This window comes from Mycobacterium sp. Dal123C01, from assembly GCF_052566995.1.
Genome location: NZ_CP199580.1, coordinates 2557056 through 2613040 on the forward strand (window position 1 = coordinate 2557056; position 55985 = coordinate 2613040).

The 55985-nt window shown below is 65.7% G+C and carries 56 protein-coding genes and 1 riboswitch (2 of these 57 cut by a window edge); of the genes, 30 read left to right on the plus strand and 26 right to left on the minus strand.

Going from position 1 to position 55985, the window contains the following annotated elements; genetic code table 11:
- The 3 genes from ACTXG5_RS12325 to ACTXG5_RS12335 form a co-directional block, all read right to left on the minus strand.
- A protein-coding gene (locus ACTXG5_RS12325; protein ID WP_445163910.1) for a diguanylate cyclase crosses the window boundary here: on the minus strand, positions 1-1025 show its 5' portion. Its footprint begins 28 nt before the window's first position; 1025 of the gene's 1053 nt are visible here — the first part of the coding sequence; it begins with the start codon at positions 1023-1025; the stop codon falls past the left edge of the window.
- 103 nt (positions 1026-1128) lie between these two features.
- Positions 1129-2493 carry a flavin monoamine oxidase family protein gene (locus ACTXG5_RS12330; RefSeq protein WP_445163911.1) on the minus strand — a complete coding sequence of 455 codons (1365 nt, stop codon included), beginning with the start codon at positions 2491-2493 and terminating at the stop codon, positions 1129-1131.
- Positions 2494-2588: 95 nt separating this feature from the next.
- Positions 2589-4088 (minus strand): short-chain fatty acyl-CoA regulator family protein, encoded by a 1500-nt coding sequence (locus ACTXG5_RS12335; RefSeq protein WP_445163912.1) that lies wholly within the window; start codon positions 4086-4088, stop codon positions 2589-2591.
- Positions 4089-4144: 56 nt separating this feature from the next.
- Between ACTXG5_RS12335 and prpD the strand changes: the two genes are divergently transcribed.
- Genes prpD through ACTXG5_RS12350 form a run of 3 tightly spaced genes read left to right on the plus strand, consistent with a single transcriptional unit; the run spans position 4145 to position 7700 of the window.
- Positions 4145-5650 (plus strand): 2-methylcitrate dehydratase PrpD, encoded by a 1506-nt coding sequence (gene prpD / locus ACTXG5_RS12340; protein WP_445163913.1) that lies wholly within the window; start codon positions 4145-4147, stop codon positions 5648-5650.
- A complete protein-coding gene (gene prpB / locus ACTXG5_RS12345; RefSeq protein ID WP_445163914.1) occupies positions 5647-6564 on the plus strand; it encodes a methylisocitrate lyase in 918 nt (305 codons plus the stop codon). The genes prpD and prpB overlap by 4 nt, the downstream gene beginning before the upstream one ends.
- Complete coding sequence (locus tag ACTXG5_RS12350; protein ID WP_445163915.1) at positions 6561-7700, plus strand: bifunctional 2-methylcitrate synthase/citrate synthase; 1140 nt, start codon at positions 6561-6563, stop codon at positions 7698-7700. Before prpB ends, ACTXG5_RS12350 begins: the two co-directional genes overlap by 4 nt.
- A gap of 3 nt (positions 7701-7703) precedes the next feature.
- Here the strand turns inward: ACTXG5_RS12350 and ACTXG5_RS12355 are convergent, their stop codons facing one another.
- Together ACTXG5_RS12355 and ACTXG5_RS12360 are read right to left on the minus strand one after the other, a co-directional pair.
- Positions 7704-7925, minus strand: a complete 222-nt coding sequence (locus tag ACTXG5_RS12355) for a hypothetical protein (protein WP_445163916.1) — start codon at positions 7923-7925, stop codon at positions 7704-7706.
- 87 nt (positions 7926-8012) lie between these two features.
- Positions 8013-8234, minus strand: coding sequence for a hypothetical protein (locus ACTXG5_RS12360; protein ID WP_445163917.1), 222 nt, complete (start codon positions 8232-8234; stop codon positions 8013-8015).
- Positions 8235-8355: 121 nt separating this feature from the next.
- Between ACTXG5_RS12360 and ACTXG5_RS12365 the strand changes: the two genes are divergently transcribed.
- Positions 8356-10116, plus strand: a complete 1761-nt coding sequence (locus tag ACTXG5_RS12365) for a DUF3556 domain-containing protein (protein WP_445163918.1) — start codon at positions 8356-8358, stop codon at positions 10114-10116.
- Between the two features lie 68 nt (positions 10117-10184).
- On the opposite strand, the gene metE is transcribed toward ACTXG5_RS12365, so the two are convergent.
- The 8 genes from metE to ACTXG5_RS12405 all read right to left on the minus strand — a co-directional run bounded on the left by metE (position 10185) and on the right by ACTXG5_RS12405 (position 19906).
- Positions 10185-12455, minus strand: coding sequence for a 5-methyltetrahydropteroyltriglutamate--homocysteine S-methyltransferase (metE, locus tag ACTXG5_RS12370; protein ID WP_445163919.1), 2271 nt, complete (start codon positions 12453-12455; stop codon positions 10185-10187).
- A 140-nt stretch (positions 12456-12595) separates the two neighbouring features.
- Positions 12596-12833, minus strand: a riboswitch (cobalamin riboswitch).
- A 22-nt stretch (positions 12834-12855) separates the two neighbouring features.
- On the minus strand, positions 12856-13497 hold the full coding sequence (locus ACTXG5_RS12375) for an NAD(P)H-binding protein (RefSeq protein ID WP_445163920.1): 642 nt from the start codon (positions 13495-13497) through the stop codon (positions 12856-12858).
- A gap of 19 nt (positions 13498-13516) precedes the next feature.
- The gene (locus ACTXG5_RS12380; RefSeq protein ID WP_445163921.1) at positions 13517-14359 is read right to left on the minus strand and encodes an SDR family oxidoreductase; all 843 of its coding nucleotides are present in this window, start codon (positions 14357-14359) and stop codon (positions 13517-13519) included.
- A gap of 101 nt (positions 14360-14460) precedes the next feature.
- Positions 14461-15774, minus strand: coding sequence for a TetR/AcrR family transcriptional regulator (locus tag ACTXG5_RS12385; protein WP_445163922.1), 1314 nt, complete (start codon positions 15772-15774; stop codon positions 14461-14463).
- 156 nt (positions 15775-15930) lie between these two features.
- Positions 15931-16578 carry a nitroreductase family protein gene (locus tag ACTXG5_RS12390; RefSeq protein ID WP_445164387.1) on the minus strand — a complete coding sequence of 216 codons (648 nt, stop codon included), beginning with the start codon at positions 16576-16578 and terminating at the stop codon, positions 15931-15933.
- 8 nt (positions 16579-16586) lie between these two features.
- On the minus strand, positions 16587-17705 hold the full coding sequence (locus ACTXG5_RS12395) for an acyl-CoA dehydrogenase family protein (protein WP_445163923.1): 1119 nt from the start codon (positions 17703-17705) through the stop codon (positions 16587-16589).
- The gene (locus ACTXG5_RS12400) at positions 17702-18856 is read right to left on the minus strand and encodes an acyl-CoA dehydrogenase family protein (RefSeq protein ID WP_445163924.1); all 1155 of its coding nucleotides are present in this window, start codon (positions 18854-18856) and stop codon (positions 17702-17704) included. Before ACTXG5_RS12400 ends, ACTXG5_RS12395 begins: the two co-directional genes overlap by 4 nt.
- Positions 18857-18922: 66 nt before the next feature.
- Entirely contained in the window at positions 18923-19906 is a 984-nt protein-coding gene (locus tag ACTXG5_RS12405; protein ID WP_445163925.1) for an SDR family NAD(P)-dependent oxidoreductase, read from the minus strand.
- Positions 19907-20004: 98 nt separating this feature from the next.
- Here ACTXG5_RS12405 and ACTXG5_RS12410 point away from each other — a divergent pair, with 98 nt between their 5' ends.
- The 9 genes from ACTXG5_RS12410 (at position 20005) to ACTXG5_RS12450 (ending at position 31118) form a co-directional block, all read left to right on the plus strand.
- Positions 20005-21729: a nitric oxide reductase activation protein NorD gene (locus tag ACTXG5_RS12410; RefSeq protein ID WP_445163926.1), complete on the plus strand. Its 1725-nt coding sequence runs from the start codon at positions 20005-20007 to the stop codon at positions 21727-21729.
- 149 nt (positions 21730-21878) lie between these two features.
- Positions 21879-22730, plus strand: coding sequence for a CbbQ/NirQ/NorQ/GpvN family protein (locus tag ACTXG5_RS12415; RefSeq protein ID WP_445163927.1), 852 nt, complete (start codon positions 21879-21881; stop codon positions 22728-22730).
- Between the two features lie 94 nt (positions 22731-22824).
- On the plus strand, positions 22825-23943 hold the full coding sequence (locus tag ACTXG5_RS12420; RefSeq protein WP_445163928.1) for an ABC transporter substrate-binding protein: 1119 nt from the start codon (positions 22825-22827) through the stop codon (positions 23941-23943).
- Positions 23944-23946: 3 nt separating this feature from the next.
- Positions 23947-25077: a spirocyclase AveC family protein gene (locus ACTXG5_RS12425; protein ID WP_445163929.1), complete on the plus strand. Its 1131-nt coding sequence runs from the start codon at positions 23947-23949 to the stop codon at positions 25075-25077.
- On the plus strand, positions 25070-26062 hold the full coding sequence (locus ACTXG5_RS12430) for an SDR family oxidoreductase (protein ID WP_445163930.1): 993 nt from the start codon (positions 25070-25072) through the stop codon (positions 26060-26062). The genes ACTXG5_RS12425 and ACTXG5_RS12430 overlap by 8 nt, the downstream gene beginning before the upstream one ends.
- Before the next feature lie 19 nt (positions 26063-26081).
- Complete coding sequence (locus ACTXG5_RS12435; protein ID WP_445163931.1) at positions 26082-27299, plus strand: cytochrome P450; 1218 nt, start codon at positions 26082-26084, stop codon at positions 27297-27299.
- Positions 27300-27433: 134 nt separating this feature from the next.
- Positions 27434-28918 carry an aldehyde dehydrogenase family protein gene (locus ACTXG5_RS12440; RefSeq protein WP_445163932.1) on the plus strand — a complete coding sequence of 495 codons (1485 nt, stop codon included), beginning with the start codon at positions 27434-27436 and terminating at the stop codon, positions 28916-28918.
- Between the two features lie 251 nt (positions 28919-29169).
- Positions 29170-30318: a thiolase family protein gene (locus ACTXG5_RS12445; RefSeq protein ID WP_445163933.1), complete on the plus strand. Its 1149-nt coding sequence runs from the start codon at positions 29170-29172 to the stop codon at positions 30316-30318.
- Positions 30315-31118, plus strand: a complete 804-nt coding sequence (locus ACTXG5_RS12450) for a crotonase/enoyl-CoA hydratase family protein (RefSeq protein ID WP_445163934.1) — start codon at positions 30315-30317, stop codon at positions 31116-31118. The genes ACTXG5_RS12445 and ACTXG5_RS12450 overlap by 4 nt, the downstream gene beginning before the upstream one ends.
- Positions 31119-31193: 75 nt before the next feature.
- Here the strand turns inward: ACTXG5_RS12450 and ACTXG5_RS12455 are convergent, their stop codons facing one another.
- The 3 genes from ACTXG5_RS12455 to ACTXG5_RS12465 are packed head-to-tail and all read right to left on the minus strand — an operon-like array spanning position 31194 to position 33748.
- Complete coding sequence (locus ACTXG5_RS12455; protein ID WP_445163935.1) at positions 31194-32210, minus strand: NAD(P)/FAD-dependent oxidoreductase; 1017 nt, start codon at positions 32208-32210, stop codon at positions 31194-31196.
- Positions 32207-32707: an isoprenylcysteine carboxyl methyltransferase family protein gene (locus tag ACTXG5_RS12460; RefSeq protein ID WP_445163936.1), complete on the minus strand. Its 501-nt coding sequence runs from the start codon at positions 32705-32707 to the stop codon at positions 32207-32209. The genes ACTXG5_RS12455 and ACTXG5_RS12460 overlap by 4 nt, the downstream gene beginning before the upstream one ends.
- Positions 32708-32731: 24 nt before the next feature.
- Entirely contained in the window at positions 32732-33748 is a 1017-nt protein-coding gene (locus tag ACTXG5_RS12465) for a type III polyketide synthase (protein ID WP_445164388.1), read from the minus strand.
- A 222-nt stretch (positions 33749-33970) separates the two neighbouring features.
- Here ACTXG5_RS12465 and ACTXG5_RS12470 point away from each other — a divergent pair, with 222 nt between their 5' ends.
- Both ACTXG5_RS12470 and ACTXG5_RS12475 read left to right on the plus strand, forming a co-directional pair.
- On the plus strand, positions 33971-35119 hold the full coding sequence (locus ACTXG5_RS12470; protein ID WP_445163937.1) for an NAD(P)H-binding protein: 1149 nt from the start codon (positions 33971-33973) through the stop codon (positions 35117-35119).
- Positions 35116-35838, plus strand: coding sequence for a lysostaphin resistance A-like protein (locus ACTXG5_RS12475; protein ID WP_445163938.1), 723 nt, complete (start codon positions 35116-35118; stop codon positions 35836-35838). The genes ACTXG5_RS12470 and ACTXG5_RS12475 overlap by 4 nt, the downstream gene beginning before the upstream one ends.
- A gap of 7 nt (positions 35839-35845) precedes the next feature.
- Here ACTXG5_RS12475 and ACTXG5_RS12480 read toward each other — a convergent pair whose 3' ends face one another.
- Entirely contained in the window at positions 35846-37192 is a 1347-nt protein-coding gene (locus tag ACTXG5_RS12480) for a DUF2867 domain-containing protein (RefSeq protein ID WP_445163939.1), read from the minus strand.
- Between the two features lie 76 nt (positions 37193-37268).
- A complete protein-coding gene (locus tag ACTXG5_RS12485; RefSeq protein WP_445163940.1) occupies positions 37269-38075 on the minus strand; it encodes an enoyl-CoA hydratase in 807 nt (268 codons plus the stop codon).
- Positions 38076-38189: 114 nt separating this feature from the next.
- Between ACTXG5_RS12485 and ACTXG5_RS12490 the strand changes: the two genes are divergently transcribed.
- Together ACTXG5_RS12490 and ACTXG5_RS12495 are read left to right on the plus strand one after the other, a co-directional pair.
- Positions 38190-39269, plus strand: coding sequence for a CaiB/BaiF CoA transferase family protein (locus ACTXG5_RS12490; RefSeq protein ID WP_445163941.1), 1080 nt, complete (start codon positions 38190-38192; stop codon positions 39267-39269).
- Between the two features lie 48 nt (positions 39270-39317).
- On the plus strand, positions 39318-40079 hold the full coding sequence (locus ACTXG5_RS12495) for a 3-hydroxyacyl-CoA dehydrogenase (protein ID WP_445163942.1): 762 nt from the start codon (positions 39318-39320) through the stop codon (positions 40077-40079).
- A 139-nt stretch (positions 40080-40218) separates the two neighbouring features.
- On the opposite strand, the gene ACTXG5_RS12500 is transcribed toward ACTXG5_RS12495, so the two are convergent.
- Positions 40219-40350: a hypothetical protein gene (locus ACTXG5_RS12500; RefSeq protein WP_313860576.1), complete on the minus strand. Its 132-nt coding sequence runs from the start codon at positions 40348-40350 to the stop codon at positions 40219-40221.
- Positions 40351-40654: 304 nt separating this feature from the next.
- Here ACTXG5_RS12500 and ACTXG5_RS12505 point away from each other — a divergent pair, with 304 nt between their 5' ends.
- Both ACTXG5_RS12505 and ACTXG5_RS12510 read left to right on the plus strand, forming a co-directional pair.
- Entirely contained in the window at positions 40655-42988 is a 2334-nt protein-coding gene (locus ACTXG5_RS12505; protein ID WP_445163943.1) for an MMPL family transporter, read from the plus strand.
- A gap of 98 nt (positions 42989-43086) precedes the next feature.
- Entirely contained in the window at positions 43087-43728 is a 642-nt protein-coding gene (locus ACTXG5_RS12510; RefSeq protein WP_445163944.1) for a class I SAM-dependent methyltransferase, read from the plus strand.
- Positions 43729-43731: 3 nt separating this feature from the next.
- Here the strand turns inward: ACTXG5_RS12510 and ACTXG5_RS12515 are convergent, their stop codons facing one another.
- A complete protein-coding gene (locus tag ACTXG5_RS12515) occupies positions 43732-44448 on the minus strand; it encodes an NAD-dependent deacylase (protein ID WP_445163945.1) in 717 nt (238 codons plus the stop codon).
- Between the two features lie 37 nt (positions 44449-44485).
- On the opposite strand from ACTXG5_RS12515, the gene ACTXG5_RS12520 reads away from it, so the two are divergent.
- On the plus strand, positions 44486-44860 hold the full coding sequence (locus tag ACTXG5_RS12520; RefSeq protein ID WP_445163946.1) for a GntR family transcriptional regulator: 375 nt from the start codon (positions 44486-44488) through the stop codon (positions 44858-44860).
- Here ACTXG5_RS12520 and ACTXG5_RS12525 read toward each other — a convergent pair.
- Complete coding sequence (locus ACTXG5_RS12525; RefSeq protein WP_445163947.1) at positions 44857-45693, minus strand: class I SAM-dependent methyltransferase; 837 nt, start codon at positions 45691-45693, stop codon at positions 44857-44859. The genes ACTXG5_RS12520 and ACTXG5_RS12525 overlap by 4 nt on opposite strands.
- 33 nt (positions 45694-45726) lie before the next feature.
- The gene (locus ACTXG5_RS12530) at positions 45727-46248 is read right to left on the minus strand and encodes a DUF1697 domain-containing protein (protein WP_445163948.1); all 522 of its coding nucleotides are present in this window, start codon (positions 46246-46248) and stop codon (positions 45727-45729) included.
- Positions 46249-46283: 35 nt separating this feature from the next.
- Here ACTXG5_RS12530 and ACTXG5_RS12535 point away from each other — a divergent pair, with 35 nt between their 5' ends.
- Positions 46284-46727 (plus strand): PPOX class F420-dependent oxidoreductase, encoded by a 444-nt coding sequence (locus ACTXG5_RS12535; protein ID WP_445163949.1) that lies wholly within the window; start codon positions 46284-46286, stop codon positions 46725-46727.
- An 18-nt stretch (positions 46728-46745) separates the two neighbouring features.
- Positions 46746-46940 (plus strand): DUF5302 domain-containing protein, encoded by a 195-nt coding sequence (locus ACTXG5_RS12540; RefSeq protein ID WP_445163950.1) that lies wholly within the window; start codon positions 46746-46748, stop codon positions 46938-46940.
- A gap of 23 nt (positions 46941-46963) precedes the next feature.
- On the opposite strand, the gene ACTXG5_RS12545 is transcribed toward ACTXG5_RS12540, so the two are convergent.
- Complete coding sequence (locus ACTXG5_RS12545; protein WP_445163951.1) at positions 46964-47497, minus strand: nuclear transport factor 2 family protein; 534 nt, start codon at positions 47495-47497, stop codon at positions 46964-46966.
- A gap of 80 nt (positions 47498-47577) precedes the next feature.
- Here ACTXG5_RS12545 and ACTXG5_RS12550 point away from each other — a divergent pair, with 80 nt between their 5' ends.
- Together ACTXG5_RS12550 and ACTXG5_RS12555 are read left to right on the plus strand one after the other, a co-directional pair.
- Positions 47578-48159, plus strand: coding sequence for an HhH-GPD-type base excision DNA repair protein (locus ACTXG5_RS12550; RefSeq protein WP_445164389.1), 582 nt, complete (start codon positions 47578-47580; stop codon positions 48157-48159).
- A 27-nt stretch (positions 48160-48186) separates the two neighbouring features.
- Complete coding sequence (locus ACTXG5_RS12555) at positions 48187-48333, plus strand: DUF1059 domain-containing protein (protein ID WP_313860742.1); 147 nt, start codon at positions 48187-48189, stop codon at positions 48331-48333.
- An 80-nt stretch (positions 48334-48413) separates the two neighbouring features.
- Here the strand turns inward: ACTXG5_RS12555 and ACTXG5_RS12560 are convergent, their stop codons facing one another.
- Both ACTXG5_RS12560 and ACTXG5_RS12565 read right to left on the minus strand, forming a co-directional pair.
- On the minus strand, positions 48414-49454 hold the full coding sequence (locus ACTXG5_RS12560; RefSeq protein ID WP_445163952.1) for an Rv1157c family protein: 1041 nt from the start codon (positions 49452-49454) through the stop codon (positions 48414-48416).
- A 47-nt stretch (positions 49455-49501) separates the two neighbouring features.
- A complete protein-coding gene (locus ACTXG5_RS12565) occupies positions 49502-50209 on the minus strand; it encodes a hypothetical protein (RefSeq protein WP_445163953.1) in 708 nt (235 codons plus the stop codon).
- 87 nt (positions 50210-50296) lie between these two features.
- Here ACTXG5_RS12565 and ACTXG5_RS12570 point away from each other — a divergent pair, with 87 nt between their 5' ends.
- Positions 50297-51643 carry a mannosyltransferase gene (locus ACTXG5_RS12570; protein WP_445164390.1) on the plus strand — a complete coding sequence of 449 codons (1347 nt, stop codon included), beginning with the start codon at positions 50297-50299 and terminating at the stop codon, positions 51641-51643.
- On the opposite strand, the gene ACTXG5_RS12575 is transcribed toward ACTXG5_RS12570, so the two are convergent.
- Complete coding sequence (locus tag ACTXG5_RS12575) at positions 51640-51924, minus strand: 4a-hydroxytetrahydrobiopterin dehydratase (RefSeq protein WP_445163954.1); 285 nt, start codon at positions 51922-51924, stop codon at positions 51640-51642. The two genes, ACTXG5_RS12570 and ACTXG5_RS12575, sit on opposite strands and share 4 nt — an antisense overlap.
- A 168-nt stretch (positions 51925-52092) precedes the next feature.
- On the opposite strand from ACTXG5_RS12575, the gene ACTXG5_RS12580 reads away from it, so the two are divergent.
- The 5 genes from ACTXG5_RS12580 to typA all read left to right on the plus strand — a co-directional run.
- Positions 52093-52998 carry a cyclopropane mycolic acid synthase family methyltransferase gene (locus tag ACTXG5_RS12580; RefSeq protein ID WP_445163955.1) on the plus strand — a complete coding sequence of 302 codons (906 nt, stop codon included), beginning with the start codon at positions 52093-52095 and terminating at the stop codon, positions 52996-52998.
- Positions 52999-53051: 53 nt separating this feature from the next.
- On the plus strand, positions 53052-53984 hold the full coding sequence (locus ACTXG5_RS12585; RefSeq protein ID WP_445163956.1) for a TIGR03619 family F420-dependent LLM class oxidoreductase: 933 nt from the start codon (positions 53052-53054) through the stop codon (positions 53982-53984).
- A 7-nt stretch (positions 53985-53991) separates the two neighbouring features.
- Positions 53992-54396: a (deoxy)nucleoside triphosphate pyrophosphohydrolase gene (locus ACTXG5_RS12590; protein WP_445163957.1), complete on the plus strand. Its 405-nt coding sequence runs from the start codon at positions 53992-53994 to the stop codon at positions 54394-54396.
- A gap of 111 nt (positions 54397-54507) precedes the next feature.
- Positions 54508-55578, plus strand: a complete 1071-nt coding sequence (locus ACTXG5_RS12595) for a diguanylate cyclase domain-containing protein (RefSeq protein ID WP_445163958.1) — start codon at positions 54508-54510, stop codon at positions 55576-55578.
- Between the two features lie 65 nt (positions 55579-55643).
- Positions 55644-55985: the 5' portion of a translational GTPase TypA gene (gene typA, locus ACTXG5_RS12600; RefSeq protein ID WP_445163959.1), read on the plus strand. It continues 1548 nt past the right edge of the window; 342 of the gene's 1890 nt are visible here — the first part of the coding sequence; it begins with the start codon at positions 55644-55646; its stop codon lies off the right edge, out of view.

A 55985-nucleotide genomic window follows, 5' to 3' on the forward strand; every position in this document is an offset into this window, starting at 1 on the left:
TCGGCGTCCGGGGTGGCCGGACGTTTCTTGCGCTTGGCGTCGTACAGATCAGCATCGGCGGTCGCATACAGCGAGGCGATGTCGGCAATCGCGCCGCGCTGGGATGCGGTGCCAATACTGGTACCTGGAGTGTGCAGGCGGATGTCGGCGACGAATTGCTCGGATTTGCCTGACGCCAGGCCCTCAGCGATGCACACCGCGAACTCGTCGCCGCCGAGTCTGGCCAGTACGGCATTGTCGGGCGCCAGTTTTCGCCAGCAGTCGGCACGGCTGATCAGATGTTCGTCGCCGGCAAGATGGCCCAGAGTGTCGTTGATCGTTTTGAAGTTGTCGATGTCGAGCACAACGACGGTGACGGTTGCCGCTCCCGAACGGGTTCGCCCCAACAGCTCGGCGGTCGCGATCTCCCAGCCCGCACGGTTGAGCAGGCGCGTCAGTGGGTCGGTGCACGCCGCGTTGACCAGGGCTCGCGTCAGCAACCCGAATGACTCTGCGGCCCCGACGATCGCGATCGCGAAAATGAAGTAGTCGATCGACAACTTCGGAGTTGGCGCGACCGCAAGCGCGAGAACGCACGCCCCGGTGAGCACCGCAACCAGGATCGCGCCGCGTCGAGGCGAGTGAAAGGCGCGCAGGTACATCGCGAGGAACACCGGCCCGATCAGGCAGACGAACTCGGCGATCATCGCCACGTGGAAGGCCATCACGATGGGGGTGGCCACGATCGCGACGGCCGTCGTGGGCGCGGGTCTGTCAGGTCGGACGGCAAGCCAGGCCAATGCTGCGACACCGAGACCGATCGCGACGATGCCGCCCGCCGGATTCGCGTACGTCAGGTCGTGGCGGATCGGAAACAGGGTGAACGTCACACCGTAGGCATAGAGGAAGGTGGTGGCGCCCAAATAGATTCGGAGCAGCCGAACCTGTTCCCTGGCATAGAAACCACTCCCGGCGTTGGCGCGCAGCCGAAGTCGGTATCCGCGAGTGGCTCGGCGGCCGAAAAGGCCTGGGAGGCTAACGCCCATCCCGTCAACTCTCCTGATCAGGCCCCCGTGATGCCGTCCGGCCAATTCTGACACTGCCCTTTGGGGAGTGCACGCCCGGGATGACCAGGTTGGCCTGTTCCGCCTAGGCGACGGCTACGGTTTCGGCTGAGATCGCTTCGGCCGCGGCACGCTCTCCGGAGCGAATGGCGCCATCGACCCACCCGCACATAATCGCCGAGCTCTCGGTCCCGGCCCAGTGGATCCGCCCGCAGGGTGCCCGCAGCGCGGGGCCGTACTCCGTCAGCACGCCGGTCGGTGTGTGACTGATCATCCCGCCACCCGAATACCGTTCGACGGTCCAGTTCTGCTCGTGGTATTCGACCGGCGACTTAGCCTTGTCGCCGAACCGGTCGACGACTTCGCCGACGATCACCGCTCTGCGCTCGGCGTCGTCGAGTCGGGTCAGCTCACGTGCGGCGGTTCCCTCGGTGATGACACACATGATCCCGGGATCCGCCGTGTCCGTGCAGGCGTCGATGGTCAGCGTGGCCGGTGTTCCCGGGGCGGCCGACTGGCCGGACAGTCCATCTGCGCGCCAGAACGGCTCGTCGTAGAAGATGGAGGTCTTGATGACCGCGCCGCCCGGCATCCGCTGATTGAGGAACGCTCGATCCATCGGCAGCAGTGGCTCGTAGATGATCGACCCGGCGATTGCCATCGGGATCGCGACGACCACCCGGCCGGCCCGCACCGTCAACCCATCCGCCGAGACCGTCACCCCGTTGTCGTCCTGGGTGATCTGCCGGACCGGCCGAGACAACTGCAGCGCATCTCCCAGCTCCGCGACGATCGGGCGATAGATCGCACCCATCCCGCCGACCGGGCGGGCATCCTGGGCGCCGTCCTTGCCTCCGATGACAAAACCGGGCCCACCGCCGGAGGCCATCTGCAACAGCATCCACAGCAACGACACCTCGGAAGGCGCACAGGTATAGGGGCCGGCCAATGCCATGTCGAGCATCTCGATGGCCGGCTTGGACATGACATTCCGCTCGAGCCAATCGCCGAGACTGATCCGGTCCCATTCGGCGGCATCCTTGGCCTCCCAAGGGGCCTCGCTCGGAATCGTCTTGCACATCTTCTCCACGGCGTTCAAACCAAGACCAAGATTGGTGACCGCCCACGGGCTCACCGTCCAAGGAATTTTGCCGCCGTAGCGGTGCTTCTTGCCGCCGATGACCATCATCGCGTCGCCGTCGTTGTGTTGCTTGTATTCCGGCACGCCGAACTCTGCCATCAGCGCGTAGATCCGGTCCTGGCCCGGCCCGATCCAGGCGCCGCCGCGATCGATCCAGACGCCGTCGTCGCGAGTCACGGTGAACGTGCGACCGCCGACCCGGTCGCGCGCCTCCAGCAATGCCACCGAGTGCCCCGCTTGCTTCAACCGCAAGGCGGCCGTCAAACCGGCGAATCCCGCTCCGACCACGCAATAATCGACGTCCGCCATGACCGGCTCCTGGGTTGCAGTTGGGTGTTCAGCAGCAAACTACACCGATCGCGACGCCGACAGCACTACGTTCGCTCGGAATTCATGAAACCAGTTCAAACCGGCTGGCCGGTTGACGAATAGGGCAAGCTGCTGCCGGCGTTCTCGTCGACCACGACCCGACCGCCGAGGTAGGGGAACGCGCGCTGGGTGCACGCTTCGCGGTTGCAGATCTTGCACCCCGCGCCGATCGGAACGGCGGTGGTCGGGTCATCGAGCACCACCCCAGTGGAATAGATCAGTTTGTCGGCATAGGCGAGGTCGCAGCCCAACCCGACGGCGAAGCTTTTGCGCTGACCCAAATAGCCGCGGCCCTCAGGGGCAGTCGTCTTGCCGACCCAGAAGTAGGACCGGCCGTCCGGCATTTGCGCCACCTGCCGGGCGATCCGGCCCGGTTGGGCGAACGCATCGTGCACCACCCACAGCGGACAGCTGCCGCCCACCCGGCTGAAATGAAATGCAGTGGCCGACTGGCGCTTTGAGATGTTTCCGGCTTTGTCGGTTCGCACGAAGATGAACGGCACCCCGCGTTTCTTCGGACGCTGCAGGGTGGAAAGCCGGTGGCAGACGGTCTCGAAGCCCACCTCGAACCGGCGCCCCAGCAGGTCGATGTCATAGCGCAATTCCTCTGCGGCCTGGTGAAATTCGGTATAGGGGAGCAGGAACGCTCCGGCGAAGTAGTTGGCCAGACCAACGCGGGCGACGCCACGGGATTCGGTGCTGAGCTCGTGGTCGGTGGCCACGATCGCCGAGATCAGGTTCGACTGACTGAGCAGGGCGAGCTGCGTGGCGATTTGGAAGGCGCGTTGGCCGGGCAATAACCAGCGGGCGACCTTGAGCACCTTGGTATCGGCGTCGTAGCGGCGCTTACTCGTTTCGGGCAGATCGTCGTCGATCACCACGACGATGCCGAATTGGTCTCGCATCAGCTGGGCCAGTTGGATGTCCAATCCGCCTGGACGCATTCCGCTTTCGGTGAAAAGCCGCTCCGCGGCAAGGTCGAGTTCGCCGATGTAGTTGTTGCGGTCGTAGAAGAAATCCCGTACCTCCTCGAACGGCATCGGGCGTTCGGACGGCAGCGAGGTCTCGGCGGTCGCACGGGATCGATATCCCTCCAGCTCCTCGGTGGCATCGCGCAGCCGACGGTGAACGGTGACCAGGCTGCGGCCGATCTCGGGCATGCGGGCAACGAATTCTTCGATCTGGATGCGGGAGGTCCCGTGTTCGGCGCCGGTTTCGGTGAAGAGGTCGGACAGGTCGGCGACCAGCCGCGCGTCGGTATCGGAGGAGAAGTACTGCGGAGGCAGATCGAAGCGTTCGGTGAGCGCAATGAGCACTGACACGGTGATCGGGCGCTGGTCGTTTTCCAACTGGTTGACGTAGCTGGTGGACAGCTCCAGGGCCTGGGCCAGCGCGGCCTGGGTGAGGCCGCGCTCTTGCCGCAGCCGCCGCAACCGGGCACCGGAAAACGTCTTGGAATAGGTCCGAGCCACCGCTGAGATGTTACTCCTCGATGTATTCGCAAAGTTCGCAAAATTCCCGAATCGAGGACACAAAAATACACACTTACAGGGCCTTTCCAAGGCGGTTAGGGTTGCATATTGTGCGGATTATGTTGATGCATGAGGTTCGGGCGCGGCGCAGCGCTGACGACTTTCCCCGGAGTGAGCATCTGGCGGCCAAGATCGCGGAGGTCGCTACCGATCCGGTTGCCGTCGATCCGCAAACCGCGGAGATGGTGCTGAACCGGATCATCGACAATGCCGCCGTCAGCGCTGCCTCGGTGACGAGGCGACCCGTCACGGTGGCGCGTGAGCAGGCGTTGGCGCACCCGGTGAAGCGGGGGGCGCGGGTCTTCGGCGTGCGGGGCGCCTATTCGCCGGAGTGGGCGGCCTGGGCCAATGGTGTCGCGGTACGCGAGCTTGATTTTCACGACACCTTTTTGGCCGCGGAGTACTCCCACCCGGGTGACAACATCCCGCCGCTGGTTGCCGTCGCGCAGCAACTCGATGTGCGTGGCGCCGACCTGATCCGTGGTCTGGCCACCGCTTACGAGATCCAGATCGATCTGGTCAAGGGAATCTGCTTGCACGAGCACAAGATCGACCATGTCGCGCATTTGGGTCCGTCGGTGGCCGCGGGCATCGGGACGATGTTGAGGTTGGACGCCGAGACCATCTATCAGGCGGTCGGGCAGGCCCTGCACCTGACCACCAGCACCCGCCAATCCCGCAAAGGCCTGATCTCCAGCTGGAAAGCGTTCGCACCCGCCTTCGCCGGGAAGATCGCCATCGAGGCGGTCGACCGGGCGATGCGCGGTGAGGGATCGCCGGCACCGATCTGGGAAGGCGAGGACGGCGTCATCGCCTGGCTGCTCGGCGGACCCGAGCGCACTTACCAGGTGCCGTTGCCCGCACCGGGCGAACCGAAGCGCGCGATTCTGGACAGCTACACCAAGGAGCACTCCGCCGAGTACCAGAGTCAGGCGCCAATTGACCTGGCGCGCCGGCTGCGTGAGCGTATCGGGGATCTCGATCAGGTCGCAACGATCGTGCTGCATACCAGTCATCACACCCACGTGGTGATCGGAACCGGCTCGGGAGACCCGCAGAAGTTCGACCCGGACGCCTCGCGGGAGACACTGGACCACTCGCTGCCGTACATCTTCGCGGTCGCATTGCAGGACGGCACTTGGCATCACGAACGGTCCTACGCGCCGGAGCGGGCGCACCGAGCCGACACCCTCGACCTGTGGCACAAGGTCTCCACGCGCGAAGATCCCGAATGGACGCGGCGCTATCACGCAGACGATCCGGCGGAGAAAGCGTTCGGCGCCCGTGCGGAGATCACTCTCAAGAACGGCGAGGTGATCGTCGACGAGATCGCCGTCGCCGACGCCCACCCGTTGGGCGCCAGGCCATTTGAGCGCAAGCAATACGTCGGAAAGTTCACCGAGCTGGCCGAAGGTGTCGTCACCGACGCCGAGCAGCAGCGGTTCCTCTCGGCCGTTGAGGCTCTTCCGGACCTGCAGGCCGGTGCCCTGGGTGCGCTCAACATCACGGTCGGTCCGCTCGTGCTCGGCAAGGCGCCCACGATCCCCTCGGGGATCTTCCGATGAGCGGACTGATCGGCAGCGACGTGCCCGCGGCACAGAAGCGGGTGAGTTTCCGCAAGGCGCTGGAAAGTGGTCGGCTGCAACGATTTCCGGGGGCCTTCTCGCCGCTGGTGGCGACGTTAGTCGCAGAGCTCGGATTCGACGGCGTGTATGTGTCCGGCGCGGTGCTCTCTGCCGATCTGGGTCTGCCCGACATCGGCCTGACCACCCTGACCGAAGTCAGCGCGCGCGGTGGGCAAATCGCCGGGGTGACCGACCTGCCCACCCTCATCGACGCCGATACCGGCTTCGGCGAACCGATGAGCGCCGCACGCACGGTGACCGTACTGGAGGACGCCGGACTGGCCGGCTGCCACCTGGAGGACCAGGAAAACCCCAAGCGCTGCGGGCATCTCGACGGCAAGGCCGTGGTGCCGGCCAGCGACATGGTCAAACGACTGCGGGCCGCGGTATCCGCCCGCCGCGACCCGAATTTCATTGTCTGCGCCCGCACCGACGCCGCCGGTATCGAAGGGATTCCCGCAGCGATCGATCGGTCCAAGGCCTACGCTGATGCGGGCGCCGATTTGATTTTCACCGAAGCCCTGCACACGCCAGCCGAATTCGAGCAGTTCCGCGCCGCCGTGGACACTCCGCTGTTGGCCAATATGACCGAGTTCGGCAAGTCTGAGCTGCTCACGGCCAAGCAGCTGTCCGACATCGGCTACAACGTGGTGATTTACCCGGTAACGACACTGCGGCTGGCGATGTACGCCGTCGAGGTCGGCCTTCGCGAAATCGCGGACAGCGGAACGCAGTCCGGTCTTCTGGACCAAATGCAGCACCGCAGCAGGCTTTACGAGCTGCTCCGCTATTCCGACTACAACCAATTCGATTCGGACATCTACAACTTCGCCACCGAAGGAGTCACGTCATGAGCAGCAACATCGAAGACAAGCCACGCATCTACAAAGGCCTGGCCGGTGTTGTCGTCGACACCACCTCGATCTCCAAGGTCGTCCCGGAGACCAACTCGCTGACCTACCGGGGATATGCCGTCCAGGACCTCGCCACACACCGCAGCTTCGAAGAGGTGGCCTACCTGCTCTGGCACGGCGAACTGCCCAACGACCAACAGCTGGCACTGTTTACCCAGCGGGAGCGCGCCGGCCGCCGGCTCAACCGGTCCATGATGGACCTGTTGCAGAAGCTGCCGAACAGCTGCCACCCGATGGACGTGATGCGCACGTTGATCAGCTTCATGGGCGCCGAAGACGCTGAGGAAGAGGACGGCAGCGAAGCGGCGAACTACGCGAAGTCACTGCGCATGTTCGCGGTGCTGCCCACCATCGTCGCCGCCGACATGCGCCGCCGGCGCGGGCTGGCCCCCATCGCCCCGCACAGCCACATGAACTACGCGCAGAACTTCCTGCACATGTGCTTCGGCGACGTCCCCGAAAAGGTGGTCGTGGATGCGTTTGAGCAGTCCATGGTCCTGTACGCCGAGCACAGCTTCAACGCCTCCACGTTCGCCGCCCGGGTGGTCACCTCCACCCAGTCCGACATCTACAGTGCGGTCACGGCCGCCATCGGTGCACTCAAGGGCCCGCTGCACGGCGGCGCCAACGAGGCGGTCATGCACGACATGATCGAAATCGGCACCGCCGACAAGGCATCGGAGTGGCTGCAGGGCAAGATCTCTCGTAAAGAGAAGATCATGGGCTTCGGTCACCGGGTCTACAAGAACGGTGACTCCCGGGTGCCGACGATGAAGGAAGCCCTCAAACGCGTTGCCGCCGCTCGCGATGGCCAGAAGTGGCTCGACATCTACCAGGTGCTCGAGAAGGGGATGGCCGACGCTAACGGAATCAAACCCAATCTGGACTTCCCGACCGGGCCGGCGTATCACCTGATGGGCTTCGACATCGAAGTATTCACACCGATTTTCGTGATGAGCCGGATCACCGGATGGACAGCTCACATCATCGAGCAGACCACATCCAACGCGCTGATCCGCCCGCTGAGTGCTTACTCGGGGCGCGAGCAGCGGGCACTGGCCGGAGTGCAAGCTTGACGGCTAGCTGGGTCCGCCGTACTGCCACAACAGGACGTTAAATTCGGGCCCGGGTGGCTCACACCACATCGTCCGGCCGTTAGCGTCCTGGGTGGTTGCGTGCAACCCCGAGCACGGTTGACCCGGCGAATGCGGCGCGGCATTGGCAACACCGCCCGCGGCGATGAACGTGATCGGTGAGGCAGCGGTAATGATCGCCAATACGACGTACCGAAGTCTGCTCATGATGGACGTCTCCTCAGCCACACACCGACTTAACCTGACGGTATCCGGGAACGGATCGACTGGCAAAGCCATTGGGGTGTACGCGGGCTAGTCCCCGGGCCCGCCGTACTGCCAGACCAGGCTGTGGTTGCCGGTCATCGTCGGATTGCACCACATCGTCCGGCCGTTGGCGTCCTGGGTAGTGGCGTGCAATGCCGGGCACGGATCACCCGGTGCGGGCGCCTGGCCGTACGCGGTCCCGGCGCCGAATGAGGCGGCAGTAACGGTTACCAACGCGCTGGCCGATATCAGGAACCGAAGTCTGCTCATGATGGACATCTCCTAAGCAGGTGCCAAGACCTCACGCTATCCGGCGAAGAACCTTCGGGCAAAAGTTGTCAACCGCGATCCGCAGCACGCTTGTCTAGAACGGGTTCTAGTGTGTGGAACCATGGGATTTCTCCAACCCGAACTGCCGCAGGTCGACATCGACGAGTGGAGCAAGCTCAGTCGCAGCGAGAAGATCCGGCCGATGGCCCGGCACTGGGCCGAGGTCGGCTTCGGAACGCCGGTGGTGCTGCACCTGTTCTACGTCGGCAAGATTCTGCTGTACGTCCTGTTCGCGTGGCTGCTGGCCGTGCCGACCACCCGCGGGTTGGCGTTCACCCACGTCACGTCGTGGTACTCCGAGCCGATCGTGTTCGAGAAGGTCGTGCTCTACACGATGCTGTTCGAGGTGATCGGGCTCGGCTGCGGCTTTGGTCCGCTGAACAACCGGATCAAGCCGCCGCTGGGCTCGATCCTGTATTGGCTGCGGCCCGACACCATCCGGTTGCCCCCGTGGCCGAAGCGCGTCCCGGCGACCAAGGGCACTGCCCGGACGCTGGTGGATATCGCGCTCTACGCCGCACTGCTGCTGACGACCTTTTTGACGCTATTCGCCGATGGCACCGGCCCCGTACCGGAGCTGGGCACACACGTCGGGTTGATACCCACCTGGCGGATCGTGGTGATCCTGGTGCTTCTCGGAGTGCTGGGCTTGCGCGACAAGGTGATCTTCCTGGCCGCTCGCGGTGAGGTCTATGCGACGTTGGCGGTGACGTTCCTGTTCGGCGGTGTCGACATGATCATCGCCGCCAAACTGGTGTTCCTGGTGATCTGGATGGGTGCCGCGACGTCCAAGCTGAACAAGCACTTTCCGTTCGTGATCTCCACGATGATGTCCAACAATCCACTGTTCCGGCCCCGGGTCATCAAGCGGATGTTCTTCGAGAAGTTCCCCGACGATCTACGGCCCGGACGGCTGTCGCGGCTCTTCGCCCACGTGAGCACCTTCATCGAAATGTGTGTACCCATAGCCCTATTCGTCGCGCACGGCGGATGGTGGACGGCCGTCCCCGCGGCGATCATGGTGATCTTTCACCTCGGCATCCTGACGGCGATCCCGATGGGCGTGCCGCTGGAGTGGAACGTGTTCATGATCTTCGGCGTGCTTTCGCTGTTCGTCGGCCATGCTCATACCCGACTGACCGACCTGAAAAGCCCTGTGCCAGTGGCAATTTTCATCGCTTTCATCGCCGGAATCGTCATCGCGGGCAACCTGTTTCCGCGCAAGATCTCGTTTTTGCCCGGCATGCGGTATTACGCCGGCAACTGGGACACCACGCTGTGGTGCATAAAGGCCTCGGCGGACAAGAAGATCAACCACAACATCGTCTCGATCGCCAGCATGCCCGCGGCCCAGCTGGAGAAGGTGTACGGCAAGGATCGCGCACAGATCCCGATGTATCTCGGATATGCGTTCCGCGCCATGAACACCCACGGCAGGGCGTTGTTCACGCTGGCGCACCGCGCGATGGCCGGTGAGAACGAGGACGACTACGTCATCACCGACGGGGAACGGATCTGCAGCACCGCCATCGGATGGAATTTCGGCGACGGCCACATGCACAACGAACAGCTGATCGCCGCGATGCAGCAGCGCTGCGGCTTCCTGCCCGGTGAAGTGCGGGTCGTGTTACTCGACGCGCAGCCGATCCATAAGCGGACCCAGGCCTACCGGCTGGTGGACGCCGCGACCGGTGAGTTCGAGCACGGCATCGTCAACGTCGCGGACATGGTCACCCGGCAGCCCTGGGCCGACGATGTGCCGGTCCAGGTGCTGTCGGATGTTGGTGAAGAGCCCCAGGCCGAGGCCGAGGCCGAGGAGTAAACCCGCGAACCTAACGCCACTGCGAAATTTCGGATTGAAAATCGCAGTGGCGTTAGATTCGGCGCAAATTAGGCGCCCGCGCGGACTTCCTGGGCGGCGGCGACCATGTTCTGCAGCGACGCCGTCACCTCTTCGGTGTTGCGGGTCTTGAGCCCGCAGTCCGGGTTGACCCACAACCGTTCTGCCGGAACGGCTCGCAACGCGGCACGCAGCGACTCGGCCATCTCGCCCGTGGTCGGTACCCGCGGCGAGTGGATGTCGTAGACACCCGGGCCCACACTGTTGGCGAAGCCGACCGAGTTCAGGTCGTCCAGCACCTCCATGTGCGAGCGCGCCGCCTCGATGGACGTGACGTCCGCATCCAAGTCGGCGATGGCCCCGATGACCTCACCGAACTCCGAGTAGCACAGATGCGTGTGGATCTGCGTCGAGTCGGCGACGCCGGAGGTAGCCAACCGGAACGACCCCACGGCCCAACGCAGGTACTCGTCCTGATCGGCGCGACGCAGCGGCAGCAGCTCACGCAGCGCGGGTTCGTCGACCTGGATGACGGCGATCCCGGCGGTCTGCAGATCGACGGTCTCGTCGCGGATGGCCAGCGCCACCTGGTTGGCGGTGTCGGCCAGCGGCTGATCGTCACGGACAAAGGACCACGCCAGGATCGTGACCGGCCCGGTCAACATGCCCTTCACCGGCTTGCTGGTCAAAGACTGCGCGTAGGTAGCCCATTCGACGGTCATCGGGTGGGTCCGAACGACGTCGCCGTAGAGCACCGGCGGGCGCACGCAGCGGCTGCCATAGGACTGCACCCAGCCGTTCTGGGTGGCGAAGAAGCCCTCCAGCTGCTCGGCGAAGTACTGCACCATGTCGTTGCGCTCCGGCTCACCGTGCACCAGCACGTCGATCCCGAGGTCTTCCTGCAGCTTGATGACGTCGGCGATCTCCTGCTTCATCCTGTTGATGTATTCCGCCTCGTCGATCTCGCCGGCCCGCAACGCAGCGCGCGCCTTACGGATCGCCGTGGTCTGCGGGTAGGAGCCAATCGTTGTGGTCGGCAGCGGCGGCAGGTGCAGCCGCTCGTCCTGGCTGGCGCGACGTTCGGCGGCGTCACCGCGGTGCGTGCCGGACGCGACGATCGAGTCGATGCGAGTCCGGAGCCGGTCGTTGTGCAGCCGCGGGTCGCTCTTGCGAGAGGCCACCGCGGCATTGGACGCGGCGATCTCGTCGGCGACCGCGTCGCGTCCCTCGTGCAGGGCGCGAGCCAGCGTCACCACCTCGGCGACCTTCTCCTGCCCGAACGCCAGCCAGCTGCGCAGCGCGTCGTCCAGGTCGGTCTCCGGCTCCAGCGAGTAGGGCACGTGCAGGGTCGAGCACGACGTCGAGACCGCGACGTTGGCCGCCGAGCCCAGCAGGGTCGCCAGTTTGCCCAGCGCCGCCTCCAGGTCGGTGCGCCAGATGTTGCGTCCGTCGACGACGCCGGCCACCAGCGTCTTGCCGGCCAGCTCGGGCACCGCCGCCACCGCGGTGTCGGCGCCGTAGACGAGGTCGATGCCGATTGCCTCGATGGGTGTGCGGGCCAGCGCCGCCAACGAGTCGCCGGGGTCACCGAAGTAGGTGGCCACGTAGATGGCGGGCCGGTTGGTCACCTTGCCCAGCGCGGTGTAGACCGCCTCGGCCAGTGCGGGCGCGTCGGGGGAGATGTCGGTCACCAGCGCCGGCTCGTCGAGCTGTACCCACTGCGCGCCGTTGTCGGCAAGCAGCGACAGCAGCTCGGCGTAGATCGGCACCAGCTCCTGCAGCCGGTCGATGGGCGCGCCGCCGCCGTTGACGGCCTTGCTCAGCAGCAGGAAGGTGACCGGGCCGACGACGACCGGGCGCGCCGGAATCCCTTGTTCGAGTGCTTCTTTGAGCTCGGAGAGCACCTTGTCCGGGTTCAGCGAAAACTTTGTCGCGGGCTCGATCTCGGGAACGATGTAGTGGTAGTTGGTGTCGAACCACTTGGTCATCTCCAGCGGGGCGACATCTTTGTTCCCGCGCGCCGCGGCGAAGTACCGGTCCAGGTCGTCGGGAACCTGCGCGGCCCGGGCCGGCAGCGCGCCGAGCAAGACGGCGGTGTCGAGCACCTGGTCGTAGTAGGAGAAGGTGTTCACCGGTACCGAGTCCAGGCCGGCGTCGGCCAGGCCCTGCCACATGTCGCGGCGCAAGGTGGCGGCGACGTTTTCGAGTTCCGTTCGGCTGGTGCGTCCGGCCCAGTAACCTTCGGTCGCGCGCTTGAGTTCACGTTTGGGGCCAATGCGCGGAGAGCCGACAACTGTCGCGGTAAATGCTTGAGGGGTCACGATATTTCTCGTCCTTCAGTCGGCGTGGTGGTCACCGCCGGCGGACGTGCAGCCGATCCGGTCGCGGTGCGCACCTGAGCACTAACCGCAACGGCTGCAGCATCACGCCCATTCCTCGAGGCGATGAGCCGCCGGGCGCGGCGCGCCCGGCACAGCTGGCAGGTCTCCGGACTCGCAGGCGCGCACCTGGCGGTGCTCCTAATGGCCGTCGCTTCCCAGTCTCAATCGTTCAGGACCAGTGCTTGCTAAAAACTCTGACGGCGGTCGTTCCTGCATACCGTTGCGGGACAGTCCCGGATTCTCACCGGGTTCCCTCTTACGAAGCGTTACTAACGTTGCTTCGCTCGATGCCGCGCCGCGGGCTGCGGCGCAAGCAGACCAGCTGCGATAACGAGTCTAATCAGCCCGCCAAAGCGTCCACGATCGGGACGTCTCCATTGTTGAATTCGATCGTCCGCCGGACGGTCGAATCGTCGGCCAGCGCGGCGGCGGCGACCAGCGCGACGTCAGCGCGCGAGACGGAACCGTTGCCCTGCGCCAGCACGATCTTGCCGGTCGCCGGTTCCAGGGTGAGCCTGCCGGGACCCAGTACCGTCCACTCCAGCTCGCTGTCTCGCAGGTGGGCGTCCGCGGCGGCTTTGGCCTCCGCGTAGGCGAAGAACGGATCATCCTGCGGCACGCCATGATCGGGGCCCGCGCCGAAGTAGGACACCATGACGAACCGTTTGACGCCCGCCTGGGCGGCGGCGTCGATCACCCGGATCGCGGCGTCACGGTCGACGGCATAGGTCCGCGCCGGCTCGCCACCGCCGGCCCCGGCCGAGAAGACGACCGCGTCGTGCCCGGTCAGCAGATCGGCCAGCGCTTGCGTGTCGAGCTGCTCGATGTCGGATACCACCGGCTTGGCGCCGGTGGCAGCGACGTCGTCGGAGTGTCCGGGATTGCGGAAGACCGAGGTCACCTCGTCGCCACGCTCGGTCAGGATGCGGGACAGCTGCAGCGCGACCTTGCCGTGGCCGCCGAAGACGATGATGTGTGCCATGCCTCCGACGGTAGCGCTGCTACAGCTTGACTTTCCCCATGATCAGGTCGATGAGGGGCTTGCCCGGCGGGTACGCGTTGGTGAGTGACGCCATCGTGTGGCCGTAGTCCACCAGCACCGTGATCCCGTTGACGCCGAACGCCGCGGCGCTGTTGAGGAACGCCATCACGTCACCCATCTGCTCGGGCGTGTGGACCTTGGAGCCAGTCTCTTCGCGGTAGTCCTGGGCGAAGGACAGCCACAGGTCCGCATTGGCCTGGGCCAGCGGGGTATCGGTTGGGCCCGGGCAAATCGCGTTGATGCGAATGCCCTTCTTCAGCAGGGGAAGACCCTGGGTTGCCACGTAGGCGTTGACGATCTTCTTGCTGGTGCCGTAGTGGATGATGCCTTCCGACTCGTGCGCCTCTGACCAGGCCACGGCCGCCGCGTAGTCCGGTGTGGCCAAAAAGTCCGTCAACAGTTCCAGGTCGTTCTCCCAGCCCATGCCGGCGACCGAGGAGATGAAGCAGATCGCCGAGCCGGACGGAAGCTGATTCCTTTCCAGCAACCGGTCGATGAGGTGGCGGTGGCCGATGAAGTTGATCTTCAACAGGTCGGTCGCTCCGTCGGCCACACCGGCGGCCGAGAACAGGGCGTGCACCGGCCCGTCCACCTCGTCGAGCGCGGCGTCGATCGACGCGGGGTCGCGCAGGTCCACGCTGATCGACTTGGCGACGTCAAAGTCCACCGGCGCGTAATCCAGCACGATGACTTCGGCGCCGAGCTCCGCAGCGGACTTGGCCGCCGCCGCGCCCATGCCGGTCGCGCCGCCGACAACGAGCGCGCGCTTGCCGTCGTAGCGCAAACGATCGATGACAGACATGGAAATCCCCTTCTCGATAACTGCTAACCGGGTTCTAATTGCCCAACTGTATGGGTAACAGTTATTTGGTTCAAGACCAGGGCGGATTAATTTAGACGGTCTTACTTGCCGCGAACGGCGGCACCGCGCAAAACGGTGTCACGGGTGTGCACCAGCGCCGCACGTTTCCCGACCTCACGCAGAATGTTCTCCGGTATCCACTGCAGGCCGATCACACACCGCGACAGCATCGCGGTGGAGGGAACATCGATGCGGATCTCGCCGGATCGGATTCCTTCGGAGAGCAGCGATTTCATCTGCCGCAGGCGCGTCGCATACAACCACCCGGGGTTGGGGGTGTTCGGCGGTGACTGTCGCATCCAGGCCAGCTGAATCCGGAATTCGTCGGAGAATTGGTCCAGCGCATTGACATTGATCCAGCTCAACGCGTCCAGCTTCTCGATGGGTGTGGCATTCGCGCGCAGCACGTTGACCCACCCCGCCTCGACCTTGCGCCCGAACGATTCCATGATCGAGGCCAGAAGTTCGTCCTTGGATCCGATCACCCGATAGACGGTGCCGGTGCCCAGACCCGCCGCCGACGCAATGTCGCGGATCGTGGTGACTTCATAGCCCTTGCGGCCGAACTCGGTTCGCGCGACCGCTCGGACGTGGGCCGCCTTGTCACTGGGATCGGCGTCGCTGTCGTCGGCCCACGACTCGATGACATCGTTGGCGGCCGCGAAGGCCTTCGACCGATCCAGCCCGGAATCGGCGGGCGGCCGGGCTGCCAATCCCTGCAACATGATTCGGCACAGCAGCTCGGCCACTTGGTCGGCAGGAGAGTTGTGACGCATGACGTCCAAGCCGACCTGCAGCATCGTCTGACAGATGCGATCGGCCAAGATCGGAAGATCGATATCGGCTTTGATGTAGCCGCTCCACCGTCCGGCGCGCAGCGTTTGCAGCATCGCCTGCTGAATCGCGACCGGCTGCTCGCGGGTCAGTTTCATCAGCTCGGGATCCGCGCTGGGTCCCTCGTAGAAGGACATCTGCAGCGCGGCCCCGTGCCGCACGGCGCAGTTGGCGATCGCCGATCCCAGCTCGATGATCTTCTCGGACGCCGGCCGCGTATCGGCCTCGTCCAATCTGGCTTGGGCGGTTTGCCCGATGCGGTCCAGGTCGTCCTGATAGCGGCGGATCAGCTCGACGAGGATCGCTTCTTTGGATTCGAAATGGTGATACAGGCTTCCGGGGAGGATCCCCGCTGCGTCGGCGATCTCCTGCAACGATGTTCGTAATCCCGAGGAGGCGATCAAAGATGCCGCCGTCTGCAGGATCTCGGTGCGGCGCGTCCCGGAGTCGTCACCGCCGGCCTGACCCAGCCGATCGGCCGTCGCGCGCCTGCCCTTAGCCAAGGCTTCGGCTTTGGCCATAGCTAGCGGTGCACATATCGAGAGGACTGGGACTGGGCGCACCTACGCATTCGTCCTCCTGCCGAACCAAATCTTTGTTAAAGGCTATCAGATTGCCCGATCAGGAACCGGCTCAAATGCGCTGCTAACAGCGGTGCCGGGCCCCATTCTAGGGCCTTAGAGGCCAGGACCGTCCCAATTGTCCACCGCGACCACTTGGTCGAGGGGCCGCCGCACGGCGGGGGAGAAGGTGTGCCCGGACCGCAGCCGGCCCACCGGCAGCAGGGCGCCCTGAACGTAGCTCGGCGGAATCCCGAGCAACTGCCTCACCTCATCTTCGTGGTGTAAGTGCAGGGTCGTCACACAGGTGCCGTATCCGCGGGTGTGCAAGGCCAGCTGAAAGTTCCACACCGCCGGGAAGATCGAGCCGTACAGGGTGGCCAGGTGAAACGACTCGTCGCCGTCGATGCGCGGCAAGTAGGGCTCATAGCAAGGGATTACCAGCAGAGGTACCTTCGCCATGTTCTCGACCAGCCACTCCGTCGACGACATCAGCCGACCCTCCGGCGTACCGGCCGGCAGCATCGCGGCGAGCAGCTGACCACCGACCCGCTTCAGATAGGCGTCGCGGTACAGCTCGGCGATCTTGTTCCGCAGCGTCGGATCGGCGACCACCAGCCAACGCCAGGCCTGTGAGTTCGAGCCGTTGGCCGCCTGCAGGCCGATGCGCAGGCTTTCGCGAATATCTTCGAGGTCCACCGGCGCGTCCAGGTCGAGGGACTTGCGCGCGGAACGGGTGGCGGTCAGCAGGTATTCGACATCCATCGACCCGGTCATCGGGGAGCTCTCTTCGTAAGGCGCGCACCGAGTTCAGTCAGATACCGGTCGGGTCCGCCGAGAAGTGCGCTCCAGCTCAGCAGGCGCTTGAGGTAAAGATGTGCATCGTGCTCCCAGGTGTAGCCGATACCGCCGAATACCTGGATGGCGGTATCGCCCACGGTGGCCAGTCGCCCGGCGAACGCCTTCGCGCGCAGCGCGGCAAGATGGCGTTCGTTAGAAGGAAGGTCGGCGTCCGGGAACGCGTCGGCGGCCCAGAGCGCGTGGATCACGCCGCTGCGGGCCAGTTCGACCGTTTCGTACATGTCGACGCACAAATGCTGGATCGCCTGAAACGATCCGATGACCTGACCGAATTGCTTTCTGACCTTTGCGTATTCGACGGCAAGGTCCATGACGGCCCGCGCGGCGCCGAGCGCGTCGGCGGCGGTGGCGACCAGCACGTCGTCGATGACCGCCGCAACGTCGGCTGGCTCGGCCGTGGCCAGCCGCTGTGCCGCAGTACCGTCGAGCGCGACACTAAACCGTTTGCGGGTCTGATCGATACCGCGCTCGGGCCGCACGGAGATTCCGGGGGAGTCGGTGTTCACCGCGAAAAGCCCGATGCCTTCCGGGTCTTCGGCCAGCACCAGCAGGATGTCGGCCGCCGCGGCATCGGGTACACCGGCGATCTCACCCTGCAGGACGATGTCGTCATCTTGTCCGGTTGCGTCGACGGGAGCATTCTCGAAATCCAAGAAGCCGACGGTGGCGATCGTCGTCCCGTTGGCTATGCCGGCCAAAATCGTTGCAGCACCGGCATTATCGCAGAGTCGGGTCAGCGCGCGTGGCGCGGCGACCGCGGTGGACAACCACGGCCCCGGGTGCAGTGCGGCACCGAGTTCTTCGGCGACGACGCCGGCCTCGACCATCGTCATCCCGGCGCCGCCGTGTTCCTCGGGCACCAACAGCCCGGTGGTGCCGAGGTCGGCCAGGCCGCGCCAGACCGCATCGTCGACGCCGGCCGGGTCGTCGAGCAGTTCGCGCACGTGACCCGAAATCGGTGCTTTCTCAGCAAGAAAGCGCCGCGTGGTGTCGCGCAGCGCGACCTGCTCGTCGGTGAGTTCGAGGTTCATTTGCGCGGCAATCCGAGGACGCGCTGCGCGGTGATGTTCTTGTTGATCTGTGTCGTTCCACCCGCGATGGTCAGCGAGCGTGACGTGAGACGGTAGTTCGCCCACGGGGCGTTCGCGCCGCGAGTACCCAGCACGTCGAAGGCCAGCGCGGCCAAGTCCTGACCGATCTCACCCCACACGGTCTTGGCGAGACTGGCCGATCCGAACGCAGCGCTGTCCGAGCCACCGTGCAGCGTTGCTGAGATCGACCGCTGGCACAGCACCTCGAGATACTTGATCCGCACCGCGATTTCGCCGAGGCGATGCAGCGTCACGGGGTCGTCCAGAGCGTCGCTGTGCGCGGCGATATCGTCCACCAGTTCTTCCAGCCGCACCTGCATTTCGGCGTACAGCCGTGCGGCCCCGGCGCGTTCGTGGCTGAGCGTGGTGGTGGCCACCTGCCAGCCGCCGTTCAACGGTCCGAGCAACGCGTCGGCCGGCACCCGTACGTCGTGCAGGAACACTTCGGCGAAATCGGCGTCGCCGTTGAGTGTGACGAGCGGGCGGACCTCGATGCCGGGCAGCGCCATGTCGACGATCAGGCAGGAGATCCCCTTGTGCTTCGGGGCGTCGGGATCGGTGCGCACATACAGCTGGCACCAGTGCGCCCGATGCCCGAGCGAGGTCCAGATCTTCTGACCGTTGACGACGAAATCGTCGCCGTCTCGCACGGCCCGGGTGCGCAGCGCGGCGAGATCGGATCCCGCTTCGGGCTCCGACATTCCCTGACACCAGATGTCGTCGGCACGCATCATCCGGCGCAGCAGCGTCTTCTTCTGGTCTTCGGTGCCGTACTGCATGATCGCGGGCGCGATGTTGTTCATCCCAATGACGTTGAGCGGCATGGGCGCCCGCGCGCGTGTGGTCTCCTCGGTGTACACCAGTTGTTCGAGAACCGTCGCTCCGCGGCCGCCGTATACGCCGGGCCAGGAGACGGCGGCCCATCCCGCGTCGGACATCGTCCGACTCCAGCCGCGCAGCAGCTCGAACGTCGCATCGTCGCGTCCCGAAGGCCGGCGGGCAGCCACCAGCTCATCGGTCAGGTTCACCGACAGCCACTCACGCAGCTCGGCGCGGAACTGTTCCACTTCCGCTGGGTAGGAGAAGTCCACTTTTCCTTGACTCTGGTCGTAGCTGACTGCGGCTAGGCCGGACTTTACGGTGGAGCATTTTTTTGGTCAATGACGCCCGTCGCGGCTCTGTTCGGGGAATGCGACCTCCGCCCCGCCCGGCATCGCGCTGACACCACGTCGCTCACAGACTTCCAGCACCTCGTCGACGATCGAGCCGGGCACCAGGAATCGCTCCGTGGCTGACATCTGCTCGAGATGTGTCTCGATGTCTTCGGCCCTCGGTTCGCTTTCGGTGTCCGCCAGCCAGCCTTCGCTGAGGCCGACGAACACCCGCGCGTAGCGTCCGGCGGCGGCCGAATAGTTGCGGTGGGTGAACGTGCAGGCGCTGCTCGCGAGAAAGGTCACCAGCGGCACGACGAGTTCGGGCCGGATGGCCTGCATGAAGCCGGATTCGGCGAGGAACTTCTCGTCGCCGACGGTCTCGGTGACCATTCGCGAGAAGCCAGTTGGCATTACGGAATTCGCGAGTATGCCGTGTGCTTCGCCCTCGATCGCGATCACGTTCGTCAACCCCACCAGGCCGGCCTTGGCCGCGGCGTAGTGAGCCTCCATCGGCTGGCCGAAGATGCCGGCGGAGGACGAGATGAACACGAACCTGCCGCCCCCGTTGTTCTTCATCACGCGATACGCGGGCTGAGACAGATAGAACGCGCCGTCGAGATGCACGCGCAGCATCCGGGTCCACTCGTCGACCGAGAGATCTTCAAATGCCACGCTGCCGAAAATTCCCGCGTTGCTGACGACCGAGTCGAGGCGCCCGAATGCACCCACGGCCGCCTCGATGATCGCTTGGCCGCCGGCCGGGCTGTCGACCGAGTCGTAGGAGGCGATCGCCCGGCCGCCCGCTTTGGTGATCTCGTCGACCACGTCGTCGGCGATTTTCGCGTCGGCACCGTCGCCGCGCATCGAGCCGCCGAGGTCGTTGACAACCACCGCGGCCCCGCGCCGGGCCAAATCGAGCGCGTAGAGCCGGCCGAGTCCGCGACCGGCGCCGGTGACGACAGCCACCTGGTCGGTGAAGTCAATCATCATGCGCTCCTGACAAACCGACGGCTGACGTCATTGACTGCCGTGCAGCCGGACTTTACGGTGGAACAGATATTTGGTCAACGATTCGGAGGTTGAGCGTGGGGGACGACGCTCGTACCGAGCGGTCGCAGGCCCTGGGCATGTTCGCCTCCGCGCTGGCGGGCCGGCCGGTAGCGGTCGCCGAGCTGCAACCAGGCGAACCTGCGTGGACGGACGGTCAGACGATCTATGTCGACGCCGCGCGCGCCCATGCACAACTCGAGGCTATTGCCGTACAGGCGTCGATGATCGCGGCCGGCAGCCTGGCCCCCGACGTCGTGGGCCCCTTGGTCCGTCACCCCCGGCTGGCCAAGCGCTACCTGGCGGTGGAAGCTCACCGCGCACTGGTCGCCAACGCGCACGTGCTACCAACGGTTTTGGCGTCGTTGGGCAACCGCGACATCGCGGGTCGCAGCGATTCGCCCGCCGCGTCGCTGGCGATTGCCGCCGGGCGGACAGCGCTCGACGACCCGGCGCCGGAGTTCGGCGTGATTCGTGCGGCCAAGGTGATGGCCGTGTGCGCCCGAGTGGTCAAACACGACGACCAGGCGAACTCCCGGCACGTCCCGCGGGACCGCGGCGCGCGGGAATCGGCGGAGCTCGCGGACCTTGATGATGGCGAGATCGACGACTCCGACGATCCCGACCTGTTCACCAGCCCGGTTGGCGGAGGCGGCTTCATCGGCAAGTGGCTGAAGAAGATGCTGTCTTCGGCGCGTAAGACCGGCAGCGGCGGGGGACCACCCGGTGCGGATGCCCCGACGCATCGGACGAACCGCATTAATTCGGGAATCCGTGGTCACTACGCCGTTTCGTCGCTGGCCTCCACGTCGAGCGAGGACGTCAACGACCACGAGGCCAACACCGCGGCGGACGGCGTGCGGTATCCGGAGTGGGATGTCACTCGCAAGTGCTACCGGCCAGCCTGGTGCACCGTGCGGGAAGTCGAGCCGACGATTAAAGCATCCTCCTTTGGGGCGACCTGGCCACTCGACGACGCCATCGGTGTGCGACGGCCGCTATCGCGACTGGGAATGGGTCTGCACCGTCGCCATCGGCAGTCGCAGGGTGACGACATCGACATCGACGCTGCCGTCGAAGCCCGAGTCGACGTGCGGGCGGGCTCGGTGCCCGACGAGGCGGTGTACCTCGACAGCCTGCGTCGCCGGCGCGACCTGTCGGTGCTGCTCCTTCTCGATGTGTCGGGGTCGGCGGCCGAGCCCGGAACGGTGGGGCGCACGGTGCACGAACAACAACGTGCGGCGGTTGCCAACCTGGCCGTCGCCCTGCACGACCTTGGTGACCGGGTTGCGCTCTACGCCTATTACTCGCAGGGGCGCGCGGCGGTAACCATGGTGCCCGTCAAGCGATTCGACGACCATCTCGATGCCCACATCATCAGGCGGCTGAACAGCCTGGAACCCGGCGCGTACTCCCGCCTCGGTGCGGCCATCCGCCATGGCTCGTCGGTTCTGGAGGCACGGGGCGGCACGTCGCGGCGGCTCCTTGTGGTGCTGTCCGACGGGCTTGCCTACGACCACGGGTACGAACGGGCTTACGGTGCCGCGGATGCGCGCCGCGCGTTGACCGAGGCCCGCCGCCGGGGGACCGGGTGTGTGTGCCTGACCATCGGCGCGGGTACCGACGTGGCATCGCTGCGCCGGGTGTTCGGCAGCACCGCACATGCCACGATCGCACGCCCGGATCAGCTCGCCGGTGTGATCGGACCGCTGTTCCGATCCGCGTTGCGCTCGGCAGAGGTCCGCCGGAGGGTGAGCGCCTGATTGCCCGAATTTCGCGCTGATGCCATGTCCCCGAATGCAGTTGGCGTGCGCGTTCCGGATCTAAAGCCCCTCGTCAGCGCACTTGAAACAAACATCTGTTCCGGTTAGGCTCCAATAACCGCAGTGCTGCGGATGGCAGAAGGGACGTTATGGCCAACGAGTCCGGGATCGCTCGCCGCAATGGCGCGACTCCCGACCCGGAAACGGACGCTGCGCGGGCGCGGCCCTACTATCAGGCGATCGGCGGCGAAGAGGCCATCTTCAAAGCCGCCTACCGTCAGGGTTTGGCGCTCGTCTTGAAGGGGCCGACGGGCTGTGGCAAGACCCGCTTCGTCGAGGCGATGGCCCACGACCTCGGCCGAACGCTGATCACCGTTTCCTGTCACGACGACCTCACCACGGCAGATCTGGTCGGCCGCTATCTGCTGCAGGGTGACGAGACGGTGTGGGTGGACGGCCCATTGACCCGGGCCGTGCGCGAGGGCGCGATCTGTTACCTGGATGAGGTGGTGGAGGCCCGGCAGGACACGACCGTGGTGCTGCATCCACTCGCGGACCACCGGCGGCAGCTGCCGATCGAGCGGCTCGGCATCACGCTGGACGCCGCGCCAGGATTCGGTCTGGTGGTGTCGTATAACCCCGGCTATCAGAGCGTCCTCAAGGACCTCAAGGATTCGACCCGTCAGCGCATGGTCGCTGTCGAATTCGGTTTCCCCGCGGCCGATATCGAAGAAGGCATCGTCGCGCACGAAGCGGGGGTGGACGCTGCCACCGCGGCCGAGCTGGTGCGTTTCGGCCAGGCCATCCGCCGGCTGGAAACCGGCGGACTGCGCGAGGTCGCGTCGACCCGCGTCCTGATCGCGGCGGGCAGGCTGGTCGCCGAGGGCCTGCCCATGCACCAGGCAGCGAAAGCCGCGATCGCCGGGCCGCTCACCGACGACGTGGCAGTGGGTAGGGCGCTGGGCGAGATGGTCGAGGTCTATCTGGGTGGCGGTGGATAGATGTTTGACGCTGCACAGCGCCCCCGCTACCGTCTGAACAAATATTAGGTCAGCGATGGATCGTTGCGAGTGAACGGACCACCCGGGAGGTCAGATGTCCTACGAAAGCAGCGCTGAGCCGATCAAGGTCGGCTATTTGATGGACTTCAGGCTGCCGCCGGGGTTTCCCGAGGATCTGTTCGCCTCTTTCACCCAGACCTTCGACCTCATTTTCGAAGAGGCAGTAGCGCAGGGCCTGATGGACCGTCCCGTCCAGATGATCTACCGCGAAGTGGAGGGTCTGCCCAAGGGCTCGGTCAAAGCGGTGATCGACGCATATGGAGAACTGGTCGACGAGGGTTGTCTGGTGGTCTTCGGTCCGAACATCACCGACAACTGCGTCCCGGTGCGTGAAGCGATCGAGGAACGATTCAAGGTGCCCGCCATCAGCGTGACCGGCACCGACGACTGGCTCGGCGAGTGGACGTTCGCCTTCCCGCAAGGCTCCATGACGGATGAGCCGATCTTCCTGGCCGACCTCATCGCCAAACGAGGACTCGCCGAGATCGGTGTCCTCGTCGAGCAGAGCCTCATCGGCGAAAGTTATCTGAAGAACCTGCGAAGTGCGTGCCGCCGCAAAGGCATTCGGATCGTCGCGGAAGTCGAGATCGCGCAGACGGCGCAGGACATCAACGCGGCAGTGCAAACGCTCCACGAGGCAAAGGCCGAAGCGATCGTGCACCTGGGATTCGGGTTCGGGATCGTCTTCATCAACCCGGCGCTCGAGAGCCTCGGCTGGGACCCACCGCGGTTTACCACTACCGCCTTCCAGAATGCGTGGGTCAACCCGATCATGTGGAACGCGTTCATGGGCTGGGTCGGGGTCGATCAGTACGACGAGGGCAACCCGATCGGACAGAGCTTCCTGGACCAGTACGCCGCGAAGTACAACGGCAGTCGTCCTGAGTTCTGCGTGACGGTGGTGAACCGTGACGTCGCCGCCACCCTGGTCCGCGCGTTCACCGACGCGCATCCGCTCAGCCCGCGCGGGGTGAAAGAGGCATTGGAACGCGTCAAGATGGTGCCCGCCGCCTCGGGTGCCCCCGGAACCCGTGTCTCCCTGGGCAAGTGGACGCGGCGCGCATGGATGGGATCCGGCTATCTAGTGGCCCGAAAGCTTGACGCCGACGGCGTCAACTCGCATCTCGTCGATCGCTTCGGAGAGGAAGGCTGACGCATGTCCACCGAACAAGCAACACCACTGCCGGCAAACGAAAAACGCTCCGGGGTAGGCGAAAAGCGCGGCTGGGGCGGCTGGATCGCCGGCGCTGCCCTGGCGGCGTTCGCGCTCTTCTTCATCGTCAACTGCCGCACCGCTCTCGACCCGCGCGTCGCCAACCCGAACGTGCAGGGCCGGCCGCGGCCGGTCAGGTTCACCTTCGGGTTGGACTACATCACCTTCTTGGATGTTGCCACCGCCGTCACGCTGGTTGTGCTGCTGACGGTGTTCGTCAGGGGCTGGCGGCGCAATCCGGGCAGTCCGGTGATGCTGATGTTCTTGTGCACCACGCTGATCGTGTGGCAAGACCCGATCATGAATTGGGCGCCGTTCGCGGTCTACAACCCCGACCTCACCCACTGGCCGGAGTCGTGGCCACTGGTGTCGTTGTCACCGACCGTCGAACCATTCGTGGTGTTCGGTTACGTGATGTTCTATTTCGGCCCCTACTTCCCCGCGGTCTGGATCCTGCGCAAACTGCAGGCGCGGAAAGGGCCGGAGGCATTCGTATCACGGCACCCGTTGATCTGCCTGGGCCTGGTGACTTGCGCGATCGGCTTCGTCATGGACGCGTTTCTGGAAAACACGTTGATCCACTGGGGCATGTACATCTACGCGCAGGTGATTCCCTGGGGCTCCATATTCACCGGCACCACATTTCAATTCCCGCTGATCTGGGAATCGTTCTCGGTGACCTTCGTGATGGTGCCCGCGGCGATACTCTGCTATCGCGACGACACCGGCAAATCGGTGGCCGAGAAGCTTGCCGCGAAAGCCAAGATCGTCCCCAGCCGGCCGGTGCTGGGCACGTTCCTGGTGATGTTCGCCATCATCAACGTGTCCTACTTCGCCTACGGCGCGTGGTTCTGGGCCATCAAGGTCAGCCATGCGGCTACCTCCGTGGCCTGCCCGTGGCCGTATCCCGAAGCCAAAGTCTATGACCCACAAGGATTTTACGAGAAAGCGGGCGCCCAGGGCCCGTACTCCGTCGGCATCTGGTCGACCTGGGCGAGCGGCGAGCCCAACGGGCGACCCCACGTCGACCCGCCGCCGCCGGGTCAGGGCGCCTGTGCGAGCAAGAATGGCTGAACCGCGCAGCGTCGTCATCACCGGCGCTTCCCGCGGTCTGGGCTTCGCGTCGGCGGTTCGCCTCTACCGCGACGGTTGGCGGGTGGTTGCCGCGATGCGTAACCCCGACCGGGGGCTGCCGGTGCTGCGCGAGGCAACCGGAGCCGGCGAGGGCGACGATCGGTTGATCGGCGTTCACCTCGACCTGATGGACTCCGGATCAATCGCCGCGGCCGCCAAGACAATTGAAGACGCCGTCGGCGCACCCTATGCCTTGGTGCACAATGCCGGTATCTCGGCCGCCGGAACGGTGGAGGAGGCCGATATAGGGTTGTGGCAGAACATGTTCGCCACCAGCGTCCTTGGCCCGGTCGAACTGACCAAGGCACTGTTGCCGTCGATGCGCGCGGCGGGCGAGGGGCGCATCGTGCTGATATCCAGCGCGGCCGGGGTACGAGGTCAACCGGCCACCGCGCCGTACTCGGCGGCCAAGGGGGCGATGGAGCGCTGGGGTGAGTCAATGGCCTGCGAGATCGCGCCGTTCGGTCTCGGTGTCACCGTTTTGGTCGCCGGCATGTACGACACCGAGATGATCACCGATGCGGGCACCACTGACAATCGCGATTTCGCGGGACCGTATGCCCGGCTGCACAACACCATGAACAGCCGTGGCCGGTTTGCGATGAGGATGGCCCGTCCACCCGAACGGTTCACCGACGGATTGGTCAAGGCGCTAAACGACACTGGGTCATTCCGTCGCCGGGGTGTGGGATCGGACGCGTCGATGTTGTTGGTGTCCAACCGAATTCTTCCGGCGATAGGAATGCATCACATGTCTCGAACCGCGCTGGGCATACCCAAGCAGGGTTCGATGCGCGGTGGCGCATGGCCGTTGACGGTTGGCCAAAGGTCGATGGTGCTGGTCGCGCACATTCTTCCGCAGCCGGTATTGCAACGCTTAGCGTCCCTGGCGGCGCGGCGAAGCAAAGGGACACAAGGGGATTGAAGGGGAGTAAGGGGTAGATATGGAACAGCTTTTCGACGACCTGGAGGACTTCGGTTCCTTCGACGACGCGATTTCCGGTGACGTGCGAGACCCGTACACCGAACTGGCGCGGCTGCGCCGCGAGGAGCCGGTGCAGCGACTAGAGACGTCGGGGGCGCTTCCGCATGAGGAATCGCTGCCGATGTTCATCGTGTATCGCCACGAGGATATCCAGCAGATGCTGCGCGACAACGAGACGTTTTCGTCGGCGGCCGTGATCGCCGCGTTCGGCCCGGTGCTGGGTGAAGGCGTGATGCTCGGCATGGACGAGCCCGTCCACGGCCGGCTGCGGTCATTGGTATCGAAGGCCTTCACGCAGAAGTCATTGGCGCGCTGGCAGGACGAGTTGGTCGGCCGGGTGGCAAATAGCCTGATCGACAAGTTTGCGCCCAATGGCAAGGCAGACCTGGTGAAGGAGTTCACCTTCGACTATCCGAGCCAGATCATCGCGGGCCTGCTGGGGTTGCCGGAAAAGGATTACCCACAGTTCCAGCGGTGGTCGATTTCGCTGCTGAGTTGGCTGATGAACCCCGAACGCGGACTCGCGGCGTCAGCGGCGCTGTGCGAATACTTCGCCCCGATACTCGAAGCCCGCCGCGCCGAGCCGAAGGAAGATTTGATCAGCGCGCTCGGTGCGGCCGAGATCGACGGCGAGAAGCTCGCGGACGAAGAGATCTTCTCGTTCCTTCGGCTGCTGCTGCCCGCCGGGGTGGAGACCACCTACCGGTCGCTGGGCAGCCTGCTGTTGGCGCTGTTGTCGGATCCGGCGCAACTGGACGCGATCCGCGCTGACCGGTCGCTGCTCCCGGCGGCGATCGAAGAGGGCGTGCGGTGGGAATCGCCGTTGCTGACCATCACGAGGGTGGCCACCCGCAACACCGAACTCGGCGGCGTGTCCATCCCGGCGGGGGCGACGGTGATGCCGATGCTGGGCTCGGCGAACCGGCAAGACGATCGCTACCCCGATCCGAACACGTTCAACATTCACCGTCAGCCCAAGGCAAATCTGGGCTGGGGCCACGGCGTGCACGTCTGCCTCGGCATGCACTTGGCGCGCCTCGAAATGCGCACCGCGATCAACCTGTTGCTGGACCGGCTGCCGAATCTTCGGCTGGATCCCGACGGCAACGACCCGCACATCCGCGGGCAGGTTTTCCGGTCGCCGACGTCGGTTCCGGTGCTGTTCGATGCCCAGTAGCAGGGCGCCTGCAGGTGTGGGTTGCCAATCGGCTAGTTTCCAGTAAGGCTCACTATAGAGTGACCCGCCCGGCAGTGGCATTTTTACGTCCCGGCGCTCTAACCTGCGCCTCGTCGAAAGAGAGCTGAACAGATATGGCTGACACTGTAAAGGTTCGGTTCGAGCCGAAGATGATGATCGACGGCAAGCTCGTCGACGGCCAGGCCGGGTCCTTCACCAACATCAACCCGGCCACCGAGGAATCCCTCGGCGAAGTGTCCGATGCGTCGAAAGAGGACATGCTCCGGGCCATCGACGCCGCCCGCCGCGCCTTCGACGAGACCGACTGGTCGACCAACAAGGAGCTGCGCAAGCGCTGTCTGCTGCAGCTGCACGAGGCGATCGAGTCCGAGATCGACGAGCTGCGCGAGGAGCTCATCCTCGAGGTCGGCTCCCCGCGGGCCATCACGTTCGGACCCCAGCTGGATGCGCCGCTGGAGGACGGACTGAAATACCCCGCCCGACTGATCGACGAGTACGCCTGGGAGACCGACCTGGGCGACAAGGTGATCAGCCTGACCGGCACGCTGACCACCCGCAAGGTGTGGCGTGAGCCGGTCGGTGTGGTCGGCGCGATCGTGCCGTGGAACTTCCCGTTCGAGGTCACCCTCAACAAGCTCGGCCAGGCGTTGGGCACCGGCAACACTGTCGTGCTCAAGCCGGCGCCCAACACCCCGTTCAACGCGAACCGGCTGGGCCGGCTGATCGCCGAAAAGACCGACATCCCGGCCGGTGTCGTCAACGTGGTCACCGCATCCGATCACTTCGTGGGCGAGGAACTGACACTGTCGCCCAAGGTCGACCTGATCTCGTTCACCGGCTCGACGGTGGTCGGCAAGCGGATCATGGAAAAGGGCGCGGCCACGATGAAGCGGCTGTTCCTGGAGCTCGGCGGCAAGTCGGCCACCATCGTGCTGGAGGACGCCGACTTCGGCACGGCCTGCATGGTCGGCATCGCGCCGTGCATGCACGCCGGTCAGGGTTGCGCCAACCCGACCCGGCTGCTGTTGCCGCGATCCCGCTACGACGAGGGCGTCGAAATCCTCAAGAACATCTACGAGAACGTCACGTGCGGCGACCCGCAGGACCCCGGGACGCTGTGCGGCCCGGTGATCTCGGAGCGCCAGTTCGAGCGGGTGAACGGCTACATCCAGAGGGGCGTGGACGAGGGCGCCACGGCGCTGGTCGGCGGCCCCGGTGCGGCCACCGGTTTCGACAAGGGATATTTCGTTCGGCCAACGCTTTTCATCAATGTCGACAACAAGATGACCATTGCTCAGGAGGAGATCTTCGGGCCGGTGCTCTCGGTCATTCCGTTCGACGACGAGGAGGACGCGATCCGGATCGCCAACGACAGCGTGTACGGGTTGGCCGGCAACGTCTTTTCCGGTTCCCTCGAGCGTGCGCTGTCGGTGACCCGCCGGATCAAGGCCGGGTTCATGGGTGTCAACGGCGGTGCCCCATACGGTGCTGACACACCGTTCGGTGGATACAAGGAGAGCGGCGTGGGACGCCAGAACGGCATCGCCGGATTCGACCAGTACACCGAGATCAAGTCTGTGGCGTATCCCGCCGTCTAGATAACTAATCCCGCGCCGGCGTCGGCCGTTCGGCTTCGTTCCTGTCGGCGACTGCGCGGGATTAGCTTGTGCGCTAACGATATCGAAGTCGCGGATTGCTTGGTGGTATCCCGTTCGGCACCGATGTGGTCAGGGTGGCTGCCGGTTCGCGCCTTTTCGCCGACACCCCGTCCCAGAGCCACCCCGCCACCCGGTCGCCCAATCCCTTGGTCGACAATCGAGGCAAGACCGGAGTCAAAGGAGACATAACCATGCCTGAAGCTGTCATCGTCGAGGCCGTGCGCTCACCCGTCGGCAAGCGCAATGGAGGACTTTCCGGGGTGCACCCGGCGGAGCTGTCCGCGCAGGTACTCAACGGACTGGCCACCAGGGCCGGCATCGACCCCGGAATCGTTGACGACGTTATCTGGGGCTGCGTAATGCAGGCCGGCGAACAGGCCCTCGACATCGGCCGCACGGCATTGTTGACCGCGGGCTGGCCGGAGACCGTCCCTGGCGTGACCGTCGACCGCCAGTGCGGATCGAGCCAGCAGTCCATCCACTTCGCCGCGGCCGGTGTGGTGGCCGGACACTATGACGTCGTCGTAGCCGGCGGGGTCGAGTCCATGTCGCGGACCCCGATGGGGGCATCGCTGGCCAATGGCGGGCGGCCGTACCCGGAGAACTTCATCTCGCGCTACGACGGCAGGATCCCCAATCAGGGCCTGGGCGCCGAGATGATCGCCGAGCAGTGGGGGCTCGACCGCATCGCGCTCGATGAGTTCTCTCTCGGATCTCACGAAAAGGCAGCTGCTGCACAGGATTCCGGTGCGTTCGACGACCAGATCGTCGGCATCAAAGACCAGGATGGCAACGTCGTCCTCAAGGACGAAGGCATCCGCCGCGGCACGCCGATGGAAAAGATGGCCTCGCTGAAGCCGGCGTTCAAGGAGGACGGCGTGATCCACGCCGGCAACTCCTCGCAGATCTCCGACGGCGCGGCCGCTTTACTGTTCATGTCCGCGGAAAAGGCCAAGGAACTAGGGCTCACGCCAATTGCCAAGGTGCACACCGCCACCCTGGCCGGAGCCGACCCGGTCATCATGCTGACCGCACCGATCCCGGCAACCCAGAAGGTGCTGAAGCGCTCCGGGCTGAGCATCGGCGACATCGGGGCATACGAAGTCAACGAGGCGTTCGCGCCGGTTCCGCTCGCGTGGCTGAAGGACATCGGCGCCGACGAGAAGAAGCTCAACCCCAACGGCGGCGCGATCGCGCTCGGCCACCCGCTCGGTGGCTCCGGAGCGCGGATCATGACGACACTGCTGTACCACATGCGGGACAAGGGAATTCGCTATGGCCTGCAGACCATGTGTGAGGGTGGTGGCCAGGCCAACGCCACCATTGTGGAGCTGCTATGACCGACGCTGACGGCGCTCAACCGGCAGTGCTGGTTGAGCACCGCGGCAATGTGTTGGTCATTACGATCAACCGGCCCGAGGCGCGGAACGCGATCAACGCCGCGGTCAGCATCGGCGTTGGGGATGCGCTGGAAGAAGCGCAGCAAGATCCCGACGTGCGCGCCGTGGTGATCACCGGTGCCGGCGACAAATCATTTTGTGCCGGAGCCGATCTCAAGGCGATCGCGCGCCGCGAGAACCTGTATCACCCGGACCACGCCGAATGGGGCTTCGCCGGTTACGTGCACCACTTCATCGACAAGCCCACCATCGCCGCGGTCAACGGCACCGCGCTGGGCGGCGGTACCGAGCTGGCGCTGGCCAGCGACCTGGTCGTCGCCCATCAGCTCGCCCAGTTCGGCCTGCCCGAGGTCAAACGCGGACTGATCGCCGCGGCCGGCGGTGTCTTCCGCATCGTCGACCAGCTGCCCCGGAAAGTCGCGATGGAACTGCTGTTGACGGGTGAGCCGATGACGGCTTCCGACGCCTGGGAATGGGGCCTGGTCAACCAGGTCGTCAAGGAAGGCTCGGTGCTCGACGCGGCGCTGGCGATGGCGGCGCGGGTCACCGTGAACGCACCGCTGTCCGTACAGGCCAGCAAGCGCATCGCCTACGGGGTCGACGACGGCGTCATCACCGACGACGAAGTTGGCTGGGAGCGCACCGTGTCCGAGATGCGCACCCTGATCAGATCCGAGGACGCCACCGAAGGGCCGTTGGCGTTCGCCGAGAAGCGGGAGCCGGTCTGGAAGGCGCGCTAGGGGCGATCGCGAGCGCGGCGTAGCCGGGCGAATGGGGGCACCTCCCGCTTGCGGGGGAGGGTCGCCACCATCCAACTAGCGCGCCAGGATGTTGACCCCGAAGCGAAACACGCCGGGCAGCCCCTCACACGCGGGCACGATGGCGCGCCGCGTCACTCGTGGCGTGCTGGCCAACACCAGCGCCCGGGTGAGTAGCCGGTAGTTGCGGGTAACCCGGTGCCACGAAGCCTCATAGGCCGCCGGTGTCTCGTTGACGATGGCGTCGACCACCGCCCCGGCTTGCTTGACGGCCAGGCTGACGCCCTCGCCGGTCAGCGCGTCCTCGTAGCCCGCCGCGTCGCCCACCAACAGCACCCGTCCCGCGACGCGGCGAGAGACAACCTGCCGCAACGGGCCGCAGCCGCGCGGGTGCCCGCGGCCGGCGCCCTCGAGATGCCGGGCCAGCTGCGGGAACCAGCCCAGGTCGGGCTGCCCCCGAGACAGGATCGCCACCCCGACCAGATCGGGTTCCACCGGCGTCACGTACGCCTCACCTCGCCGGGACCAATACACTTCGACGAACTCCGACCATGCCGGCACCGTGAAATGCCAACGCACGCCGTAGCGTCGCGGGTTTCCCGCCGTGACTTTGATGCCGACGGAGCGCCGGACCGCCGAGTGCAGTCCGTCGGCTCCCACCAACCACTTCGCACGGACACCGGCGGCGGTCACGCCATGCGCGTCCTGCTGGACGCTTGTCACCTTCGTCCGGATCCATTCGGTGTCTTGCTCTTTGGCCCTGGCCTCCAGCGCGGCGTGCAGGGTGGTGCGCCGCACCCCGCGGCCAGGCCCGTTGCGAAACAGGGCTTCGGCGCGGCGTTGCTCGCTGACATAGGCGATCCCGCGAAACGGCATGCCGGCCGGGTCGACGCCGAGCGACATCAGTTCGGCAAGGCCGCCGGGCATCAGCCCCTCTCCGCATGCCTTGTCGATGGGATCCTCGCGCGGCTCGGCCACGATGACCGAAAGCCCGTGCCGACGTGCCTGCAGCGCCGTGGCGAGGCCGCCTGGGCCGCCGCCGACGATCAGCAGGTCGGTGTCATAGGTGCTCATCGGTAGCCCAATGCGGAGTTCTCCACCCGGATACGCACACTGAGCAGAATCGCGTTGGCGACCGTGAATGTCGCCGCAGTCAGCCACGCCGTGTGTACCAGCGGTAATGCGAACCCTTCGGCCACCACTGCAACATAGTTCGGGTGGTGTAGCCACCGGTAGGGCCCCCGCTGCACCAGGGGCGCCTCCGGTAACACGATCACCCTGGTGTTCCACCGCCGGCCCAGCGTGGCGATGCACCACCAGCGCAGCACCTGACTGGCCGCCGCGATGGCCAGCATCGGCCAGCCCAACCATGGGATGAAGGGCCGGTGCAGCACCCACGGTTCGACGACGCAGCCGACCAGCAGGGCGGTGTGAATCACCACCATCACGACGTAGTGCGGCCGGCCAAACTCCTTGGCGCCCTGGGTCAAAGACCATTGCGCATTTCGCTTGGACAGCACCAGCTCCACGACGCGTTCGAACCCGACCGCGAGGATCAGCAGGTAATACATGTCACCACTATCCCGTAGCCGCCGCTACCAGGCCAGCAGAACGAGCTCGGAGCAGAAAGCCGGACCCATCGCGATCATGAGCCCCATCGAACCCGCTGGTGGCGGATCCGCCAAGTTGGACCGAAGCACATCCAGCACCGAGACCGAAGACAAATTTCCGTTGTCACGCAACGAGTTTCGGGTGCGATCGAGAGCGTCTCCGGGCAGTTCAAGCACTTCCTCAACCCCCTCGATCACTGCCGGACCGCCGGGGTGGCAGACCCATCGCGATATGTCCTGCGGTGTTAGACCGTGGTCCGCGAGGAACTGACGAACATCTTCAGCGAGGTATTTCTGGACGACGTTGACCACATCCGCCGACAAGACGATCTGGAAGCCCTCGCTGCCAATTTTCCAGCCCATGACTTCTTCGGTGTCCGGGTAGAGGCGGCTTCGGGTGGCCAACACCCGGGGGCCCTGACTTTCGTCACCGGCGCGGGCGGCGCCCTTGGCGATGACAGCGCCGGCACCATCGCCAAACAGGCTGGTGGCCACCAGATTGGCCACCGAACTGTCGTTGCGCTGAATCGTCAGCGTGCACAGTTCCACCGCCAGCAACGCTGCCACCTGGTCGGGAAACGCGCGCAAGTAATCATGCATGCGGGCCACCCCGGCGGCGCCCGCCACGCAACCCAAGCCGAACAATGGGACGCGCTTGACATCCTCGCGCAGCCCGACCCGGTTCGCCAGCCGCGCCTCGATTGACGGCACGGCCAGCCCGGTAACCGTCGTCGAGAAAATGATGTCGACCTCCGACGGCTTGACCTTGGCTTCGTCAAGCGCCGCGAGCAGCGCCCGCTCAGCTAGATCGAGTGCTACTTCGAGATAAACCTCGTTTGCCTCGGTGAAACCGCTCAGCTGCTCCATGCGATCCATCGACACCGCGAGGTGGCGGTGCTCGACGCCGCTCGAGAGAGCAAAGCGCTTGAAGTGCGGGCCGAGGACACTACTCAGCCTGTCGATGAGCGCTTCTTGCGGATGATAATGAGGCGGGAACTGCATTGATACTGCTGAGACGGTTGGATCTGCGTTGGTGATCGGCGTTTTCAGTCCGGCGATTCCGGAACTGCCCCCCGTGATGTTGTTCATGCATGAGGTTACGGTGCCGTAGGTCACTCGGTTCAGCTTTCATAGTTGTGAGGATGACCACTGGTCACTCCTCGCTGCGCGGCAGGGTGGTTCCCCGACCACGGCGTGCGCGCCATCCGGGATAGGGTCGGGAGTATGCGGATTCTGGTCACCGGTGCGACGGGTTACGTGGGATCTCGGCTGGTCACGGAGCTGCTCGCGAGCCAACACCAGGTGGTTGCCGCTACTCGAAACCCCAAGCGTCTTAGGCGGTTCGGCTGGTACGGCGATGTCGCGCCGGTCCGGCTGGATGCGTCGGATCCCGCGTCGGCGCAGGCGGCGATGGACGCGGCGGGCCCGGTCGACGTGGTCTATTACCTCGTGCACGCGATCGGTCAGCCCGACTTCCGCGAAGCCGACCAGGTCGCGGCCGCCAACGTCGCCGCCGCCGCCAGGGACGCCGGGGTGCGCCGCATCGTCTACCTGGGTGGGTTTGTGCCCGCGGGCGGGGCACTGTCCGACCATCTGGCCAGCCGGGCCGAGGTGGCCGAGGCCCTGACGGTCCCCGACGGTCCGGAACTGGTGTGGCTGGGCGCGGCCATCATCATCGGCGCCGGGTCGACGTCGTTCGAGATGATGCGCTACGTCGGAGACCGGTTTCCGTTCGTTCCGATCCCGGAGTGGCTGGAGAACCCGATCGATCCGATCTCCATCCGGGATGTGTTGCACTACCTCGTCGCCGCGGCCGATCCCGACCGGGTCCCGGCCGGCGCCTACGACATCCACGGTCCCGACACGACGTCGTATCGGGACCTGCTCAAGACGTATGCGCGTATCGCCGGCAGGTGGCATGCGTCGGTGTGGGTGCCGTGGGTCAACCCGGCGCTGGCCTCGTTGATCACCGGCTTCGCCCTGCCGGTGCCGCAAGGATTGGCCTCCGACCTGGTCGAGTCGCTGGATCATCCGATGGTGGCCTCCGCCAGCGACCTGCGCAGTCGGGTACCCGACCCGCCCGGCGGACTACTGGGTGTCGAGGATGCCATCGAGCTGGCCTTGCGGGGCCTGGCCAGGCGTGCGCCGCGGCCCGTCAACGCCCTGGCCGATCCCCACGACCTCGCCGACACCGATCCGGCGTGGGCCGGCGGGGATGCGCTGCGAATCCGGCGGGTCGCCCGGGCGGTGACCCTGCCCATCGCGCGGCCCACCCTGAGACTGGTGAATTTGGTGCCTGGACCGCTCGCGGGAGCAGTGCGAACCGGGCTCGACCTCTTGATCGCGTTGACCCCGAAGGTACGTCCGGCATGACCCAGTCCACCAGCCCGTACCACACCAGCGTGTTCTCCGAGCTGCGTCGCGCCATCACCAATGTCGCTGTGCCGCACCATGAATCGCCGTCAGTGGTGCGGCGACGTAGGGTTGTCGTCGCGATCACGTTAGTGATCGGCGCTGCGGTACTGGGCTTTTCGCTGCGGCGTGCGCCGGGGGAGTCGAGTTTCTACTGGCTGACCCTGGTGTTGGCGGCTGTGTGGATCGTGGGTGCGTTCCTCTCCGGCCCGCTGCACCTGGGCGGTATCAACTGGCGCGGCCGCAACCAGCGCCCGGTCATCAGCGGCACAATCATCGGCCTGCTCCTGGGCGGCGTCTTCGTACTCGGCGGACTGGTCGCCCGCGAGATTCCGGCCGTTGCGTCGCTGATCGCCCGAGTCCTGCAATTTGCCCACCATGGATCGTTTTGGCTGGTCGTTGTGATCACCCTGATCAACGGCGTCGCCGAGGAGATGTTCTTCCGTGGTGCGTTGTACACGGCGCTGGGCCGCCTTGCGCCAGTGGCGATTTCGACTCTCTTGTACCTCTGTGTGACCTTGGCGAGTGGGAACCCGATGCTCGGCTTTGCCGCGATCATCCTCGGCACCGTGTGCGCCTTGGAACGCCGGGCCAGCGGCGGGATTCTGGCGCCGATGCTGACCCACTTTTTCTGGGGTCTGATCATGGTGCTCGTTTTGCCGCCGATGTTCGGCGTCTAGGCGCCGGCTACTCGGCAGCGCCAATGATGTTGCGCGCCAGGGCAGCCAGCGCAACGGTATGCAGGGGCCGCGCAAGAAACCAGTACAAACGCCCCTGGACGCCGGTCGGCACAAAGGTCGCCCGCTGGGAGTACCTGCTGCCGCCGCCGTCTTGCGGCGTGACCGTCATTTCCAGCCACGCCGTTCCCCTGGCGCGCATCGGGGAGCGCAGCCGCAGCGTGGTTCCGGGTTCGCGCTCCGCCACGGTCCACCGGGCGTGGTCAGTGGCGGCCTTTTCCGCTGCCGTCCAGACTTCTTCGGGCCCTGCGGTTGTCGATGCCGTCCGCACGTCGGTGTAGACGATTTCACCCGCCCAGTCCGGGTCGCTGGGCAGCGGCCCGGCCGGCTCGGGGCGTGACGAGGCCCAGGCGGCCCCGGGCTGGCCCTGCGCCGTCCGGTTGAGCGCCAACTCGACGGCGTAGCGGTAGGGGGTAAGGCCGCCCGGCGGCGGCTCGATGATGGTGTCGATATCGGAATTACGCATCACCGCATCGCATTCCAGCGATTCGATCAGCGGGCGTGCCAAACCGGACGGAATCGGGGTTACTGTCCCAACCCATAGGCTGGCGATCGACGGCGTCAAAAACGGCAGCACGAACAGGTAGCGCCGGTGCAGGCCCGCGACTTCGGCATAGACGCGCATCATGTCGCCGTACTCCAAAACGTCGGGCCCACCGACATCCCAGGTCCGCGCCCGCTCTGCGCTAGGCACCGGGGCAGTTGCCGCGGCGACCAGGTAGTGGAGCACGTCACGCACCGCGATGGGCTGGATTCTGTTGCGCACCCACTTCGGCGTGGTCATCACCGGCAACCGATCGGTGAGGTGCCGGATCATCTCGAACGACGCCGACCCCGACCCGATGACGACGCCGGCCTGCAGCACCACCGCCTCGATCCCCGAGTCGATCAGCGCTTCGCCCACGGCCTTACGCGATTCGAGGTGTGGCGAGAGCCCGCTGCCGTCCGGATGCAGCCCGCTCAGATACACGACTCGCCGTACTCCGCAGCGCTGCGCCGCCGTCACGACGTTGCGGACCGAGCGGCCCTCCTCGGCAGCGAAATTCTTCGATGTCCCCATCGAATGGACCAGGTAGTAGACGACGTCCATCCCGTCGAACGCGTCGATCAACGACTCGACGTCGGCGAGGTCGCCGCGCGCCACCTCGACCTGCTCGCGCCACGGCACGTCCGCCAACTTGTCCGGGTTTCGGGCCAGCGCACGCACGCGGTGGCCTTCGTCGAGCAAGCGAGGCACCAATCGAGCGCCGATGTAGCCGGTTGCCCCGGTCACCAGACAGCGCAGCTGTCCCGCCATTGTTTACCTCCCTGCACGTCAGTTATTCGGAGCTGACGCACGGAAGGATGGCCGGCTGACCCGACCGCTAAGGCTGCTAGCGGTCGGTGAAGTTCGGACTGCGGCGCTGTTGGAATGCGGTTGCGCCCTCGACGAAGTCGTGGGACCGCAGCAGAGTGGACTGGCCGCGGAGTTCGCGCTCGAGGGCCGCGTCCAACTCGGTCAGCGTGGCCGCGTTGATCGAGTCCTTGGTCTTGGCGTAGGCCAGGGCGGGGCCCGCCGCCAGTTTCGCGATCACCTTGTCGACCTCGGCGTCGAAGTCCTCGGCCGGATAGACCGCGGTGGCCAGCCCGGCCGCCAACGCCTCGGCGGCCGGCAACCGCTCGGCCAGTAGAGCCATTCGCATCGCACCGATCCGGCCGATCGCCGCGGCGACCAATGCCGAGGCACCGCCGTCGGGCATCAACCCGATCTTCGTGAAGGCAAGCATGAAAAATGCTTTCTCAGAAGCCAATACGAGGTCACAGGCCAGGGCCAGGGAAACACCTATGCCTGCCGCAGGCCCCTGAATTACCGCGACGACCGGCCGCGGCAGCGCGACGATGGCGCGTATGGCGCGGTTGGCCTCGGCGATGATCTCGGTGCCCGGGCCGCCGCTGGCCAGGTCGTCGGCGCTGATGCCCGCTCCGGAGCAGAAGCCCCGACCCGCGCCGCCGAAGCGCACCACCTGCACGCGCGGATCGGTGGCCGCGCCTTCCATCGCGTCGGCGATCCCGGCCAGCACCGGCGCGTTCACCGAGTTGAGGCTGTCCGGCCGATCGATCGTCACCGACAGCACGCCGTCGGACAGGGTGACGGCAAGACCTGCGGTGGACGTCTGGGTGTCGAGCACGGATTCGGGCATGGGCTCACGATAACGACCGGGTAGGCGACCGGGCTGCGCGGCCGTCGAGCGCGACTGGGAAGATGCCAACGACCGGGTTGACACGCGTCAGAGCAGACGAAAGGTCGGTGGATCATGGCGGGACCGCTCAATGGACTACGGGTTGTGGAGCTGGCCGGCATCGGGCCGGGCCCGCATGCCGCGATGATACTGGGAGATCTGGGTGCCGACGTGGTGCGCATCGATCGGCCCGGGGGCACCGGCGGCGCCGTTAAGGACGCCATGAGCCGCAACCGCCGCATCGTGGCCGCCGACCTCAAGTCCGGCGAAGGACGCGAACTCGTCCTCAAACTGATCGCCAAGGCCGACGTGCTGATCGAGGGTTACCGCCCCGGCGTCACCGAGCGGCTCGGTCTGGGCCCGGAGGACTGCGCCGAGGTCAACGACCGTCTGGTCTACGCCCGGATGACCGGCTGGGGCCAAACGGGCCCACGCAGCCAGCAGGCGGGCCACGACATCAACTACATCTCGCTGAACGGCATCCTGCACTCGATCGGCCGGGCGAACGAACGGCCGGTCCCCCCGCTGAACCTCGTCGGTGACTTCGGCGGCGGTTCGATGTTCCTGCTGCTCGGCATTCTGTCCGCACTGTGGGAGAGGCAGAGTTCCGGCAAGGGTCAGGTCGTTGACGCCGCGATGGTGGACGGGTCCAGCGTGCTGATCCAGATGATGTGGCAGATGCGCGCCTCGGGGATGTGGACCGACGCGCGCGGGACCAACATGCTCGACGGCGGCGCGCCCTACTACGACACCTATGAGTGCGCCGACGGCCGCTACGTTGCGGTCGGGGCCATCGAGCCGCAGTTCTACGCCGCCATGCTGACCGGGCTGGGCCTGGACACCGCCGACCTGCCGCCGCAGAACGACGTCAGCCGCTGGCCCGAACTGCGGGCAGCGCTGACCGACACGTTCGCCAGTCGCGACCGCGACCACTGGGCCAAGGTGTTCGCGGACTCCGACGCGTGCGTGACGCCCGTGCTGGCATTCGGCGAGGTGCAGACCGAGCCGCACATCACCGAGCGGAACACGTTCTACGAAGTCAACGGCGGTCTACAGCCGCTGCCGGCGCCGCGGTTCTCCCGCACCGCGCCGGAGACGCCGCGCCCCGCGGCGCCCGCGACCGACGTCGAGGCGATACTCGACGACTGGGTATAGTCCCCAACCAACAAGTTGGTCGGCAGATCGCAGCACGAAAGGACTTGCATGGAGATCAAAGACGCCGTTGCCGTCGTCACCGGGGGCGCCTCAGGTCTGGGCCTGGCCACCACCAAACGGCTGCTGGACGCGGGCGCACACGTGGTCGTGCTGGACCTGCGGGGCGAAGACGCCGTTCGCGAGCTGGGGGATCGCGCCCGCTTCGTCGAGGCCGATGTCACCGATGAGGCCGCCGTCGGCAGCGCGCTCGATACCGCCGAGTCGCTGGGCCCGCTGCGTATCAACGTCAACTGTGCGGGCATCGGCAACGCCATCAAGACGCTGTCCAAGGACGGGCCGTTCCCGCTGGACGCGTTCAAGAAGGTGGTCGGGATCAACCTGATCGGCACGTTCAACGTGCTGCGGCTGGCCGCCGAGCGCATCGCCAACACTGAGCCAATCGGCTCAAACGGAGGAGAGCGTGGCGTCATCATCAACACCGCCTCGGTCGCCGCGTTCGAGGGCCAGATCGGCCAGGCTGCCTACTCGGCGTCGAAGGGCGGTGTGGTCGGCATGACGCTGCCGATCGCGCGCGACCTATCGCGTGAGCTCATCCGCGTGGTGACCATCGCGCCGGGGTTGTTCAAGACCCCGCTGTTGGGTTCGCTGCCCGAGGAGGCGCAGCAGTCGCTGGGCAAGCAGGTGCCGCACCCGGCCCGGCTGGGTGATCCCGACGAGTACGGGGCGCTGGCGGTGCACATCGTGGAGAACCCAATGCTCAACGGCGAGGTCATCCGCCTCGATGGCGCCATCCGCATGGCGCCGCGCTGAGGCCGGTTTGGGCCCGGACATACAAAAACCCCCGCCGTGGCGGGGGTTTTTGTTGGCAACAAAGATCAATGAGATCGACGGAACCAACGCGAGACCGAGGGTTCGGCCATAAGTAGCCGCGCGAGCAAGCTCATGATGGTCAGCTCGCGTTCGGTAGTGGGTGCCATTCGTCCAGCTGCTCGGAGGTTTCACCTTCCACCAGGACGTCGCCGTGGTAGAGGGCCTCGAAGTCAACCTTGATGACGTCTGCGCTCAAGTCGTCGATCCACATGAGACTGAGCCTAAGAGCAACCATTAAGGAATCGGTGAGTCACGATTCGGAAAATTCTGGCAATTTACTCGCCAGTAGGTTCGCCGGTGGTCTAGCGCCGGGTTTGTGCCCGTGAGCGGCTTAGTTGGCGCCCATTTTTCTTGCCAGACTCTCAATGTTCGTGGGTTTGAAACCACATCGAACCATTCGGGCTCTTATCCCGTGACTCGGGAAGGACTTGTTTGACACCTGTCACTTACCGCGGTTAGGTTACCGCGCATATGGTGCGCGCCCCCGCGGGACCGCCACCTGGGAGGAAGCACCGATGCTGCCTAGGATCGCTCGGTTGGCCATCGCCGCGCCGCGCCGCATCACCGCGGTCGGGATCCTGGTGTTCATCGCCGCGGCGATCTTCGGCATCCCGGTCGCCAAGAGCTTGTCCCCCGGCGGTTTCCAGGACCCGAACTCGGAGTCCGCGCGCGCCATCGCGGTGCTGGCCGACAAGTTCGGGCAGAGCGGTCAGCAGATGCTGATTCTGGTCACCGCCCCCGCGGGCGCCAACAGCGAACCGGCCCGCAAGGTGGGCACCGATCTCGTCGACGAGTTGCAGCGTTCGCCGTTGGTCTACAACGTGTCCTCGCCCTGGACGGCGCCGCCGCAGGCCGCGGCCGATCTGCTGAGCAAGGACAGCAAGTCCGGGTTGATCGTGGTCAACCTCAAGGGCGGGGAAAACGACGCACAGAAAAACGCCAAAACCCTGTCCGATCAATTCGTGCACGACCGTGACGGTGTCACCGTCCGCGCCGGCGGCTCGGCGATGGAGTACGCACAGATCAACACGCAGAACCAAGAAGACCTCTTATTGATGGAGATCATCGCGATCCCGCTGAGCTTCCTGGTGCTGGTCTGGGTGTTCGGTGGGCTGCTCGCGGCGGCGTTGCCGATGGCGCTGGGCGCACTGGCGGTGGTCGGCTCCATGACGGTGCTGCGGCTCGTCACGTTTACCACCGAGGTGTCGATCTTCGCGCTCAACCTGAGCACCGCGCTGGGCCTGGCGTTGGCCATCGACTACACGCTGTTGATCGTCAGCCGCTATCGCGACGAGTTGGCCGAGGGCGCCGATCGTGAAGAGGCACTGATCCGGACCATGGCCACGTCCGGGCGCACGGTGCTGTTCTCCGCGGTCACTGTGGCGTTGTCGATGTCGGCGACAGCGCTGTTCCCGATGTACTTCCTGGAGTCATTCGCCTACGCGGGTGTGGCCACGGTGGCATTCGTCGCGACCGCGTCCATTGTGCTGACCCCGGCCGCGATTGTGCTGCTGGGTCCCCGGCTGGATGCTTTGGACGTGCGCCGGTTGGTGCGTCGAGTGCTGCACCGCGCCGAGCCGGTACACAAGCCGGTCGAGCAGCTGTTCTGGTATCGGTCGAGTAAATTCGTCATGCGCCGTTGGCTGCCGGTCGGGCTGGCCGTCACCGCCGTTCTGCTGCTGCTCGGGCTTCCGTTCCTCTCGGTGAAATGGGGTTTCCCCGACGACCGGGTGCTGCCGCCTTCGTCGTCGTCGCATCAGGTCGGTGACCGGCTGCGCACCGGTTTCGAGCACGATTCCGCGACGGCGGTGCCCATCGTCGTCTCCGATGCCCGTGGTCTGGCCCCGGCGGATCTTGATAAATATGCCGCCGACTTGTCGCGGGTTCCCGAGGTGTCGGCGGTAACCGACCCGACTGGGACGTTCGTGGGCGGCGACCGGGTGGGACCACCGGCCGCGGCAACCGGGCTTGTCGACGGCAGCGCTTTCCTGACCGTGAGCAGCACGGCGCCGCTGTTCTCCCAAGCGAACGACACCCAGCTCACCCGGTTGCACCAGGTGCCCGGGCCCGCCGGTCGCGCCGTTGAGATGGCCGGCGGCGCGCAGATCAACCGCGACAGTGTCGATGCGGTGACGGATCGCCTTCCGCTGGTGTTGGGGGTGATGGCCGCGATCACCTTCGTGCTGCTGTTCCTGCTCACCGGCAGCGTGGTGCTGCCGGTCAAGGCGCTGATATGCAACGTGCTCTCGTTGACCGCCGCGTTCGGTGCGCTGGTGTGGATCTTCCAGGACGGCCATCTCGGCGCCCTGGGAACAACCCCGAGCGGGACGCTCGTGGCGAATATGCCGGTGTTGTTGTTCTGCATCGCATTTGGCTTGTCCATGGACTATGAGGTGTTCTTGATCTCCCGGATCCGGGAGTACTGGCTGGTCTCCGGAGCTGCTCGACCGGCAAAGCTGAGCGCCAAACAGGCGCACGCCGCCAACGACGAAGCGGTGGCGCACGGCGTCGCGCGCACCGGCCGGGTGATCACCGCGGCCGCATTGGTGATGTCGATGTCGTTCGCCGCGTTGATCGCCGCGCACGTGTCGTTCATGCGGATGTTCGGCCTCGGTCTGACCCTCGCCGTACTGGTGGACGCCACCCTGGTGCGGATGGTTCTGGTTCCGGCCTTCATGCATGTGATGGGCCGGTGGAACTGGTGGGCGCCCAGGCCGCTGGTCTGGTTGCACGAGCGGTTCGGCATCAGCGAGGGACCGACCGAACCGGCCGCGCCCGTCGAGCCGATCGCGATCTCGGTGGAGCACAACGGGCACCAGCTCAGCGAGTCGGTGACGAAAATCGGTTGAGGGTGCCGCATGCCGTGGGGAGTGTTGATCGCAACCTCGCGGATCCGCAGTCGCGGGCCTCGGAGGGCCTCTATGCTGAGGGAATCGGAGGGTGGGGGATGACTTCAGCAACGGCAACAACGTTGGATAACCGGTTTTTTGCGCGGGTGTGGCCGGTGGCTGCCGCTCATGAGGCGGAGGCGGTGCGGGCGCTGCGCCGGGAGAACCTGGCCGGCTTGTCGGGCCGGGTGCTCGAAGTCGGGGCGGGTATCGGAACGAACTTCCCGAACTACCCCGCATCGGTAGAACAGGTGGTTGCGATGGAGCCCGAGCCACGACTGGCGGCCCGGGCGCGGGCGGCGGCCGCGGCGGCACCGGTTGCGGTTGTCCTGACCAACGAGACCGTGGAGGAGTTCAGCGGCGGGGAGCTCTTCGACGCGGTGGTGTGCTCGCTGGTGTTGTGCTCGGTGCGCGACCCAGAGATGGTGCTGCGGCGCCTGTATTCATTACTGCGGCCCGGCGGGGAGTTGCGCTACCTCGAGCACATCGCCAGCACCGGTATGCGGGGCCGGCTGCAGCGGTTCGCCGACGCGACGGTGTGGCCCCGGTTCCTGGGGAACTGCCACACCCATCGCGATACCGAACGCGCGATCGTCGAGGCCGGATTCGAGGTGGACACCTCCCGGCGGGAGTGGACACTGCCCGCCTGGTCACCGATGCCGGTGTCGGAGCTGTTGGTGGGACGGGCGCGCAGGCCGTAGCGCTTACTTCAGTAGGGCGGGCAGCCGCTGCAGCAGCCCCGGCAATGCCCGACTCGCCGACTCGCGAATGCTGATCGTGGCGTTGCCGGACAGTGGTGTGGGCTCGGGATTGACCTCGATCACGACCGTGCCGCGCGACAGCGCAAGATCGGCGAGGCCGGCGGCCGGATAGACGATCGCCGAGGTCCCCACCACCACCATCACGTCGGCGGCTTGGGTCGCCTCGACCGCCTGCTGCCACGGCTCTTCGGGTAGCTGCTCACCGAACCACACGATGTCGGGCCGAATCATCCCGCCGCAGCGCGGGCACAGCGGCGGCTGTACCTCCAGTGCCGGTTCGGGCATCTCGGGTAGTGCGTCGCTGTAGGACATATCGCAACTCGCGCAACGGAATTCGAAAAGGCTGCCGTGTAGGTGGTGCACCGGCGCGCTGCCTGCACGCTCGTGCAGGTCGTCGACGTTCTGGGTGACGACAGTGACCTCGGCGTAGTCCTGCCACGCGGCGATGGCGCGGTGCCCGTCATTGGGCTCGACGGTGGCCACCAGGTAATGCCGCCACAAATACCACCCCCACACCCGCTCGGGGTTGTCGAGCCAGCCTTGGGTGCTGGAGAGCTCGTAGGGGTCGAAACGGGCCCACAATCCGTTCTTGTCGTCGCGAAATGTCGGCACTCCGCTTTCTGCGGAGATCCCTGCGCCGCTCAGCACCGTCACTCGCATGCCACCAAGATAGCGGTGCTTGGGTGATACTGGACACGTGGAGCTGGGCGAATGGCTACGGGTCGACCTGAAGGCCGGTCGGCCGCTGTTCGACCAACTGAGGACGCAGGTCATCGATGGTGTCCGGGACGGCGCGTTGCCGCCCGGCAGCCGGTTGCCGACGGTGCGCGAGCTGGCCGGACAACTGGGCGTGGCCGTCAACACGGTGGCGCGCGCATACCGTGAGCTGGAAACGGCGGCCATCGTCGAAACCCGGGGCCGCTTCGGCACTTTCATCGCCCGCTATGACCCGACCGACGCCGCGATGGCGGCGGCGGCCCGCGAGTACGTCCACGTTGCCCACGGCCTCGGGCTGAAGAAGGCCGACGCGCTGCGCTACGTCGAGGCGGTACCCGACGAGGACTCGCGCTAGCCGAATTCCAGCAGCGTCAGGCACGGCCGCAGCGCGTCGAAAAGGCGTACGCGGTACAGCATCGATACCGCGGCGTTGAACGCCCGGCCGCGTCCCGGTGGCAGCCGCAGCTGGTGTACGGCGCGCACACCGGGGACGGTGCTCACCAGGTCGGCCGCCTCGGCAACCGACAGGCTGAACGGCAACGGCGGCCCCTTGTAACGTCGCGAGGTACGCATGCCGCGCTGGCTCACCTTGGCGAACCAGGGCGGCGGCAGGTCGAAGATCATCGAACCGCCGGGAAACCTGTTGGCGCACTGGGCAATCAGCCCCAGCGCCTGCTCGGGCTGTAGATACATCAGCAGCCCCTCGGCGGTGATGAACACGCCGCCGGACGGGTCTACCGAATCCATCCAGCTGTAGTCCAGGGCCGACTGGGCGCAGACCGACATCCGCGGTGAGGCCGGCAACAGGCGCGTCCGAACATCGATGACTTCGGGTAAATCGACTGTCAGCCAACGGAATTGGGCGTCCGAATGGCTTGCGTCCAAGCGCCAGAAGCTGGTTTGCAGGCCCTCGGCCAGCGCCACGACGGTCGCTGCCGGGTGCTGGGCCAGGTAGGACCCGGCTTGGGTGTCGAAGAGCCGTGCGCGCAGCGCGATGTCCTGGCGGGGCCGGCCGAACTTCGTGAAGTCGTAGTCGATCGAGTCGACCAGCGCGATCGCCATCGGATCGTCGATGGCGCGATCGGGAAGGCGTGCCTCCTGTGCCCGCGCATTCAGCGTCAGCAGGGCGGTCTCGGAAACGCCTCCGAGGGAGACTCGCTCTTTATCAGGCTCTTGGGCAGAGGTCATCGAGGCAAACCTTACCCAGCTTTTGCCTGAGCATCACCGCAACAGTTTGGCCAGGGTGCGCAGGTTGCGCGTCGTGGTCGATGACTTGTACCGCGGCTTGCCCATCGTCTTGCCGATCGTGCTGTCCAGCGTGCTGCCCTTGGGTACCTGCCAATAGACGACGCCGTCCCCGCGGCTGATCTTCTCGTCGGCGCCGGCCTGATCGGCCAGCGCTGCGAGCTCATCGAGGACTGCGGTGTCGGCGACGAACGTGACGTAGGACTGATATCCCTCGACCTCGGGCTCGAACGGGTACGCGTCGACGATGGTGCGGACCGCATCGAGGTCGTAGGCCAGTACCCACGCGTCATAACCGAAGCTTTTGCGCAGGGTGGCTTCGGTTTTCTTGCGCACCGCGGCCGCCTTGGCGGATGACTCCAACAGCACGTTGCCGCTGGCCAGGATGGTGCGCACGGCCGAGAATCCGGCGTCGGTCAGGGCCGTCGCCACCTCGGCCATCTTGAGATTGACGCCGCCGACGTTGACGCCGCGCAGGAACACCGCGTATGTGGTCATCATCCGATTGCACCAGACCGACGTAGTCTCTTGACATGGGACGCCAAGTCTTCGACGACAAGCTGCTGGCACTGATCAAGGGGAACTCCCTCGGGGTGCTGGCCACGATCAAACGTGACGGGCGGCCGCAACTGTCGAACGTGAGTTACCACTTCGATCCGCGCGAGTTGTTGATTCGAGTATCGATCACCGAGCCGCGGGCCAAGACCCGCAATTTGCGCCGCGATCCGCGGGCTTCGATCCTGGTCGACTCCGACGACGGCTGGTCGTATGCCGTCGCCGAGGGCACGGCGGAACTGACGCCCCCGGCGGCCGCGCCCGGCGACGACACCGTCGAAGCGTTGATTGCGTTGTATCGCAACATCGCCGGTGAGCATTCGGATTGGGATGAGTACCGGCAGGCGATGGTCACCGATCGGCGGGTGGTGCTGACGCTGCCGATCTCCCACCTGTACGGCATGCCTCCGGGCAAGCGGTAGCCAGGCTAGGCTGCCGGTATGGCTGAATCGAAGTCCGAGCAGGACGCTTCGGGGGCAGAGGACGAGAACAAGCGCAAGTTCCGCGAGGCCCTGGAGCGCAAGACGGCCAAGTCGTCGGGTGCATCCGATCCCAAAAGCGGTCGCGGCGGCAAGCAGTCGCGGGCGCACGGTGCGGAGGGCAACCGGCGGGAATTCCGGCGCAAGAGCGGCTAATAATCGTTGTCCGACAAGGCGTTTCACCCTTGAGGTGGGGGAAATAGGCTGATCGACGGGTCTGTTTGGCCCGGTTTACCGCGCAGGCTTCCCCGGGTGCTGGGATGTCCGAAGTCCACCTGGGACGGGTCGTTTTGGTAGGCCCAATCCGCCACGATGGTGCGCTGAAGGAATTTCCAGTGGCCGTCGTTCTTGATGTAGGTGTCCAGGTACCGGCCGCCGATGATGACGTCGATGTCGTGGTCGGGACCGGCGAAGGTGTGAAACACCAGGCAGTAGATCTCGCCGCGAGCTCCGTCACCCTCCACCACGAAGTTCGTGGTGGTGATGTTGTGTTGGGAGACACGCACATACGGTTCCGCCGCCTGTAGTTGTGCGATGAACTGTTCGACGCCGCCCTTCGAGAACGAGCCGTGCGAGTCGGTTGCCTCCGGGTGGTACAGGCCGCGCAGCGTTTCATAATCCGCGCGGTCGACGGCCCGGCAATAGGCAGTGACGAGCTGATGCAGTTCGTCACGGGCCAGCATCAGTGCAAACTTCGCCTCATCCACCACCACGCCACGATAACCCGGCGGTTAGTCTCTGAAATGATGCGTCATCGGTCTTAGGGTGTTCAGCGAAAGGTTGGTCGTTGACTGTGAAACTTTGCCTCGCTCAAGATCCTGAGGCCGACAAGCTGCTGGCCGACGATCCGCTGGCCCTGCTCATCGGGATGGTTCTGGACCAGCAGGTCACATTTGAGACCGCATTCGCTGGGCCGAAGAAGATCGCGGACCGGATGGGCAGCTTCCCGACCCTTTCAGCCGCCGAAATCGCCGACTACGACCCGGACAAGTTCGCCGCATTGTGCTCGGAAAGGCCTGCGATACACCGGTTTCCGGGGTCGATGGCCAAGCGCATCCAAACGCTGGCGCAGATCGTCGTGGACCGCTATGACGGTGACGCGGCCGGCTTGTGGACCGCCGGTGACCCCGATGGAAACGAGCTGCTGCGGCGGATCAAGGGATTACCCGGCTTCGGCGACGTGAAGGCGCAGATCTTTTTGGCCCTGCTTGGCAAGCAGTACGGCGTGACGCCGAAGGGTTGGCGCGCGGCCGCTGGCGACTTCGGTGCGGCCGGTTCGCACATCTCCGTTGCCGATATCGTCGACGACCAATCGATGGGGAAAGTGCGAGCGTATAAAAAACAGATGAAAGCAGCAGCCAAGGCGGCGAAGTAGAACGTCATCAGAAGGGAAGGCGCCATCGTGAAGACACACATCACGTGTCCGTGCGGAGAAGCCATCGTCGGCAAGGATGAGGATGAGCTGGTCGATTTGACCCAGGCTCACCTGGCCAGCGTTCATCCGGGCCTGGAGTACGACCGCGACTCGATCTTGTTCATGGCGTACTAGCACCCCCCCAGACATGGCGAACGCGCGTGTCGTGCGGTGACACGCGCGCTCGCACTAGGGGAGGGTGTTGGTTGGCTTTTTTAAGGCACCACGGTTGAGCCGATGGTGGGCAGGAACTGGCACTGCTTTTCTTTGGTCGTGACCTGACCAAAGATCGTCGACATGATGCTGCCCGAACCGGTGTCGGCAATCCCGGTCAATGTCGTGGGCCCGTCGGGGTTGATGTCGGTGCGCGGCTTGAGCGTTACGGTGCCCGACTTGCCCGTGGTCAGGTTCACCCAGGTGACATTCAGCGGCAGCTTCTGCACTTCGGCTGGCCCGGGCGTGCCGACCGCGGTGAAGACGTAGGCAGTCTGGCCGGCTTGGGGGCCGGGCAGCGGGATCGTGGCGGGCCCTGCCACCGACAGCGCGGCCGCTATTGCGCTACTGCCGTCCGCAAGGCAATTGCTGCCGATCGACGGATACATGAAGTCCTGCGTGATCGGGGCGTTAGGGCCGTAACCCGGGGCCGCCGCGGCCGGCGCGGCGCCCGGAGCGGGGCTGGGTGCCGGCGCGAGTGCAGCTGCCGGAGCGGGTGCTGGGCCTGGCCCGGGTGCGGCTGCTGGGGCGGGTGCCCCGGGGGCCGGTGCGGACGCCGGCGGTGTGGCGGCCGGAAGAGCGGCAACCGGGGCCGGACCCGCGGCGTGGGCCGGGTCGATGCCCGTCGGTAGGTGTGCCTGGGTGCCCGGCACGACGCCGACCCCGGGTACATGTTCGGACGGCGCGGCCTCAGGCGCCGGAGCCGGCGCACCGGGAATCGGAGCACCCGGCTCCTGCACGAACTGGTTCACCGACTCGGCCACGTTCTTCGATTCGGTGGGCGCTGACGCGTTGTGCGTGAATGCTTGCGCGGCGGCCATCAGCAGCTGTGTCGCTTGGCTGGGATCGCCGGCCGCCTGCTGGATTATCGGACTCAGCTGCGATAACGCCGGCAGGCCGGGCAGTTGCTGGGTCGCGCCTGGTTGCGGTATCGGCTGCGGTGCCGCCGGGTCGGCCGCCGCGCTCGGGCAGAACCCGAACGCGGCAGCCGATGCCGTGACGACAGCGGCCAAACCTTTGGACAGATTCCAAGTGCTTGCCACGATGTCCTCCAGTCCTTCGGTTGTTGGTTAGCCGTTTAGCAGGTTGCTCAGGGCAGGGCGGAGAACAGCGACGGTGCCGCCAGCGGCGCAGGTGCAGCCGGCGCGGGTGCGACCGGCGCGGCCGGTGTCCCCGGAACGGCACCCGTGGCCAGCGCCGGCAGATCGCCCGGAAGCGACAGCTTCGGTGGCACATTCAGCGGCAGGCCGGGCAGGCCGGGCAGTGCCGGCATGTTGACGTTCGCCACCTGAGATAGCGGAGACGACGCCGGTGCGGCGGCGGAGGCAGGTGCTGCCGGCGCCGTCAAGCCCGGGATCGAGCCGAGTCCGGGGATACCCGAGCTCGCCGCCGGAGCGGCGGGAGTCGACTGCGTTAACCCGGGAATCGAGCCCAGCCCGGGAATCGTCGGGCTGGCCGCGGTGGGGGCGGTCGGCGCGGTGGCGGCCGGCGTGAGACCCGGAATCGACGGGATCCCCGCCGGGGCAGAAGCCGCGGGCGCCGCGGCCGACGGCATACCCGGGAAGGTGATGCCGGGACTGGCCGGTGCCTGCGGCGGCTGGGCGCCGAGGGCGGTGGCGAGGTTCTGCAGAATCTGCGGAGCGTTGGCCGCCGAAGCGATCAGCTGCTGCGGGATGTTCTGCAGGCCGGGGTCGGGAATCGGCGCGGGGTCGGCGTGGGCGATTCCGCCCGTCAGTAGGGCGGCGGACGAACCGACGACAACGGCGGCGGCTTTCGCGTAAGTCCAGATGGTTGGCATTGCTCCCCCAAGGGATCGACAACAGGTGACGGCCTGAAGCTACTTTGATGCTGGTGGTACTCAAGTGACACGTGTGGCATTTATTTGATCGTTACGGATACGAGTGACGGCGGTTACCAAGACGGGCGGGGACGCGCCCGCCGAGCTGCCGCGATCGCTAAAGTCAGGCAGATAGACACCACTGCGGCCGCCCCGGCGGTACCCATCTCCCGGCGACTGGCGAGTTTGATCAGCACCGCCGCGCCGCTCCTGTTGATCCTGAGCATCGCCGCGCGACTCGGCGTGACCTACCTGGGGCCCAACGGCGCAAACTTCGTCGACCTGCACGTATATCTCGGCGGCGCGGCCGCTCTGGACCATCCGGGCACCCTGTACAGCTTCGTGTACGCCGAGCACACGCCGGACTTCCCGCTGCCGTTCACCTACCCGCCGTTCGCGGCGATCGTCTTCTACCCGCTGCATCTGCTGCCGTTCCGCTTGGCCGGCTTTCTATGGCAGGTCGCCATGATGGCCGCGTTGTACGGCTCGGTTCGGATCAGCCAGCGCTTGTTGGGCGTCCCCAACGGCACCGGCCACCGCGTCGCGATGGCGTGGACGGCGATCACCATCTGGATTGAGCCGCTGCGCAACAACTTCGACTATGGGCAGATCAACGTCTTTTTGATGCTGGGCGTGCTCTGGGCGGTCTCCACCTCGCGCTGGTGGCTGTCGGGGCTGTTGATCGGCGTGGCGTCGGGGATCAAATTGACGCCGGCCATCGCGGGTGTCTACCTCGTCGGTGTCCGGCGGTATGCCGCGGCCGCGTTTTCGGCGGTCGTCTTCTTTGCCACCGTTGGGCTGTCGGTGTTGATCGTCGGCGATCAGACCCGCTACTACTTCACCGATCTACTCGGCGACGCACATCGCGTGGGACCCATCGCCACGTCGATCAATCAATCCTGGCGCGGCGGTATTTCCCGGATCCTCGGCCACGACGCCGGCTTCGGCCCGCTGGTCTTGGCCGCGATCGCCGTCACGGCCGTACTTGCCGTCCTGGCGTGGCGCGCCCTGGACTCCCCGGATCGGCTCGGCAGGTTGCTGGTGGTCGAGCTGTTCGGGCTGCTGATGTCGCCCATTTCGTGGACCCACCACTGGGTGTGGCTGGTGCCCTTGATGATCTGGCTGATCCATGGGCCGCAGCGACCCGGCAGGCGGATCGCGGGCTGGGGCTGGCTGGTGCTGACCCTCATCGGCGTGCCGTGGCTGCTGCTGTTCGCGCAGCCGAACATCTGGCAGATCAGCCGACCGTGGTACCTGGCCTGGGCCGCGCTGGCCTACACCGTGGCGGCGATGGCGACCTTGATCCTTATCGCCGCCTCCGGTAAGCGTGCCGCCGGGTCCGATCCGGCGAGTTCTGAGCAGTCTGAAGCACCTGCCGCACCGCCGTTGGGCTAGCCGGCGACGATCCCGTTGATGTCGCGCGCCATCTCAACGTCGTTCTTGGTGATACCGCCCTCGGAATGCGTAACCAGCGCGAAAGTCACTGTCCGCCAACGAATATCGATATCCGGATGATGATCCTTGCTTTCCGCGTGCTCACCCACCCGGCGCACCGCGTCGATACCGGCCAAAAAGCTCGGAAACTTTATCGAGCGGCGCAAGGCTCCGTCGGTACGCTCCCAGCCGTCGAGGTCGGACAGTGCGGCATCTACTTGGTCATCCGTCAACACAGCCATACCCCTCAACGTACCGCCGCGCGCCGGACCGGCAGCGCGTTGGCGTTGCGCGGCCGGGGGTTACCGCGCATCCTGGAGTTCGGTTCGGGCGGCTTCGGGAAGCCGTGTTGAACCAGGGCAATGGCTACCTCGTGAACCAGGGCAATGGCTACCTCGTGAACCAGGGGAATGGCCGGGAGTCCAGCAGAAAGGCGGGGGGCCGCCGTGGCAGCAGAAAAGCTGACGCCGCACTTCGAAGAAGTGCAGGCACACTACGACTTATCTGACGATTTCTTCCGGCTGTTCCTCGACCCCACGATGACCTACAGCTGCGCGTATTTCGATCGCCTACGAGACATAACCCTCGAAGAGGCGCAGATCCGCAAGGTGGACCTGGCACTGGGCAAGCTGGGGCTGCGATCCGGGATGACGCTGCTCGAGGTCGGCTGCGGTTGGGGCAGCACGATCCGCCGGGCGGTCGACAAGTACGACGTGGACGTCATCGGCCTCACATTGTCCGAACACCAGGCCGCCCACGTGCGGAAGCTTCTCGATGAAATGGACACCCCACGCAGCAGGCGGGTGTTGCTACAAGGCTGGGAACAGTTCGACGAGCCCGTCGACCGGATCGTCTCCATCGGTGCGTTCGAGCACTTCGGGTACGACCGGTACGACGATTTCTTCGAGCTGGCTTTCCGCATCCTGCCCGATGACGGGGTGATGCTGCTGCACACGATCACCATGCTGACGCCGCAGCAAATGCTCGAACACGGCCTGCCGATGACCGAAGAGTTGAGTAGCTTCACGGAATTCATCGGCACCGAGATCTTCCCCGGTGGCCAGTTGCCGCCGATAGAGATGGTGGAGTTCCACGCCTCGAAGGCGGGTTTCAATCTGGCGCGCCGGCAGTCGCTGCGGCTGCATTACGCAAGGACGCTGGACTTCTGGGCCGCGGCATTGGAGGAACACCAGAGCGAGGCCATCAGGATTCAGTCCGAAGAGGTGTACGAGCGATACATGAGGTATCTGACCGGTTGCGCCTGGGCATTCCGGGCCGGCTACATCGACGTCTGCCAGTTCACGCTCAGCAAGTAGACCCCGTCGATGCTGTTGGCGATCGGCCGCTGCCGATCGGTTAACCTGCGCCAATGGCCTCGATACAGCTCTCGATGGGAATTCCCTCCTACTCGGCCGAGGCGCCGGCCAGCTGGGAGCACCTCACTGACTGGGCGCGCGTGCTGGAGAACTCCGGGTTCGACCGCCTGCTGGTGTCCGAGCACATCGCGTTCGGCATGCATATGGACGCATACTCCGATCCCGGGGTGGGCGGAACGGCCGGGGGTCGCCAGCCCACCGGGCCGGACGGAGTCTGGCTGGAGCCGCTCACGGTCCTGACTTATCTCGCGGCGCGTACCGAACGCATCCGGTTGGGCACCAACATCCTGCTCGCCGCCCTGCGTCCCGCCGCGGTTCTCGCCAAAACCGTTGCCACCGTGGATGTTCTGTCAGGTGGCCGTGTCGATCTCGGGGTGGGTGTCGGCTGGCAGCGTGAGGAATACGACGTGGCCGGAGTCGATTTCGGCAAGCGCGGAGCAATTCTGGATCAGACGCTCGAGGTGTGCACGCGGTTGTGGCGGGAGAACGAGGTCAGCTACTCCTCACCCGAGTTGACCTTCGACCGGATACACCAGATGCCCAAACCCGTCCAGCCCGGCGGAGTGCCGATCTGGGTCAGCGGGACGGTCAATCGTGCCGTCGCCCGCAGGCTCGCGCGTTTCGGAAAGTATTGGATCCCTTGGGGTCAGGACGCCCGCGACATCGCCGACGGCATCGGGCGGATGCGTGCGGCGGTCGAACGTGCCGGTGGCGATCCGCATGGGTTCGGTGTCAGCGGCTCACTGCGGGTCAAGGCCCACGCCGATGACCGGCCGGATCTGGCCACCGTCGCGGCGGATGCGGTGGCGCAGGCGAAAGCGGGTGTCACGGACCTGAGGCTGACGCACTGGCCGGTGCGCTTGGGGACTGGCGAACGCGACCTGCGCGCATTCGTCGAAGCGGTCCGCGGCGCAGTGGGAGCCTGACCCGGCCATGCCGGCCCAGATCGTCGTGGCCGGAGCCGTTATCCGCGGGGCCACCGTCTTGGTGGCACAACGCGTCCGGCCGCCGGAATTGGCCGGCCGCTGGGAACTTCCCGGCGGCAAGGTCGCGCTCGGTGAGACCGAGCGTGCAGCGCTGGCCCGCGAGCTGGCCGAGGAGTTGGGCCTTGAGGTCGGTGACGTGGTGGTGGGGGATCGGCTTGGCGACGACATCTCGCTGAATGCCACGACAACGCTGCGGGCCTATCGGGTGCGCCTGGTCGCCGGCGAACCGCACGCGCACGACCACCGGGCGCTGCGCTGGGTGACGGCGGCCGAGTTGCCCGACGTCGACTGGGTGCCCGCCGATCGCGGATGGTTGCCAGATCTGGCCGAAGCGCTTTTGACGGCATCGTAAAGGCTTTCGGCGCACTGTTGTCAGCGCGCAACCCTTGACCTACGTTTGCTACGTTGCAAAGCAATTGTCCATCCTGATGATTCCGTCCGCGATGCGAAGGTCATCTCACCGATGCCGCGGCTGACGTCCTGGTGGAACCAGCCCGACCAGTTCGACTGGGTGACGACATTTCTGCGCCAGCGTGACCTGCTTCGATCGGCGCAGGTCATCCTCGCGGTCGTCTGCGCGTCCGCCGCGTGGGTGCCGCTTAGTGTCTTGGCCGCGCAGCGCCGGCCCAGCGCCACAGGCGTGATCATCGGCGTACTGACCGTCGCGTTCGCTCTCGGTTCGGTCGTCTTCTGGCTGAGGCACTGGCCTACGCGGCGGCAATCCCGCATCATCGCGATAGCGGGCGTGCTGGCCACCGGTGGCTGGAGTGTTGTCCAGCCCAATCCGGCGTTTGCTGCGCTGGCTTGTGCGGCCCTCGTGGTCCCCGGAGGCTACATCGCGCTGTTTCACAGCCCACGCTTGTTAATGCTCAACGGCGTGGTCGTCGCCGCGGCCGCGACGATCGCAGTGCTGCGGTTGGCCGCGAGAGCCGATCTCGCCACCGCGGCCGCGGCGTTGTGGCTGATCTGGTGTCCGAACATTTCGGTCCCGCTCATTATCTGGGGCATGACGCAAGCCATGGCGACGTACGTGCAGCGCGCCGAGCAAGATGCGCTGACCGGCTTGCTGAACCGACGGGCCTTCACCGAATCGGTCACTGTCCGCCTGGCCCACCACGCTGCCGCGCACACCCATCTCGCGGTGATGATGGCCGATCTCGACGATTTCAAGCGCGTCAACGACACCAGCGGTCACGTAGCCGGCGATCGCCTCCTGCAAGTAGTGGCCGGACTACTGCGCGATAGCGCTCCTGCCGACGCAATCGTTTGTCGTGCCGGCGGTGAGGAGTTTCTCGTCGCGCTGACGTGCACCAGCGCCGATGTCGCGCCCCTTGCCGCACGGTTCTGCGCGGCGATCGCCGAACTTCCGTCCGGCATCACGGCCAGCATCGGCACCGCTAGCGCCGAACTGCACCGGCTGTGCACGAGCGATGGGGGCGATCTCGTCGAAGAGCTCGTTGTCCTCGCGGATAACGCGATGTATGCGGCCAAGCGCCGCGGTGGAAATCAGGCGCTGCAGAGCACCGGCTGCTAGTAGCGTCGCCCTCCCACCCAGCTGCCGGTTCGCTATCCGTGGTCGCCGCTGCCACAATCACCGACGTGCTATTTCGAAATGTCGCGATTGTCGCGCACGTAGACCACGGCAAAACGACGCTGGTCGACGCCATGCTGAGGCAGTCCGGCGCCCTGACCCACCGTGGTGACGACGTCGTCGAACGATTGATGGACTCCGGTGACCTGGAGAAGGAAAAGGGCATCACCATCCTGGCGAAGAACACCGCCGTGCACCGCAAGAACCCGGATGGAACGATGGTCGTGATCAACGTCATCGACACCCCCGGACACGCCGACTTCGGTGGCGAGGTGGAACGCGGGCTGTCCATGGTCGACGGTGTGCTGCTGCTCGTGGACGCGTCCGAGGGGCCGCTGCCCCAGACCCGG

Coding starts and splice junctions, on each gene's coding strand:
- ACTXG5_RS12330 (WP_445163911.1), bottom strand. CDS start 2,493: ATGGCGGACGTCGATTATTGCGTGGTCGGAGCGGGATTCGCCGGTTTG.
- prpD (WP_445163913.1), top strand. CDS start 4,145: ATGTTGATGCATGAGGTTCGGGCGCGGCGCAGCGCTGACGACTTTCCC.
- prpB (WP_445163914.1), top strand. CDS start 5,647: ATGAGCGGACTGATCGGCAGCGACGTGCCCGCGGCACAGAAGCGGGTG.
- ACTXG5_RS12350 (WP_445163915.1), top strand. CDS start 6,561: ATGAGCAGCAACATCGAAGACAAGCCACGCATCTACAAAGGCCTGGCC.
- ACTXG5_RS12355 (WP_445163916.1), bottom strand. CDS start 7,925: ATGAGCAGACTTCGGTACGTCGTATTGGCGATCATTACCGCTGCCTCA.
- ACTXG5_RS12360 (WP_445163917.1), bottom strand. CDS start 8,234: ATGAGCAGACTTCGGTTCCTGATATCGGCCAGCGCGTTGGTAACCGTT.
- ACTXG5_RS12365 (WP_445163918.1), top strand. CDS start 8,356: ATGGGATTTCTCCAACCCGAACTGCCGCAGGTCGACATCGACGAGTGG.
- ACTXG5_RS12375 (WP_445163920.1), bottom strand. CDS start 13,497: ATGGCACACATCATCGTCTTCGGCGGCCACGGCAAGGTCGCGCTGCAG.
- ACTXG5_RS12380 (WP_445163921.1), bottom strand. CDS start 14,359: ATGTCTGTCATCGATCGTTTGCGCTACGACGGCAAGCGCGCGCTCGTT.
- ACTXG5_RS12385 (WP_445163922.1), bottom strand. CDS start 15,774: ATGGCCAAAGCCGAAGCCTTGGCTAAGGGCAGGCGCGCGACGGCCGAT.
- ACTXG5_RS12390 (WP_445164387.1), bottom strand. CDS start 16,578: ATGGATGTCGAATACCTGCTGACCGCCACCCGTTCCGCGCGCAAGTCC.
- ACTXG5_RS12395 (WP_445163923.1), bottom strand. CDS start 17,705: ATGAACCTCGAACTCACCGACGAGCAGGTCGCGCTGCGCGACACCACG.
- ACTXG5_RS12405 (WP_445163925.1), bottom strand. CDS start 19,906: ATGATTGACTTCACCGACCAGGTGGCTGTCGTCACCGGCGCCGGTCGC.
- ACTXG5_RS12415 (WP_445163927.1), top strand. CDS start 21,879: ATGGCCAACGAGTCCGGGATCGCTCGCCGCAATGGCGCGACTCCCGAC.
- ACTXG5_RS12420 (WP_445163928.1), top strand. CDS start 22,825: ATGTCCTACGAAAGCAGCGCTGAGCCGATCAAGGTCGGCTATTTGATG.
- ACTXG5_RS12425 (WP_445163929.1), top strand. CDS start 23,947: ATGTCCACCGAACAAGCAACACCACTGCCGGCAAACGAAAAACGCTCC.
- ACTXG5_RS12430 (WP_445163930.1), top strand. CDS start 25,070: ATGGCTGAACCGCGCAGCGTCGTCATCACCGGCGCTTCCCGCGGTCTG.
- ACTXG5_RS12435 (WP_445163931.1), top strand. CDS start 26,082: ATGGAACAGCTTTTCGACGACCTGGAGGACTTCGGTTCCTTCGACGAC.
- ACTXG5_RS12440 (WP_445163932.1), top strand. CDS start 27,434: ATGGCTGACACTGTAAAGGTTCGGTTCGAGCCGAAGATGATGATCGAC.
- ACTXG5_RS12445 (WP_445163933.1), top strand. CDS start 29,170: ATGCCTGAAGCTGTCATCGTCGAGGCCGTGCGCTCACCCGTCGGCAAG.
- ACTXG5_RS12450 (WP_445163934.1), top strand. CDS start 30,315: ATGACCGACGCTGACGGCGCTCAACCGGCAGTGCTGGTTGAGCACCGC.
- ACTXG5_RS12455 (WP_445163935.1), bottom strand. CDS start 32,210: ATGAGCACCTATGACACCGACCTGCTGATCGTCGGCGGCGGCCCAGGC.
- ACTXG5_RS12460 (WP_445163936.1), bottom strand. CDS start 32,707: ATGTATTACCTGCTGATCCTCGCGGTCGGGTTCGAACGCGTCGTGGAG.
- ACTXG5_RS12465 (WP_445164388.1), bottom strand. CDS start 33,748: ATGCAGTTCCCGCCTCATTATCATCCGCAAGAAGCGCTCATCGACAGG.
- ACTXG5_RS12470 (WP_445163937.1), top strand. CDS start 33,971: ATGCGGATTCTGGTCACCGGTGCGACGGGTTACGTGGGATCTCGGCTG.
- ACTXG5_RS12475 (WP_445163938.1), top strand. CDS start 35,116: ATGACCCAGTCCACCAGCCCGTACCACACCAGCGTGTTCTCCGAGCTG.
- ACTXG5_RS12480 (WP_445163939.1), bottom strand. CDS start 37,192: ATGGCGGGACAGCTGCGCTGTCTGGTGACCGGGGCAACCGGCTACATC.
- ACTXG5_RS12485 (WP_445163940.1), bottom strand. CDS start 38,075: ATGCCCGAATCCGTGCTCGACACCCAGACGTCCACCGCAGGTCTTGCC.
- ACTXG5_RS12490 (WP_445163941.1), top strand. CDS start 38,190: ATGGCGGGACCGCTCAATGGACTACGGGTTGTGGAGCTGGCCGGCATC.
- ACTXG5_RS12495 (WP_445163942.1), top strand. CDS start 39,318: ATGGAGATCAAAGACGCCGTTGCCGTCGTCACCGGGGGCGCCTCAGGT.
- ACTXG5_RS12500 (WP_313860576.1), bottom strand. CDS start 40,350: ATGTGGATCGACGACTTGAGCGCAGACGTCATCAAGGTTGACTTCGAG.
- ACTXG5_RS12505 (WP_445163943.1), top strand. CDS start 40,655: ATGCTGCCTAGGATCGCTCGGTTGGCCATCGCCGCGCCGCGCCGCATC.
- ACTXG5_RS12510 (WP_445163944.1), top strand. CDS start 43,087: ATGACTTCAGCAACGGCAACAACGTTGGATAACCGGTTTTTTGCGCGG.
- ACTXG5_RS12515 (WP_445163945.1), bottom strand. CDS start 44,448: ATGCGAGTGACGGTGCTGAGCGGCGCAGGGATCTCCGCAGAAAGCGGA.
- ACTXG5_RS12525 (WP_445163947.1), bottom strand. CDS start 45,693: ATGACCTCTGCCCAAGAGCCTGATAAAGAGCGAGTCTCCCTCGGAGGC.
- ACTXG5_RS12530 (WP_445163948.1), bottom strand. CDS start 46,248: ATGACCACATACGCGGTGTTCCTGCGCGGCGTCAACGTCGGCGGCGTC.
- ACTXG5_RS12535 (WP_445163949.1), top strand. CDS start 46,284: ATGGGACGCCAAGTCTTCGACGACAAGCTGCTGGCACTGATCAAGGGG.
- ACTXG5_RS12540 (WP_445163950.1), top strand. CDS start 46,746: ATGGCTGAATCGAAGTCCGAGCAGGACGCTTCGGGGGCAGAGGACGAG.
- ACTXG5_RS12565 (WP_445163953.1), bottom strand. CDS start 50,209: ATGCCAACCATCTGGACTTACGCGAAAGCCGCCGCCGTTGTCGTCGGT.
- ACTXG5_RS12575 (WP_445163954.1), bottom strand. CDS start 51,924: ATGGCTGTGTTGACGGATGACCAAGTAGATGCCGCACTGTCCGACCTC.
- ACTXG5_RS12580 (WP_445163955.1), top strand. CDS start 52,093: ATGGCCGGGAGTCCAGCAGAAAGGCGGGGGGCCGCCGTGGCAGCAGAA.
- ACTXG5_RS12585 (WP_445163956.1), top strand. CDS start 53,052: ATGGCCTCGATACAGCTCTCGATGGGAATTCCCTCCTACTCGGCCGAG.
- ACTXG5_RS12590 (WP_445163957.1), top strand. CDS start 53,992: ATGCCGGCCCAGATCGTCGTGGCCGGAGCCGTTATCCGCGGGGCCACC.
- ACTXG5_RS12595 (WP_445163958.1), top strand. CDS start 54,508: ATGCCGCGGCTGACGTCCTGGTGGAACCAGCCCGACCAGTTCGACTGG.